The following is a 57,671-nucleotide window of genomic DNA, read 5'->3' on the forward strand; positions in this document are numbered from 1 at the left end:
ACTGTAGTCGACGCTTGCGACAGCATTCACGCCGAAAGCTGCGCTGTAGTCGCCAACTGCCCGAACGCCTGCACCAATGGCGACTGCGCTGGTCCCGATGGCAATCCCGAATTCACTGCTGGATTCCACTATTCCGTCTCCGTCGAGATCGAGGTCAAAGGACTGCTGCCCGTTCCCGTCGAGGTCGTACCAGCTCGCAACGACCAGGCTTCCGACGCCGGTGGCACGGCCGGCATTGCCGAAGGCATTGCTATACTCGCCACTTGCGATGTTCCCGGCGCCAACTGCATTGGCGAATGTCCCGCTGACGGCGTTTCCGTACCCAACAGCCAGCGCGCTGTTGCCGTCGACCACGTTTCGGGAGCCGATTGCCACCCCCCTGATGGAACTGGCCTCGTTCCCGCTGCCCATTGCGGTGCTTTCCAGGCCGGAAGCGATGTTGCCTTCGCCCACCGCCGTATTGCCTCGACCGCCCGACGTTCGGTTGCGGAATCCGACGGCAGTAGAAGATGCGCCCTCAGCCTGATTGCCTGTCCCGAAGGCATTGCTGTAAGTGCCGCTCGCGGTGTTGCGCACGAGTCCGGCTTCGTCGCCTTCATCGTACGCACCGCCAAAGGCGTTACTGCCCCTGCCTGACGCTACATTCAGGATGCCAAATCCATTTGCGCGCATTCCCGTCGTGCTGTTGCCCAGCCCGAATGCGTTGCTTTGGTTGGCGAGCACATAGTTCCCATTGATCAGCTGGCCGTCGCTCATCCGGTACAGCGCACCGCCGAATGCGTTACTGTTGATCCCGGTGACATCGTTGATGTAGCCCACTGCTGCACTTCGGGACTGGGTGACGAAGTTCGTGATGCCTATGGCCGTCGCAGTACTCGCGGTCTGGGCGATGAAGTTGTTGTGACCGAACGCCGTGCTGCTGGCGGCACTCACCTCGTTGCCGCGCCCGAACGCGGTGCTGTTGGCACCGTTGACCTGATTGGCGAAACCGCATGCGAATGCATTGCTGCCGGGGGCAATGCTCGCTGGGCCAGGGTGCTGGCAGGTTTCACCCGCGATGATGGGCATGGAGGCCGCGGCCAAGGTAATGGCGAGGCAGTTTGCGGCAAGGTCTATTGCAGGTCTGGACTGGGAAAAGATTGACATGTGGTGATCCTCTGCGGGCGATGAGAGCCGGACGTCCCGGCTACAGCAGGAGATCGGAATAGCCGGTCCAAAGCTGACATCGTCTCTCCCGGTTTGACGGGTGCCGGGGCGGGGCCTGCGTGGATGTCATATGGACCGGATCGGCGACGCCAAGGCGCAGCCTCACGTGGTGCGCGGAATCGCGTGTGTCTTCCCACTCGCTTCCTGCAGGCGCCGCTCTCCTGCAACGGATCCGCTGCTTCAGCGGACGGACTTGATGGTGCGTTTGATGGTGGTGGCACTCATCGCTTTTGCTTTCGCGTTTGCCACGCCCTTCGATATGGCTGCTTTCGAGACAGGCTTGACGACCTGCTTCCCTGCCTTGGTGGCAACACGGGGATTCTTCACGTTGCTCTGCACCTCCGCCCCGCGCAGCCGCGTGGCATTGGCCGCCTGGATGATCGGTTGCTGGTAATGGAGGATGATTTCCATCGCGTCGGCGTGCAGTGCGATCGATGTCCGGTCCTTCGCCACCTGCGCTTGCGGCACGCGCCTGGTGAGATCCTTCATCGCCGCGTCGATCTGGCGCGTGATTTCGGCATTGATCCGGTCCTGCACGTCGGCCTGCACCAGGCGGATCACGTGCGCGCGGACCAGGCCGGTGAAGTCCACCAGCTTCGCCACGAACGAGGCGTTCCATGTCATCCGGAGGTCACGCATCTCGCACTGCAGGCGCCCGCGATCCATCGACAGCAACAGGTGGGCGTTGAATTCGCCGTCGAAGAAGTCGTTGTGGACCGGGACGTGCTTGTGCGCCGCCCAGCCGCCACGCACTTCGATGGACCCCGGATGGCAGAGGATCCCGGGGGACAGCGACCGCTCGCGGTCGCGATGGTCTTCCTGCGCGCGGATCGCACGGCCGAATGAAATCTCGGCGGTTTCGTACTGCATGAACGCGGTCTTGTTCTTTGGCCAACGCTTGCGGCCGCGCCACACTTCGATGCGCACGCCATCGGCGGGCAGGAAGGCCCGGAAGTGGGCGAAGGGAACGGTGAGTCGGGTGGTTTTCATGGCGACGGCCTCATTGGATCGATCGGATGCCGGCCACGGTGCAGGCGATGCACCGTGGTCGGCACGGGAGATGCGGCTAGCGCGGCTGGCGCACGGTTTCGCCCGGCAGCGGGATGTTCGGCGGCAGTCGCGGTGGATCGATATGCGGCTGTTCCATGCGCACCGGGATGCGATCGACCAGGCAACCGTTGAGTACGTAGTCGCCGGTGACGGTGCCGGTGCTTGAAGTGTTGCGGTTGATCTCGATCTTCACCAGGGTGCCGCGGTCGGCATACGCCGCGGCGGGTCCGCCGACCGGTGGGAAGCGGCCGCTGCCGTCGGCAATCGTCATCGGTATCCAGGTGAATCGACCGTCGACCGTGGTGCCCAGCGCCGAGGCGCGCAGGCCGGGCGCGCGTAACGTAGTGCGCACGCGGTCGATGCGCAGGATGGCGCTTTCGGGTGAGAGAAACGAACCGGTGCTGCCGCTGTAGCCGGGCCGCAGCACCACGCTGCCGCGATGTTCGAACGGTCGCACGCACAGGCGTAGGTCACGAACATGCTCGAGCGGACGTTCCAGGGTGATCCGCGGGGGCGTGTCGGTGGTCTGCGCGAATGCGGGTGCGGCGATGGCCGTTGCGATGGCGGCCAGCAGGGGAAACAGCGGGGTCGCGGGGAATGCCTTGTCCACGGGGGTGGCTCCTTGCAGGATGCGGGAAGGACGGCCCGGTGTCGCCGGGCCGCAGATCAGAGGTCCATGCCGAAGCCGATGCCGGCGGACTTCTCGCTGCCGCTGAACGCACCGCCCAGCGAGAACGAACCGCGCGTACCGAGCTTGCGGCCGTATCCGATCGACAACGCCTGTTCGCTGCCTTGGAACCCGGCGCCGACGGCAATGCGACCGCGCGCACTTTGCGAGCCCGCGGCATTGATCGCCATGTTCAGCATTGCGCTGCCCATCGCGCCCTGCCGGTCGATGCGCCGGTCCTGTTGGTGGAAGCGGTCGTCGATGCCGCGCTGGATGGAATCGAGCTGCGCATCCCACGCGGCGAAGCGGCTGTCGGTGTACTCGTTGGCCGACTGCAGCGTCTGCACCGCCACGGTGTCGGTGTAGGTACTGGCCGAGGCCAGCGTGGCGGCATCACCCGCCTGCATCTGGCGCACATTCACCGCATCGGTCGCGGCGACGCCATCGGCGACGTTGGCGATTGTGGTGCCGTTCTCGCCAGCCAGTGTCAGCACGTCGCGACCATCGTTGTCGTAGACCACGCTGCGCGGACCGCCACCGGCGGGTCCTTCCGGCCCCTGCGGCCCGCCCGGCCCGACGGGCCCCTGCAGTGAGCCCAGCCAGTCGGCTTCGGTGCCGGCGAAGCCATTGCGTACCGCGACCTCGTAGGCGCTGTCGCCGCGCTCGCCTTGGATGCCGCCGGCATCGACGATGCGCTGGTTGATGTCGGTCAGCGCGGCATCGACCGCACCGAAGGCCGCGCCCACGTTGTTGTAGTTGCTGGACTGGATCACGTACACCGGCGCGGTGAATACGCCACCGGCATAGGCCGCGCCGCCGCCGAGCCATGCGGCGATGCCGGCGCCGAGTTCGTCGTCCGCCGCGCGCATCTGGCGCAGGTTCACCGCGTCGGTGGCCTCGGTGCCGTCCGCGAGGTGGATGATCTGATGCTCGTTGCCGCCGCTGCCCACGGCCACGCTGTAGTCGCGGTCGGCGATGGCCTGGTAACCGATCGCAGTGCTGCCGGTGTTGAGTGCCCGCGACTCGAAGCCGAAGGCGCTGCTGCGGGCGCCGCTGGCCGTGTTGCCATGGCCGAACGCGCTGCTTTCGACGCCACTGGCGGTGTTCCTGATGCCAAATGCACTGGCGTTGTCGGCGGAGGCCGTATTGAGGAAGCCGAAGGCCTGGCTTGCGAATGCAGTCGCCGTGGAGCTGCCGCAGGCGAAGGCCCCGAGCCCCGGGGCACTGCCGGTCGCGGCTCCCTCGCTGGGCTGGCAGGTGGTCCCGGCCATCGCAGGCGCATGGACGCTTGCCACCAGCAGTGACAGCATCGCGACGGTGCGTCCGTAGCCGGCCCATCTGGATGTCGAATGGGGTTGGATCATGTGCATGGTTCCCGCCTCGGGCAGGCCGGAACGTTCCGGCTACAGCAGGAGATCGGAATCCGCGGGACAGGACTGACATCGCCAGCGCGCGTTCGCGATGTCGCGACCGACGCCAGGATTGCTGCACCTCGCCGTCGACGGCGCCTGCCCAGACCCTGTCGCAGTCATTCCACGCAGGCGGTGTCCATGAGCGGCAGGCGGCCATCGCGCCGCACGTCGATCGCGCGACGTCTCATCTCCGCCAGCAGCGCGTCGGCTTCGTTGCAACGTCCCAGGCCGGCCAGCGCTTGCGCATAGAAGTGGGCAACACTGCCCTGGCGATCGTCGAAGCCATGGTCGCGGCCGAACGCATGGGCCGCCTCCAGCCCCGGCAAAGCCTCGGCATGGCGGCCGAGACCGACCAGCGCGCGGCCGCGGCCGAGGTGCAGCTGGTGCAGGCTGGGGTCGTCGTTCGACAGGTCGCGCTGCAGCACGGGCAGCGCAAGGTCGAACTGGGCGAGGGCACGTTCGAACGCGTCCGAACGCAGCAAGGTGAATCCGTAGAACATGCGCTCCATCGCCACGACCTGCGAATCCGCGCCTACGTCGCGACCGCGCAGGTCGATCACGCGCTCGTGGATCGCAAAGGCTTCCTCGTGGCGCCCCAAGGCGCCGAGGACGATGGCTTCGTCCTGCAACGACGAGATCACGTCGATGGCGGTTTCAAGCTCGCCGCTGTCGAGCATGAACTGGCGGGCTTCACGGGTGGTGGCCAGTGCGGCCTCGTAGTCGTCGTTCTGGTACTGGGCCGTGGCCAGCACCGAGTACGCCTCGCGCAGGCCGCTGTGGCTGAGCGGCGTCGCCGCCTTGTGCAGGGCGACGGCTTCCTCGGCCCAGGCCAGGCTCTGCGCCGGCTCGTAGGCGATGCGTGCCCAGGCCAGGTTGGCCAGCACGCGGGCGCGGTCTTCCTTCGATTCGGGCAGTTCGGCTTCCTGGATGGCGAGCGCGCTGCGCACGGCCTGTTCGGCCTTCTCCGGTTGTCCCAGCCCTTCGTAGCTGCTGGCCGCTGCCAGCAGGAAGCGCACCTTCAGGCTGGGAGACGTCGACCCGCTTTCCTGCAGCTGGCGCACGGTGGTGTCCAGCGCCTGCGCCAGGGTGACGTTGGCCTGCCCGCTGTTGGCAGGGCTTGCGCCTGAAAACACGCTGCTCATGAAGCTGTTCGCGGCGGCCAGTGTTTCGGCTTCGGACCTGGCCCGCGCGGCTTCGGACTCCGCGCGTTCGGCCTCGAGGTTGGCGCGCGCCGCTTCCGTGCGCGCCTGTTGCGTCTGCAGCAGGATGCCGGTCACCCCGGCGACCATCGCCAACGCAGCGATCGCCCCCATCGCCACGCCCCAGCGGTTGCGCTGCACGAACTTGCGCGTTCGATAGCCCAGCGTGTCGCCGCTTACCGACACCGGGCGGCCATCGAGGAAACGCTGCAGGTCGTCCGCGAACGCGCGCACGCTGCCGTACCGGCGCGCGGGCTCCTTCGCCAGCGCCGTCTGCAGGATGCGGCCCAGGTCGCCGCGTACGAAACGGCGAAACGCGCGCGTATCGGTGCGACGTTCGCGCAATCGCATGGCGACTTCTTCATCGCTGCCGGTGGTGATGGCCTGCTCGAGCCGCGGTGGTTGCTGGGTGGAGATAGCTTCGGCCGCGGCACGCAGGTCCTCGGCGGGAAAGACGAACGGCAGGCGCCCGGCGAGCAACTGGTACAGCACCACGCCCAGCGCGTGCACGTCGGTGGCGGCGCTGATGGCGCCGCCGCTGATCTGTTCCGGCGCCGCGTACTCGGGCGTGAAGCCGGCGAACATGCCGGTGCGCGTGGAGCCGGCCTGCTCGTCCATGCGCTTGGCCACGCCGAAATCGAGCACCTTCGCGCGACCACTGCGGTCGACCAGGATGTTGGCCGGCTTGAGGTCGCGATGCACCACGAAATGCTCGTGCGCGTGCTGCACCGCTTCGCACACCTGCGCAAACAGCGCCACGCGCTCGCGCAGCGGCAGCCGTTGCGCGTCCGCCCACGCGGTCAGCGGGCTGCCATCGATGAACTCCAGCGCGAACCACGGGCGGCCGTCGTCGTCTACGCCGTTGTCCAGCAGTCGCGGGATGTTGGGGTGCGACAGCGCGGCGAGGATGCGGCGTTCCTGCAGGAAGCGCTGTGCCTGCGCGCTGCCGTCCCAGCGCCGGCGCAGGCGCTTGATCGCGGCGCGCTGCGCGGTGTCGTCGTCGCGGTGCGCGGCATGCACGGTGCCCATGCCGCCGCGACCGAGCTCGCGATCGATGCGCCAGGGCCCCAGGCGGGACGATGGCGCGTCATCGCTTTCGCCCGCGTCGTCCTCGTCGTGCAGCGTGATGATCTCGCGCGCGCCTGCATCGAACGCGCTGTCGGCGGCATCGGCATCGAGCATGCGCTGCAGTTCCGCGCGCAGCGCCGGGTCGTCGGCGCATTCGGCATCGAGCAGCGCGTCGCGCGCGCCGGGGTCGAGGTCGATCGCACGGTCGAACAGCTGCGACAGCCGCTGCCATCGCGCCGGGTCGGGTGTCACGCGGCCTCGCCCAGGTGCGACAGCAGGAAGGCGCGTGCCTTGCGCCAATCGCGGTGGACGGTGCGGGAGGTGACGCCCAGCTGCCGCGCGATCTCCTCGAACTCCATCCCGGCGTAGAACCGGAACTCGATCACCGTCGCCAGCCGCGGATCGACGGATTCGAGCGCACGCAGGCCGCGTTCGACGTCGAGCACGTCCAGTCCGGATTGCGCGCCCTCGATCGGCAGGTCGGTGGACAGCGTGACCCGGGCCGCGTCGCCCCCGCGCTTGTGCGCACCGCGGGCGCGGACGTGGTCGATCAGCACGCAGCGGATCACCTTGGCCGCCAGCGCGAGGAACGGGCCGCGCTGGCTGACGTCGAGGTTGGCCCCGTCGAGTTTCAGGTAGGCCTCGTGCACCAGCACCGTGGTGTCCAGGGTGCCGCGCGCCACGCCTCGGAGCTCGCGCCGGGCGATGGTGCGCAGCTGCGCGTACAGCTCCTCGAACCGGGCGCGGTAGGCGGCGTCGTTCCAGTCGGACTGGGGGACGATCTGGGCGGCGACAGAATCCTGGAGGTCCATGCACGATTCCCGGCGGGCGTCCGCAGCTTATCCCACGAATGCGCTGCCATAGCGGCGAAGGCGCGGTGGGCGCATGAACCGCGACCCGCGTCGCATCTGTTCCGCAACCCGCGGTTTTCCCGCACAATTCCCGCTTCGGAGCCAACGGACGGACATGCACGCCTACGTTTACAAGAGCCGGCGCAAGGCGGACACCTATGTGTACCTCGCCGAGCGCGACGGGTTCGAGCGATTGCCTGAACCGCTGCGCACGCAACTGGGCCCGCTGCAGTTCGTGCTGGACGTGGCGCTGGTCCCCGGCCGTACCCTGGCCCGGGAGAATCCCGAAGCAGTGGCAGGCAACCTCGCCTCGCGGGGCTTCCATCTGCAATTCCCGCCGTCGGCGGCGATCGACCCGATGTCGGAAGACTGGGGCACCGATGCCTGAGCCCACCCCGTCGCGGCTGCCCGTGGTCGCCGCGCTCGTCCTGGGCGTGGGGCTGTGCCTGCTGGCGGGCGGGCACGTCGTGCTGGCGGCGCTGGCGGGCCTGCTGGCCCAGCCTGTGCTGGCGCTGGCCGTGCGCGGTTGGCGCAGGGCGTGGCCGGCGACCCGTTCGGCGCTGCTGCGCGATGGCGGCGCATTGTTGGCGCTGTGGACCGCGGCCTTCGTGCTGTGCGCCCTGCTGGTCGCCTGGCCGCTGGGCGCGCTGCGCGACAGCGGCGGGCTGGGCGCGGCGCTGGCATTGAGCGCGGCCGTGGGCCTGTCCGTGATCGGGCTGTGGCGCACCTGGCCGCTGTGGCATGCGCTCGAAGCGACCGGTGGCGGCCTGCGCCCGCACTGGCAGGCCTTGGGCGACCACGATGTGTCCAGCTGGTGTGGGTTCGTTGCGGGCACCTGCGTGTCGGTCATCCTGGCCTTCGTGCTGTTGCTGGCCTGGCCGGGCCTGGTCGAAGGCTCGATCCGCTGGGCGCTTGCCGTCGGGCTGGCCGTGGCATCCGTGCTCTTGCACGGGGTGTTGCAACGCCTGCGCGCGCCGGAGGCCCTGCCGATCGCGATCCCGGTGGTGGAAATGCCCGGCGAGGCCAGCGCGCCTGCCGAAGACCTGCCGGCCGATGATCTCGACGCCGCGCTCTACGCCGCCGCCCGCAGCGGCCGTGTCGATCGCGCGCTCGACCTGCTGGAGGCGGGTGCCAACGCACTGGCGCCGCCGCCCCCCGTGGATCGCGACCAGCGCAGCCTCGCGGTGCTCGCCGCGGTGCTGCCGGACCTGCGCCTGCTGCGTGCCCTGATCGGGGCCGGCGTCGACCTGAATGCGCCGCACGCCGGCATGACGCCGCTGATCGCCGCGACCCGCGACAGCTGGCATGGCCGCCCGGACGCGGTGACCACGCTGCTGGCCAATGGCGCCGATCCGCGCGCCACCGATGGCGAAGGCAACACGCCGCTGCACCATGCCGCGCGCAGCTCCGACCCGGGCGTCGCCGCGCTGTTGCGCGATGCCTCGGCCGAACTCGACGTCGCCAATGCCGAAGGATTCACGCCGCTGGGCGTTGCCTGCAGCGTCGGCAACTGGCGCCTTGCGCGCTTCCTGCTGGAGCGCGGCGCCAGGGCCGAGGTGGAGGGCGCGGTGCCGGCATTGCTGGGCGCGGCCGGTGGCGATGACGATGACGCCGCCGGCGTGCAGTTGCTGCTCAAGCACAAGGCCAAGGTGGACACGCGCGACGGCGACCGCCGCAGTGCGCTGCATGTCGCCGCGGCCAGTGGGCACGCCGGGATCGTCGCCGCGCTGCTCGATGCCGGGGCCGACGTGCGTTCGCGCGATGCGAACGGCATGACGCCGCTGCTGTCCGCGGCACGCGGCGGGCGTGTCTCCGCGTTCGACGCGCTGGTCGAAGCGGGCGCCGATGTGTCGCATCGCGATGGCAGCGGGCGCAGCGCACTGATCCACGCCGTGCAGGCCGACGTGCCGTCGCTGGCGCTGGTGCAGCGCATCCGCGAACTGGGCGTGGATGCGGCGCTCGTCGACACCGACGGCAAGCGCGCAGTGGACTACGCCGCGGCGGCGGGTCGCTGGGCGCTGGTCTCGGCGCTCGACCCCGACTACGCACTGCCCGCCAGCGTGCAGCCGGACGCCGGCGATGCCGCGCTCGAAGACCGTGCGCCGCTGGAATTGCTGCGCGAAGGCCTGCGCGATGCGCGCTACGACGGCCTCGAACGCGTGGCGGCACTGGTCACGCCGCAGCAGCTCGGGCAGCTGCTGCGCGAACCCGACGCGTCCGACGATGCCGAGCGCGTGCGCTGGCTGCTGGCGCAGGGCGCCGACGCGGATGCGGCGGACGACGCCGGTGAAGCACCGGGTTTTGCACTGCTTGCCAGCGGCCCCGACGCGGTCCCGGCGTTGCGCGCACTGATCGAACATGGCGCATCGCTCGCCGGCGAGGGTGGGCTTGCGCGTTTCCTCGCGGCCTGCCTCGGCGGCGATCGCACCGGCCGCGCGCTGGAACAGTTCGCGCTGGACCTGCTGGCGCATGGCGTGGAGAGCAGCGCTGCCTCGCCCGACGGCGATCCGCCGCTGTCGCTGGCGCTCCACCTCGGCTGGCAGCGCCTGCTTGAACAGCTGGTCTCATCGGGCGTGGCGCTGGACGCGCGCGACGCCCGCGGCATGACCGCGCTGCACCTCGCCGCGGCGCTGGGCCGCGAGGAAGCGTTGAAGACCCTCGTCCGCCATGGCGCCTCGCCCGAAGTGCGCGCCGCCGATGGCCAGACGCCGCTGGGCGTGGCCCTCGCCAGCGGTCGTCGCGATCTGGCCGACTGGCTGGACTGGCGGGGCTGGGCGTTGCCCGGCCGTGCACTGCAGGACGACGACGTGCCGGCCGCGGCGATAGCAGGCGATGCCGATGCCGTGCGTCGCCTGCTGGATCTCGGGTTCGCGGTCGATGCGGTCGACAGCCAGGGCTGTACCGCGTTGCTGCGTGCCTGCGGTGGCGGCCATCGCGCGGTGGTCGAGCTGCTGCTGGCGCGCGGCGCCGATCCGCAGCACGTGGCGCATACCGGTGCCACGCCACTGTCCGCTGCGGTCAGCATGCGCCATGGCGACCTCGTCGATCGCCTGCTCAAGGCAGGTGCCACGCTCGAACAGCGCCTGCCCAACGACGTGACCGTGCTGATGCTCGCCGCCGCGCTCGGCCTGCCCGACCTGTGCGCGCGACTGCTCACCGCCGGCGCCAACGTGCACGCCACCGATTCGCAGGGGCTCACGCCGTTGCACTGCGCGGCGCTGTACGGTTTCACCGCGCGCGAACGCGCGCGCCTGCTCGCCCTGCTGGACACGTTGCTGCTGGCCGGCGCGGAAGTGGATGCCGTCGCCGCCGGTGGCGTCACCCCGCTGCTGCTGCTGCTGGGTGCGCGCGCCGAGCCCGGCACTGCCTGCGACGAGGACATCGTGCTGGCCGCGCTCGACCAGCTGCTCGACGAAGGCGTCAGCCTGGACGCCCGCGACCCGCGCGGCTTCGGCCCGCTGCACCTCGCCGGCCTGCACGGCCTGCTGCGCACCACGCAGCGCCTGCTGCGTGCCGGCGCCGACCCCGACCTGCGCGATGCCCTCAACCGCACCCCGCGCGAGATCGCCGTGATGCGCGGCTTCATCGACGTCGCAGCCGAATACGTGCCGATGCCGCAAGGCGTGTCGATGGCGCGGTTCCTGCGTGAACCGCGCCATTGACGCGGGGACTCGGCACGAGGGTTATGATCCGGCCTGGCCTCACCGGGAGCGTGAAATGCGAAAACTTGCATGGGTGGCATTGCTGCTGGTCTTTGCAGCGGGAACATCTTTCGCGCAAAGCCCTGCGGCGGCGCGCAAGCTGATCGAGCACAGCATGGTGGTCACGGGCCATGTGCTGATCGAGCCTGATGGTAGTGCTAGTGGGTTGGAATTGGATCAGCCCGAGAAATTGCCAGCAGTGGTAACTAGGATGGTAGAGGGGGCGGTTCCCGGCTGGCGCTTTGAACCTGTGCTTGTCGATGGCGAGCCCCGCAAGGTCAAGGCTCGCATGAGTTTGCGATTGGTTGCGAACATGCTTGAAAACGGCGATTACCGCATCAGTATGCGAAGCGGTTACTTCGGCAAGGACGCTCTTTCCCCCGATGAGCGAGGCGCTGTAGAGCGCTCTAGCATTCTCGCGGTTGCCAAGCAGACTCGGATTTCCTATCCGATGCAGGCTGCACGAGTCGGTGCCCAAGGAACCGTTTACGTTACGGTTCGCGTCGGCAGGGATGGGAGCGTGCTGGATGCTGTGGCGGAACAAGTGAACCTGCGCACGCGCGGCACGCCTCGGCAAATGGAAAGCATGCGCAATATGCTCGCCCGATCAGCAGTCAGTGGAGTGCGGGAGTGGACCTACGCACCGCCAACCTCGGGCGATCTCGTCGGTGAGGAAAGCTGGTCGGGTCGCGTTACAGTCGATTTCACCCTTGATGGCGAGGGGCGGCCCGAATATGGCCAATGGCACGCTTATATCCCCGGGCCTCGTGCAATCGCGCCATGGCTGGTAGATGATCTTGGTGCGCATGGTAGCCCTGACCTCGCCGACCCGGATGGGCTGCACCTCGTTGGCCAGGGGTTGAAGTTGCTAACTCCTCTTCAGGAGAGCTGATACGGCAGTGCATGAAAGGATTCTACCCTTCGCACGGCAGCCGGCAGCATTGAATGGCGGATAGACCTGCAACAACGCATGCAGGGCCACGCCGCCTTGGTCCCGCGGTGTGCGATGACCTGCTGGAGGCGGGCTCTTTTTCAGCGCAATCAATCGGATACCAATACGGTACTTGCGCTGGCATCTAAGCTAAGCGTTAGTGGAGTTGCGGTTGCCGTGATGTAGAACGGAACAATGAAAAAAGCCCCGCATCGCGGGGCTTTTTCGTTGCCGCGGGAGGTCCCGTCAGCGCTTCATCGAACTGAAGAACTCGTCGTTGGACTTGGTGGTCTTCATCTTGTCCAGCAGGAATTCCATCGCCGCGATCTCGTCCATCGGGTGCAGCAGCTTGCGCAGGATCCAGATCTTCTGCAGCAGCTCCGGCTCGATCAGGAAGTCCTCGCGGCGGGTGCCGGATTGGTTGACGTTGATCGCCGGGTACACGCGCTTCTCGGTGATGCGGCGGTCGAGGTGGATTTCCGAATTGCCGGTACCCTTGAACTCTTCGTAGATCACCTTGTCCATCGCGCTGCCGGTGTCGACCAGGGCGGTGGCGATGATGGTCAGCGAACCGCCTTCCTCGACGTTGCGCGCGGCGCCGAAGAAGCGCTTCGGGCGATGCAGGGCGTTGGCGTCGACGCCGCCGGTCAGCACCTTGCCGGAACTGGGCACCACGTTGTTGTAGGCGCGGGCGAGGCGGGTGATCGAGTCGAGCAGGATCACCACGTCCTTCTTGTGCTCGACCAGGCGCTTGGCGCGCTCGATCACCATCTCGGCGACCTGCACGTGGCGCGCGGCCGGTTCGTCGAAGGTGGAGCTGACCACTTCGCCGCGCACGGTGCGCTGCATCTCGGTCACTTCCTCCGGCCGCTCGTCCACCAGAAGCACGATCAGGAACACTTCCGGATGGTTGGTGGTGATGGCGGTGGCGATCTGTTGCATCATCATCGTCTTGCCCGCCTTGGGCGGCGAGACGATCAGCGCGCGCTGGCCCTTTCCCTGCGGGGCCATCAGGTCGAGGATGCGGCCGGCAATGTCCTCGCTGGAACCGTCGCCGCGCTCGAGCTTGAAGCGCTTGCGCGGGAACAGCGGGGTCAGGTTCTCGAACAGCACCTTGCCCTTGCTGGCTTCGATCGGCTCGCCGTTGATGGTGTCGACGACGTTCAACGCGAAATAGCGCTCGCCATCCTTCGGCCAGCGGATGCGGCCGGCGATATGGTCGCCGGTGCGCAGGTTGAAGCGGCGGATCTGGCTGGGCGAGATGTAGGTGTCGTCCGGGCCGGCCAGGTAGCTGGCCTCGGCGCCGCGCAGGAAGCCGAAGCCGTCGGGCAGGATCTCCAGCACGCCGTCGGCGGCCACGCCTTCGCTGGTGCGGGTGAGCACCTTGAGCACGGCGAAGATCACGTCCTGCTTGCGCGCGCGGGCGACGCCTTCATGGATGTTCAGCTGCTCGGCGATCTCCATCAGCTTGTGCGCCGGCATCCGCTTGAGGTCGCCCAGCGAATACTGCGGGAAGCCTTCCGGGATGTTCGGCGGCGGCAGGCGGTTGGCCTGGTCCTGGTTGCCATCGTCCTGCGGCAGGCCGCCGTCGCGGTGCCGGTCGCGCTGGCGATCGCGGCGGTTCTTGAAGCGGTCGCGGCGGTTGTTGCCCTGGCGGTTGTTGTTGTCGTACTGCTGTTGGCGCGGCTGGCCGCCGTCCTGCGCCTGCGAGGCCGGGGGCTCGTTGCCGCCGCCCTGCGGGGCGTCCTGGCGAGGTGCGGGCTGCGCGGGGGCGGGCGGTGGCGCGGACTCCGCAGGCGCCGGGGCAGGCGCAGCCGGCTTCGCGGCGGGCGCGGACTCGGTCTTTTCGCTCTTTTCGGGCGCCGGGGCGTCGGTGGTGGCCTTGGTGGCCTTGCTCACGCGCGCCTTGCGCACGCGCTTGACGGCGGTTTCGCCGGCGTCGTTGGTGTTGTCTGACAAGTGCGGGATCCTCGCTCGCTGCGAGCGCCCTGGACGGGCGGGAAGGGAAGGTCTGGGGAGTCTTTCAGAAGGGGTGCGGCGGCGGGATGCCCGCGCCGGATGCACGACAAACTAGCATCGCGCCGGCCCGGCGCGCAAGCCGGCGCGGGTGCGCCGGTTCATGTCGCAGGTGGCGGCAGGGTGTGCCGCCGGGGCGCTCAGAGCGCCTTTTCGATCATCTGGGTGAGCAGCGACTGGATGTTCGGCGGCGCCCCCAGCTGCGAGCCGTGCACCTGGCCATCCTTGAACACCAGCAGCATCGGGATGCTGCGCACGTTGTACTTCACGCCCAGCGCCGGGTACTGCTGCACGTCCACCTTCACCACCTTGGCCTTGCCGGCGTAGCTGTCGGCCAGGTCGTCGACCAGCGGGCCGATGGCCTTGCAGGGGCCGCACCACGGCGCCCAGAAATCGACCAGCACGGGCTGCTCGGACTGCAGCACGGTGGCGTCGAAGTCGGTGTCGGTGGCGTGGATGACGTGGTCGCTCACGAAGGGCTCCTGGGGGCTGTGGCGGACGGACCGGACCGGTCGCGCCGCATTGGAATGGTAAACTGGGGCGATTCGCGACGGCTTCAAGGGGGCAAGCCGGGCCGCGACCACGCGGGATACGGACACGCCGTTACCGCCCTTGGCAGTCTGCGATGCGGGCGCCTTCCACGCAAGCGCACCGCGCCGCACGGACCATTCCACGCATGAGCGACAAACCACTTACCGACATCACCTTCTCGTCCTTCGCGTTGCATCCGGCCTTGCAGGCGGGCCTGGAGGGCGCAGGCTTCACCCGCTGCACGCCGATCCAGGCGCTCACCCTGCCGATCACCATGCCCGGGGGCGACGTCGCCGGGCAGGCGCAGACCGGCACCGGCAAGACGCTCGCCTTCCTGGTCACCGTGATCAACCGCCTGCTGTCGCGGCCGGCGCTGGCCGAGCGCAAGCCGGAAGACCCGCGCGCGCTGATCCTGGCGCCCACGCGCGAACTGGCGATCCAGATCCACAAGGACGCGATGAAATTCGGCTCCGACCTGGGCCTGAAGTTCGCGCTGGTCTATGGCGGCGTCGACTACGACAAGCAGCGCGCACTGCTGCAGGCCGGCGCCGACGTGATCATCGCCACGCCCGGCCGCCTGATCGATTACGTCAAGCAGCACAAGGTGGTCTCGCTGCACGCCTGCGAGGTGTGCGTGCTGGATGAGGCCGACCGCATGTTCGACCTCGGTTTCATCAAGGACCTGCGCTTCCTGCTGCGCCGGATGCCGGTGCGCACCGAGCGGCAGACGCTGCTGTTCAGCGCCACGCTCAGCCATCGCGTGCTGGAATTGGCCTACGAGCACATGAACGAGCCGGAGAAGATCGTCGTCGAGACCGAGACGATCACTGCCGCGCGCGTGCGCCAGAAGCTGTATTACCCCGCGGACGAGGAAAAGCTGCCGCTGCTGATCGGCCTGCTGTCGCGCAGCGAGGGCGCGCGGACGATGGTGTTCGTCAACACCAAGGCGTTCGTGGAGCGCGTCGCGCGTGCGCTGGAGCGCGCGGGCTATCGCGTCGGCGTGCTGTCGGGCGACGTGCCGCAGAAGAAGCGCGAATCGCTGCTGAAGAAGTTCCAGGCCGGCCAGCTCGAGATCCTGGTGGCCACCGACGTCGCCGCGCGCGGACTGCATATCGATGGCGTGTCGCACGTCTACAACTACGACCTGCCATTCGATGCCGAGGACTACGTGCACCGCATCGGCCGCACGGCGCGCCTGGGCGCCGAGGGCGACGCGATCAGCTTCGCCTGCGAGCGCTACGCAATGGGCCTACCGGATATCGAGGCCTACATCGAACAGAAGATCCCGTCCGAGCCGGTGACGCAAGAACTGCTGGTGCCGCTGCCGCGCCCCGAACGCGCGCCGGTCGCGGCCGGCGAGGGCGACGACGAGGACGAAAGCATCGGCGAGATTTTCCGCGAGGCGCGCGAGCAGCGCGCGGCCGACGATGCCCGTCGTGGCATCAAGCCCAAGGGCGGTGCCGGCCGTGGCCCGCGTCGCAGCGGCGAAGGTGAAGCGCGCCGCGAACGTGGCCCGCGCCCGCCGCGCAAGCCAGGGGCTGCCGTGCCGAAGCCCGTGGAGCAGGCCGCCGCGCCCGTCGCGGCTCCGGTGTCCAGCGACCCCACGCTGGCCGCGGACCCGTCGCGGCCACCGCGCAAGCGTCGCCGTCGTCGTGGTGGGCGCAAGCTGGAAGGCGCCGAAGGGACGTCGGGGTCCGGACAAGGGTCTTCGGCAGCCAAGGCCGCCGCGCCTGCCGGGCCGAAGCCCAAGGCTGCACCCGCACCGGTGGAGTCGTCGTCGCTGCTGTCGCGCATTGGCCAAGGCCTCAAGCGCCTGGTCACCCGCGCGCCGCGCAACCAGCACTGAGCGCCGGGATCCAGGATTCGGGATCAGGCGTCCCGCGCTTGCCCGTGGTCCGGCGCAAGCCGGGCCCCTGCGGTTTTTCGTGTCTCGACTCGCCGCGGATCAAACGGCGCGCGGCGCCGGGATGACGACGCGTTTCCGGCGCGCGCAGCACGGCGGGTTGGCGTGGTGTGGTGGCGTCGGATGAAGCGAAGTCACGACGCTGATCGACGAATCAGTTAGCCTTTCGCGGCATCGAATCCCGAATTCCTGTTCCCGCAACCCGGCGCCCGCATGACCGTCCTGCGATTCGACAACGTCAGCAAGCAGTACCCGGGCGGGCATGTCGCGCTGAGCGACGTGCAGTTCGCGGTCGAGCCCGGCGAGATGCTGTTCATCACCGGGCACTCGGGCGCCGGCAAGAGCACCCTGCTCAAACTGATCCACCTCGCCGAGCGTCCCACGCGCGGCGCGGTGCTGTTCGGCGAACGCAACCTGCTGAAGGTGCGCGGCCGGCGCATCGCCATGCACCGGCGCGAGGTGGGCGTGGTGTACCAGGACCATCGCCTGCTGACCGACCGCAGCGTGTTCGACAACATCGCGCTGCCCCTGATCCTGCGCGGCATGAAGCGCGGCGAGATCGGCAAGCGCGTGCGCAGCGTGCTGGAGCGGTTGGGCCTGGGCGAACGCGAACGCGCGCTGCCGACGCAACTGTCCGCGGGCGAACAGCAGCGCGTCGGCATCGCGCGCGCGTTGGTCGGCGAACCACGCCTGCTGGTGGCCGACGAACCCACCGGCAACCTCGATCCCACGCTGTCGGCGGAGATCATGGCGCTGTTCGCCTCGCTGCCCGAGCGCGGCACGAGCGTGATGATCGCCAGCCACGACCTGGCCCTGGTCAAGCGCATGCGCAAGCGCGTGCTGGTGCTCGACCACGGCACGCTGGTCGACGACATCTCGCCGGAGGACCTGGCGGATGAATGAACCACGCACACGGCATTCCGGCCTGGGCACGTGGGTCGACCACCACGCCTACAGCATCGTGTCCGGCCTCGGCCGCGTGTTCCGCAAGCCGGGCGCGGCATTGCTGACCATCGGCGTGATGGCGCTGGCGCTGGCGCTGCCGCTGGGCCTGTGGCTGGTGCTGCAGAACGTCGAACGGCTGGGTGGCAGCGTCGAACAGTCGCGCGAGATCAGCGTGTTCCTGGCGCAGGACGTCGCCGCCGAGCGTGCGCAGGCGCTGGCCGGCGAACTGCGCGCGCGGGGCGACATCGCCGAGGTGCGCCACCTCACCCCGGCGCAGGGCCTGGATGTGCTGCGCGAACGCGGTGGCCTGGACGCGATCATCGACATCGCCGGCGAGGACAACCCGCTGCCGCATGTGTTGGTAGTGTCCCCGTCCGGCGACGAGATGCCGGTCGCCGAAGGCTTGCGCGCATTGCCCGAAGCCGAGCTGGTGCAGCACGATGCGCAGTGGCGCCACCGGCTGGATACCTGGCTGCGCTTCGGTGGCCGCGTGGTCTGGGTGCTGGGCCTGCTGCTGGGTTTCGGTGCGCTGCTGGTGGTCGGCAACACCGTGCGGCTGGATATCCAGGCGCGGCGCGAGGAGATCGGCGTGCTGCAGTTGCTCGGCGCGACAGACGGCTTCATCCGTCGCCCCTTCCTTTATCTCGGCGCGTGGTACGGGCTGGCCGCAGGCGCGCTGGCCCTGGGCCTGCTCGCGCTCGCCGGCATGGCCCTGCGCCTGCCGCTGGCCGACCTGGTGGCGAGCTATGGCAGCGGTTTCGTCCTGTCCGGCTTCACGCCGCTGCAGGTGCTGTCGGTGCTGGGCGGCGCCATGGCGATCGGCTGGTTGGGTGCCGGCGTGGTGACCGGCCATTTCCTGCGCCAGACGCGACCCACGGACACGTGAGCCGGTGATGCGAGAGGACATGCGCCACCTGACCACCGAAACGCCGCGCGTGCTGGTGGTCGACGGTTCCAAGCTGGTGCGCACGCTGGTCAAGGCGGTGCTGGAAAAGGAGCTGCCCGGCGTGGACGTGGCGGGCGCGGGTGGCCTTGCAGAGGGCAGGACGCTGCTGGAATCGACCGCCTTCGACCTGGTCACCACCGCGCTGGTCCTGCCCGACGGCGATGGTTTGCAAATGGCGCGCGCAGTGCGCGAGTCCGCCGCGCAGCGCTACGTGCCGGTGATCGTGATTTCCGGCGACGTGCAGTCGCACCTCGAAGGCCGGCACTTCACTGAGGACGTCACCGACTATTTCGACAAGGCCCTCGGCCACAACGCGCTGGCGGCGTTCATCCGCGGCTACGTGCAGCCGGCGCTGATCCCCGACGCGCACGTGCTGTACATCGAGGACAGCCGCACCGTGGCGATGGCGATCCGCCGCGTGCTGGAATCGCAGCAGATGCGCGTGACCCACGTGGTCAGTGCCGAGGACGCGATGGCCTACCTGGACGCCTATCGCGACAGCGACGCCGCGCCCGGCTGCGACCTGGTGCTGACCGACCTGTACCTGAAAGGCGAGCTGGACGGCCGCGACCTGCTCAATGCGATCCGCAACGATTTCGGCTACGGCAAGCGCCGCCTGCCGGTGCTGGTGATGACCGGCGACGACAATCGCGACAACCAGGCCGCGCTGCTGCGCGACGGCGCCAACGACCTGGTGCTCAAGCCGATCGAGGAACGCCTGCTGGTGACCAAGTCGCTGTTCCAGCTGCGCGTGTCGATGCTGCCCGACCAGCCCTCGTTCGAACCATGAGCGAGGACCGGCTGAAGCTGGAGCCGTCGTGGAAGGCGCGCGTGGGCGAATGGTTCCAGCGCGATGACATGCAGGCGCTGGCGGCGTTCCTGCGCGAACGCCGTGGCAAGGGCGTGCGCATCCATCCGCCGATGTCGCAGGTGTTCGCCGCGTTCGACGCCACGCCGTTCGACGACGTGAAGGTGGTGATCCTCGGCCAGGACCCGTACCACGGCCCCGGCCAGGCGCATGGCCTGTGCTTCTCGGTGCTGCCAGGCGTGCCGGTACCGCCCTCGCTGCAGAACATGTACAAGGAACTGCAGCGCGACCTGGGCATCCCGCCCGCCGATCATGGTTACCTGATGCCGTGGGCCAAACAGGGCGTGCTGCTGCTCAATGCGGTGCTGACCGTCGAGGACGGCCGGGCCGGCGCGCATCAGGGGCAGGGTTGGGAAGGCTTCACCGACCACGTGGTCGACGTGCTGAACCGCGAGCGCGAGGGCCTGGTGTTCCTGCTCTGGGGCAGCTATGCGCAGAAGAAGGGCGCCATCGTTGATCCCCGCCGGCACAAGGTGCTGCGCACTACGCACCCTTCACCGCTGTCGGCGCATCGTGGGTTCCTGGGCTGCGGCCACTTTTCGGCCGCGAACGACTATTTGTCGCGGCATGGGCGGAAGACCATCGACTGGTCCCTGCCTGCGCGCGCGAGGCTGGATCACCAGACGTGGGGCGGCGCGGACGTGTCGCAGGTTTCGCCCGGCGCTCTGCACTGAATGCAACTCCATCGGTTGTGACGCAAGGCACGGCGTGCCTGCCCCAGTGACGCGGGATCCGCGTTGGGTCAAAAGCTGACGAGGCATGTCACTTTTCTGGCGGTGCCCGTTTCCGCGACGACGATTCTGGTGTGCGAGTGCGATGGCACGCTTCTTGCATGGAGACATCGCCGCCGCTTGGCGGGATCTGCATGGCCGGACAACGTGTGCATGGGGTGCGCGTCCGGTGACTTGGGAATTCAAGGGGAAACTGGATGAAGGGTTTGCATCTGCGCGCACTGGGTGCGCGCATCGTGATGGTCGTGTTGCTGTGCCTGGGGGCGCCCGCCGCCGCATGGGCGACGACCTTCACCGACACGATCACCGCGTCGCAGACGTTCAACGTTGCCAGCTCGCCACTGGGCGGAATTGCCGGCTGCAACCTGATCGTGGGGACGCATGTGTACGGCTCGCGCGTCATCACGGTATCGACGAGCCGGACATACACCATGCGCGTCACGGCGTCGACGGGACTCGGAAACGATCCGTTTCTGGCCGTCTACGAAGGCAGCTTCAATCCGGCAAGCCCCACCACCAATCTCCGCGCCTGCAATGACGACGCCAATGGCACCCTGCTGCCCGAGCTGCAAGTCAACCTCGTCGCAGGACGCACTTACGTGATCATGACAACCACGTACGGTGCGGGCTCACTGCCAGGGACTGCCACCTACCAGATCACGCCCGACATCGATATCGTGCCGCCGGCCGTACTGAGCGGGGTGGGTATTTCGGGTGTCGATGCCACCAATGCCATCCTTGCGGGCACCAGCAACGTTGCGGCGACTGGATACTGGGTCGTGCAGCCCCAAGGCCAGGCCGCACCGGATGCAGGTCGCGTGCGTGCGGGTCAGAATTCGTCCGGAGCCGCCGCGCTGCGTTCCGGCAATGGCCCGATGACGGCGGGCAACGCCGCGTCGTTTCCCATCGCGGGGCTTGTGGCCAACACCGGATATACGGCGTACCTCATCGCCGAGCGCGCACCCACGCTGTGGTCGACCGTTGCGGCGGTGAACTTCACCACCGCCTCCACCGTGCCGGCGGCGCCGGTGATCAGCAGCGTCACCGCCGGGAATGGCGAGGCGACGATCCATTTCACGCCACCCGCCAACGGCGGCAGTGCGATCACGGGCTATACCGTCACTGCCTCGCCCGGGGGCGCCATCCTGACCGGCACGGGCAGCCCGATCGTGATGACGGGCCTGAGCAATGGCGTCGCCTACACCTTCACCGTGTACGCGACCAACGCCAATGGCAACGGGGCGGTATCCGCGCCTTCCGCGCCGGTCACGCCGCTCGGGCCGCCCACATTGAGCGCATTCGGCGATCTTACGCGCACGTACGGCGATGCGGCCTTCGCGTTGACCCCGCCGACAAGCGACAGCGCCGGTGCCTTCACCTACACCAGCAGCGATCCCGCCGTGGCGACGATCAGCGGCGATGTCGTGACCCTCGTGGGCGTCGGTACGTCCGTCATCACCGCGAACCAGGCCGCCGACGGCGGGTTCACCGCCGGCTCGATCACCGCCAGCCTGACGGTATCCACCGCCACGCCGGTGCTGTCCGGTTTCCCGGACCTGTCGCGCACGTTTGGTGATGCGGCCTTCACCCTGGTGCAGCCCACCAGCAACAGCGCCGGTGCGTTCGCGTACAGCAGCAGTGACCCTTCGGTGGCGACGGTCAGCGGCGACAGCGTGACCATCGTCGGCGCGGGCAATGCGACGATCACCGCCACCCAGGCGGCCGATGGCAACTACAGTTCGGCGCAGATCGTGGCCAATCTCTCGGTGGCCGCCGCCGCGCCTACGCTCTCCGCCTTCCCCGACCTGTCGCGGACCTTTGGGGATGCTGCATTCACTCTGTCAACGCCGACGAGCAATAGTGCCGGAACGTTCACCTACACGAGCAGCAATGCCGCAGTGGCGACGATCAGCGGCGATGTGGTGACCATCACCGGCGCGGGCATCGCGATCATCACTGCCACGCAGGCTGCGCACGGAAACTACGCGGCTGCGCAGATCAGCGCGCAGCTCACGGTCGACGTGGCTACCCCCGTGCTGTCCGGCTTCGCCGACCTGTCGCGCACGTTTGGCGATGCGGATTTCGCATTGACCCCGCCGACCAGCGACAGCACCGGTGCGTTCACCTACATCAGCAGCAATCCGTCGGTGGCGACGGTCAGCGGAGACGTGGTAACGATCGTTGGCGCGGGCACCGCGACCATTACCGCGACTCAGGCCGCGGACGGCAACTACGCCTCGGCGCAGACCACCGCACAACTGGTGGTCGATACTGCCGTGCCGACCATATCAGGGTTCCCGAACCTGTCACGCACGTATGGAGATGCGGCGTTCACCCTGACCGCGCCGACCAGCGACAGCACCGGCGCCTTCACCTACGCGAGCAGCAATCCCGCAGTGGCCACGATTGCGGGCGACGTGGTGACCATCACCGGCGCAGGTACGGCAACGATCACCGCCACCCAGGCGGCCAGCGGCAACTACGCCACGGCGCAGGTCACCGCACAGCTTGCCGTTGATACGGCCGTGCCCACGCTGTCGGGCTTCCCCAACCTGACGCGTACGTTTGGCGATGCAGACTTCATCCTGGTCGCGCCGACGAGCGACAGCGCCGGCGCCTTCACGTACACCAGCAGCGATCCGTCCGTGGCGACGGTCAGCGGCAACGTGGTCACCATCACCGGTGCGGGCAATGCGACGATCACCGCCACGCAAGCGGCCGATGGTTCCTATGCGTCGACACAGATCACCGCCATCCTCTCGGTGGAGACCGCGGTGCCCGCGTTGTCCGGCTTCGCCAATCTCACGCGGACCTACGGCGATGTGGCTTTCGCGCTGACCGCGCCCACGAGCAACAGCGCCGGCGCCTTCACCTACACCAGCAGCGATCCGTCCGTGGCGACGATCAGTGGCGACGTGGTGACCATCACCGGCGCCGGCACGACGACCATCACCGCCATCCAGGCGGCGGATGGCAACTACGCGTCGGCACAGACCACCGCGCAGCTCGCCGTGGGTGTCGCTACGCCAACCCTGTCCGGCTTCGCCAATCTCACCCGCACGTACGGCGATGCGGCTTTCGCGTTGACGCCACCAATGAGCGAGAGTGCGGGCGCATTTACCTACACCAGCAGCGATCCCGCGGTGGCGACGATCAGCGGCGACGTGGTGACCATCACCGGTGCGGGTACGACGACCATTACCGCCACCCAGGCGGCAGATGGCAACTACGCGTCGGCACAGGCCACCGCGCAGCTCGCCGTGGGCGTCGCTGCGCCAACCCTGTCCGGCTTTGCCAATCTCACCCGCACGTACGGTGATGCGGCGTTCGCGCTGACCCCGCCGACAAGCGATAGCGCCGGCGCCTTCACCTACAGCAGCAGCGATCCGTCCGTGGCGACGATCATCGGTGACGTGGTGACCATCGTTGGCGCGGGCACGACGACCATCACCGCCACCCAGGCGGCAGACGGCAACTACGCATCGGCACAGGCCACTGCGCAGCTCGCCGTGGACACGGCGGTGCCGACGCTGTCGGGCTTCGCCGACCTCACGCGCACGTACGGTGATGCGGCCTTCGCGTTGACCCCGCCGACGAGCAATAGCGCCGGCGCCTTCACCTACACCAGCAGCGATCCGTCCGTGGCGACGATCAGTGGCGACGTGGTGACCATCGTCGGCGCAGGTACGACGACCATTACCGCCACCCAGGCGGCGGACGGCAGCTTCGCGACGGCACAAATCGCAGCGCAGCTCACGGTGGACGTGGCCGTGCCGCTTCTGTCCGGCTTCGAGGACATCGTCAAGACGATGGGCGAGCCCGCGTTCGAATTGCCGCTGCCGGCCAGTGCCAGCAACGGTGCCTTCTCTTTCACCATCGATGAGGCATCGGTTGCCACCGTCGACGGGCGTATCGTCACTCTGGTCGGGGCCGGCGTGGCGACGATTACCGTGACCCAGGCCGCTTCGGGCAATTACGCCGAAGCCAGCGCCACCGCCACGCTCACCGTGAGCGACCGGCCGGATCCGACCAAGGATGCGAGCGTGGTGGCGGGCCTGCAGGCGCAGGTGGATGCAACGGTGCGTTTTGCGCTAGCCCAGCAAGCGAACATCCATAATCGCCTGCGCCAGCGCAGGAGTGGTGGCGACTCCGCGAACGGCCTGTCCGTGAGCATGGCGAACAGTGGCGGTGGCCTGTCGTGGTCCCCGACCCTTGTCGGCGAGTCGCAGGTTGCCCGGCGCCAGTCGCCCTGGTCGCTCTGGACCGGCGGCACGATCAGCAGCGGCAGCCGCGATCCGCGCAATGGCGGTGAAGGGTTCGACTTCCAGAGCGATGGCCTGAGCTTCGGCGTGGATCGCTGGTTGGGCGAGCGGTCGTTGCTGGGCGTGGCCACTGGCTTCGGCTGGAGCGACCTGGATCTGGACAGCAGCGGCTCCCGGGTGAAGGGCAACTACCAGTCGATCGCACTGTATGGGCTGTGGAAGGCAGGCGAGCACCTGTTCGTCGACGGCCAGCTTGGCTATGGCGACATCGGCTTCCGCGTCGATCGCTGGAGCGATGTTGCCGGCGGCATCGCCCATGGCAGGCGTGACGGCACTCAGGTATCCGGTGCAGTGACCTTCGGCTACGAGCAGGCCATGGAGCAGATGCGCCTGGCCACCTACGGCCGGTTGAGCGCAGGCCGCGCCACCCTGGACGAGTACCGCGAGCACGGCATCGGCATATACGACCTGCGCTACGCCGAACAGGACGTCGAGCACTCGATGGCCGCGCTGGGTGTCGAGGGCAGTCACGATCTCGCGGTCGGCAGCGCCAGCCTGCGTCCGTACTGGACGCTCGAGTACTGGAACAACATCGGCCGCAACAGCGACGCCCTGATCAATTACGTCAACGCGCCCGTGGCGAACGACTACCGTCTTGGCCTGACCACCTTCTCGACGGCCAACTGGCATGTCGGCCTGGGTGCGGATCTGCGCCTGCGCAATGGCGTAACCGTATCCGGCCTGGTGCGTCATGAGGCCGGTGGCTCGATCGGCGGGGTGACCACCTTCGGCTTGCAGTTCTCGCTGAACTGGGATGCGTCTCCGCGCATGGCAATGCCGCTTTCGCTGGATGCCGGTGACCTGCCGCCACAGGGGCAGTCGCGGCACTCCGCCAAGGCAGGCCAGGAGTAAAGTTGACGATGGCCCCGGCCCATGCGCCGGGGCCATCGCGGCCACCGTCGGGCTCGGCCCTGCTTGGGTCTTCAGCGCCCGTTTGCCTTAGGGGCCAGGATGGCCAGCGCCCTGGCGTGCCGTCTGCGGACGCAGGGTCAGTGTGTGACCTGGCCATATGTTGTAGGGTCCGAGGTCCGCGCGCAGGGCCATGCCTGATGTATCGTCTGAAGTCGTTGATTTTGAAAGTATTTTCTGCCATTTTATCGACGATTGGCCGAGCCTCGCGTGCAGGAATGCTGACGGTCGTGCAACCCTTACCCTCTTGGCACCTGCCGGCGAAACCGTGGCCGTTGGTTCCATCAGCAGAACGCTGGGGAACTTCTGGCACGGTTAGCAGTCGGATACGCACACTGCTAAGATCACCGCCATGACCACGAATGCCGTTGCCTACCCCCTGGTTGCCAACAACCTCCCCGTCCCGAGTGCCCTCGGTTCGCTCGAGGCGTACATCGGTGCGGTCCACCAGATCCCGGTGCTGTCCGTCGAGGACGAGCAGGCGCTCGCGCGTCGCTTCCGCGATGACGAGGACCTCGATGCCGCGCGCGAACTGGTGCACTCGCACCTGCGCTTCGTGGTCCACGTGGCCCGTGGTTACAACGGCTACGGCCTGCCGCTGGGCGACCTGATCCAGGAAGGCAACATCGGCCTGATGAAGGCGGTCAAGCGCTTCGACCCCGACGTGGGCGTGCGCCTGGTCAGCTTCGCGGTGCACTGGATCCGCGCCGAGATGCACGAGTTCATCCTCAAGAACTGGCGCATCGTGAAGGTGGCCACCACCAAGGCGCAGCGCAAGCTGTTCTTCAACCTGCGCAAGAGCAAGACGCGCCTGGGCTGGTTGAATGCCGAGGAAGTGCGCGCCGTCGCCGCCGACCTCAACGTGTCCGAGCGCGAGGTGCTGGAAATGGAGTCGCGCCTGTCGGGACGCGACATCGGCTTCGACGCGCCGTCCGACGAGGACGACGACCATGCCCCGCCGTCGCCGGCCGCCTACCTGATGGCCCGCGACGAGGATCCGGCGCAGGCCTACGAACGCAACGACAGCGAAACCGACCAGCTGGAACTGCTGCGTGCAGGGTTGGCGAAGCTGGATGCACGTTCGCGCGACATCATTGCGCGCCGCTGGCTGGACGACGACAGCAAGGTCACGCTGCAGGAACTGGCCGACGAGTACGGCGTGTCCGCCGAGCGCATCCGCCAGGTGGAAGCGAACGCGCTGAAGAAGATGAAGGCGCTGTTCGCGGCCTGATCCACGCACGGCCATGATGCAACCGGACGGCCCGCGAAAGCGGGCCGTCTCGTTTTGCGGAAGTGTTCCACGCCCAGCATGGCCGTCGGTCGCGTCGTCGGATGCAAGGGATTTCCCGACGAGGGGCGGTTGATGACTGGCGTCAACCCGTGTCGCGAAGCGACATCGGCTTGGATGCGCTGTCGGCCGTCAGGGTGAGCTCGCAGGCAGTTCCATTGGCAAGCTGCCATTCGAAGAAGTCCTGAACGTCGGCCCGACAGATTGCACGGGCCACTTTCGCGACAAAGCCATGCGCGACAAGTGCGACGACTTTGCCCTCGTTCGCCGCGTACACATCGCCAAGCCCTTTCGTGACTCGATTGAATACTTCATCAATCGTTTCCCCTTCCGGCGGAGCCGAGTGCCACTGCCGGGTGATGTCCTGAGCCCAGAGGTCAGGAAAGCGGGCTTGGGCCTCTTCCTGTGCAAGTCCTTCGAAGACGCCGACGTTCCGTTCCCGGAACGCGTCGATGACCACGGGAACAAGACTTCACTCTTCGCCAAGGATCGTCGCGGTCTGGCGTGCGCGCAGGAGTGGTGAACAGACGATCGCATCGAGATGGGCGGGCAACGTCGAGTGCAGCGCCTTTGCCTGCTCCAGACCCCTCGAGTTCAGCGCTGGATCCAGCGCGCCGAGGTAGCGATGCTCTGCGTTGAACCGGGTTTCGCCGTGGCGGACAAGGAACAGCTTCACGACGGCCAACGCGCGGTCACCACTTGAACAGCACCAGGCTGATCGCCAGCACGCCCATGCCGGAAACGAGGCCATACACGGTTTCGTGGCCCTTGGCGTAGCGCTTGGCGGCGGGCAGCAGTTCGTCCAGCGCCAGGAACACCATCACGCCCGCGATCACGCCGAACACTGCGCCGAAGACCGCGTCGGACAGGAACGGCCGCAGCACCGCGTAACCGATCAATGCGCCGACCGGTTCGGCCAGTCCCGACAGCAGGCAGGCGACGAACGCGTACAGCTTGTTGTTGGTGGCGTAGTACACCGGCACCGCGATGGCGATGCCTTCGGGGATGTTGTGGATGGCGATGGCGAAGGCCAGCGGCATGCCGACGGTCGGGTCGTCAAGCGTGGCGAAGAACGTCGCCAAACCTTCGGGGAAATTGTGCGCGGTGATCGCCACGGCGGTCAGCAGGCCGACGCGCTTCACGTAGTCGCGGTTGTGCTGGCGGAAGTAGGGGTCGTCCACTTCCAGCCGTTCGTGCGGATTGGGCACCAGCCGGTCGATGGTCACGATCAGCAGCACGCCGGCCAGGAACGACAGCGTGCCCCAGGTGAATCCGGCCTGGCCGCCGTACGCCTCGGAGAACGACAGGATCGACTTGTTGAGGATTTCGCCCAGCGACACGTACACCATCGCGCCGCCCGCGAAGGCGAGTCCGAAGGCCAGCAGGCGGGCATTGGGCGCCTTGGCGAACAGCACCAGCAAGCTGCCGAAACCCGTGGCAAGACCTGCGGCCGTGGTGACGGCCAGTGCGATCCACCAGTTGTGCATCGCGATGTCGGTCATGCGGTCGGGCGCTCCGGAGTGCGCCCACCGGGCGGACGCGACATCCTAGCCGAAGGCAGGTGCCCGGGGTGTACCGCCTCTGGCAGCAGAGATGCTCACTCCTGGTCCTTCCTGCGAAGGCGCACGACTGTCCGGGGAAATTCTTGTGAGGGTGCGGGATGCGCCTATGGATCAAGGACGAATCGCGAAGCCAGCCAATCCGGGATTCGATTTCCGGCACGCCGGTTGCATGGCGACGGCAACCATTGCGGCTTCGCCGGCGCTCATCCGCCCTTCGGGCACCTCGCTCTGCGCCCCGGCCCTGCGCAGCGCGCAGGGCGTTGGGGCGCGAGCCAATGGCTCGCAAGCAGCCCCCCCTTCACCCCGGAGGGAGAAGGAACAAGAAGCCCCTCTCCCTCCGGGGCGACAGCGCACGGTTTGCGCGCCATTGGCGCGCGTGCGCTGCAGCGCCCGTGCCGCTGGCACGGGCCGGGGCGCGGAGCGGGGGTTGGGGTAAGGGCCAGCGAAGCCGGGATGGCGTGGATCGAGGTGTCGGTTCCGTGTCACGGCGTTCCTTGCTTCCGGACAGTGGTGCGCCTTCGCCGGGATGACGAGCGATAGGCGTCGACATGCCGACCGCCGCGTCAACAGCGCGTGTCGTCGCCGCCCAGGATGATCCGCGCGGCGCGCTGGTGGGTCCAGTACGCGACCGACCAGTTCAGCAGCACCACGCTGCGGTTGCGGAAGCCGATCAGGAAGAACAGGTGGGCCAGCAGCCAGAACCACCAGGCCACGATGCCCGAGAACTTCCACGCGCCCAGGTCCACCACCGCGGCCATGCGGCCGATGGTGGCGAGGTTGCCGAAGTCGCGATAGCGGAACGGCGCGATGCCGACGCCCTTGAGCCGCGCTCGGATCGCCTTCGCCACGTGCTTGCCCATCTGCTTGGCCGCGGGGGCCACGCCGGGGACGGGTTTGCCATTGGCCTGCTTGAGCGTGGCAAGGTCGCCGGCGACGAAGATGTCGGGATGGCCGGGCACCGTCAGGTCGGGTTCGACTGGCACGCGGCCAGCCTTGTCCAGCGGCACGCCCAGGCATTCGCCCAGCGGCGAGGCCGAGACACCTGCGGCCCACACGATGGTCTTCGCCGGCACGAAGGTCTCGCCCAGCCGGTAGCCGTCGGCGGTGATGTCCTTGACCGGCGTGCCGGTGCTGACTTCCACGCCCAGGCGTTCCAGCTGCTTGCGTGCCTTCTCCGACAGGTCCTCGGGGAACGACGCCAGCACCCGCGGCCCCGCCTCGATCAACCGCACGCGAGCACGGGATGGATCGATGTTGCGAAACTCGCCCTGCAGCGTGTGTCGCGCGATTTCCGCAAGCGTGCCGGCGAGCTCCACGCCGGTCGGGCCACCGCCGATGATGCCGAAGCTGAGCCAGGCGTCGCGCGCATCGGGATCGGTTTCCGATTCGGCGCGCTCGAAGGCCAGCAGCAGCTTGCGGCGGAGGTCGAGCGCATCGTCCAGCGTTTTCAGGCCGGGGGCATGCGCGGCCCAGCGCTCGTTGCCGAAATAGGCGTGGGTGGCGCCGGTGGCGAGCAGCAGGTAATCGAAGGCAAGCGTCTCGTTGCCGCCGTCGCAGTCCAGTTCAAGCGTCTTGGCGTCGGCATCGATGGTGGACACGGTCGCCATCCGCACCACCACGTTCTTCTGCCGGCGCAGGATCTGCCGCAGCGGTGCGGCGATGTCGGGCGCGGACAGTCCGGCAGTGGCGACCTGGTACAGCAGCGGCTGGAACAGGTGGTGGTTGCCGCGGTCGACCAGGGTGATCCGAACCGGTGCGGACTTGAGCGCGCGCACCGCCCACAGGCCGGCGAAACCACCGCCGACGATCACGACGTGTGGGCGGGTATCGTCCACGTCAGGGTCTGCCGTCGCTCATGGCGGGTGCCGCCTCGGCGCTAGCCGATGCGCGCCGCGACCAGCGCTTCCAGCTTGCGTTGGTCGGCCGCGAACTTGCGGATGCCGTCGGCCAGCTTGTCGGTGGCCATGGCGTCCTCGTTGTGGTCCCAGCGGAACCGTGCTTCGGTGATCGGCGCCGGCGGCGCGGTGCGTCCGCCGTTGTCGACCAGCATGCGTTCCACCGGGGCATCGGACGCCTCCAGCGCCTCCAGCAGGTCGGGCGAGATGGTCAACCGGTCGCAGCCGGCCAGTGCCAGCACCTGCGCCGGGTTGCGGAAGCTCGCGCCCATCACCACGGTGTCGTAGTGGTGGTGCTTGTAGTAGCTCCAGATGCGTTGCACCGACTGCACGCCCGGATCGTCCTGCGGCGTGGCGGGTTTGTCGGCGCCGTTGGCAAGGTGCCAGTCGAGGATGCGGCCGACGAAGGGCGAGATCAGGTACACGCCGGCCTCGGCGCAGGCCACCGCCTGCGCGAACGAGAACAGTAGCGTCAGGTTGCAGTGGATGCCTTCGCGCTCGAGCTGTTCGGCGGCGCGGATGCCTTCCCAGGTGGAGGCGATCTTGATCAGCAGGCGGTCGGTGCCGATGCCGGCATCGTCGTACAGCGCGACGAGACGATGCGCCTTGTCGATCGTGGCCTGCGTGTCGAAGCTCAGGCGCGCATCCACTTCGGTGGAGACGCGGCCCGGGATCAGCTTGAGGATCTCGCCACCGATCGCCACCGCCAGCCGGTCGCAGGCATCGGCCACGCGCGCGTCGCCAAGGCCGCTCGCGTTCGCCAGCGAGGCGTCGATATGGCTGGCATAGGCCGGCAGCGAGGCCGCCTTGAGCAGCAGCGAGGGGTTGGTGGTGGCATCCATCGGCCGGAAGCGGGCGATGGCATCGATGTCGCCGGTGTCGGCGACGACGGCGGACAGGCTGCGGAGCTGTTCGAGCTGGGTGGCCATGTGCGGGTCGCGTGTGGGTGGGGACGGTCATTGTCGCGCATCCACCGGGGGCGTGCAGTGAGCGCGGTCGGCGGAACGCGCTACCCTGCGCGCATCACCGGGACTGGAGGCAGGCATGATCGAGATCGAGAAGCGGATCGCGCTGCTGATCGACGCGGACAACGCACCGGCGGCGAAGATCGATGCCATCCTCAACGAGGTCGCGCGGCATGGCGTGGCCAACGTGCGCCGCGCCTACGGCAACTGGAAGAGCCCGCACATCAAGTCCTGGGAAGCGGTACTGCACGAATACGCGATCCGCCCGATCCAGCAGTTCGCGTATTCCAGCGGCAAGAACGCCTCGGACATGGCGATGGTGATCGACGCGATGGACCTGCTGTATGCAGGCAACCTCGACGGCTTCGCCATCGTCTCCAGCGATGCCGACTTCACCCCGCTGGTGATGCGCCTGTTGACCGAAGGGGTGAAGGTCTATGGCTTCGGCGAGAAGAAGACGCCGATGCCTTTCGTCAATGCGTGTTCGCGATTTACCTATGTCGAGGCCTTGGGGCGCGATGCCGCGGCGGACACGGACGCCCATCCGGATGCCGCCGCCGGCAGCCAGGATGCACCACCGGTACGCAAGAGCGGTGCGCAATTGCGCCAGGACGCGCGCCTGGTGCAGATGCTGCGCAGCGCGGTGTCAGCCGCGGCAGAGGGCGACGATGGCTGGGCCAATCTTTCCGCGGTGGGGTCGCAGATCGGAAACCAGGCTTCGTTCGATGCCCGCAACCACGGCTATGCCAAGCTCAGCGGTCTCGTTGCGGCGATCGACCTGTTCGAGCAGAAGAAGGACGGCAAGACCATCTACATCCGGCCCAAGCCACCGAAGCCCCCGGCGAAGCCGAAACCAGCCAGGAAAGTCGCGAAGAAAGCCGGGTAAGGCTATTCAGTACAGATCCAGCGGATCCACATCCAGCGACCAGCGCACCTTGCGTGACTCGGGCAGGGCGTGCAGCGCCGGCACGGCATGGTCGAGGGCGTGGTGCAGGTCGCGGCGGGTGGCGGCGGACAGCGCGAGTTGGGCGCGGTGCATGCCGGCGCGGCGCGGCATGGGTGCCGGCATCGGGCCGTTGATGTCCACGCGGTCGGACGCATCGTGCACGGCGCGGCGCGCGGCCTGCAAAAACGCCATCGGCGGATCGGCGTGCTTGGCCTCGGCGCGCAACAGCGCGAGGTGCGCGAACGGCGGGAACCCGGCGGCTTCGCGCAGTGGCAGTTCGGCTTCGGCGAAGGCGTGGTAGCCGCCTTCGATCAGGGTCGCCAGCAGCGGATGCTCGGGATGGTGCGTCTGCAGCAGCACTTCGCCCGCGCGCTGCGCGCGACCGGCGCGGCCGGCGACCTGGATCAGCAGTTGCGCGAGCTTTTCGTGCGATCGGAAATCGGCGGAGAACAGGCCTTCGTCGATGCCGACCACGCAGACCAGGGTGAGGTTGGGCAGGTCGTGGCCCTTGGCCAGCATCTGCGTGCCGACCAGGATGCCGGGGCTGGCGCCCAGTTCGCCCAGCAACGTTTCAAGCGCATCCTTGCGCTGCGTGCTGCCGCGATCGATGCGCAGCACCGGCACGTCGGTGAATTGTTCCGCCAGCATCGCCTCGATGCGCTCGGTGCCGTTGCCCTGCGGCTGCAGTGCGAGGCTGGCGCAATCCGGGCAGGCCGGCGGCGAGGGCTTGCGGTGCCCGCAGTGGTGGCACTGCAGGCGGCGGCCGTGCGCGTGCACGGTCATGGGCGAATCGCAGCGTGGGCATTGCGCGCTCCAGCCGCAGTCGTGGCACAGCAGCACCGGCGCGTAGCCGCGGCGGTTCTTGAACACCAGCACCTGTCCGCCCGCATCCAGCGCGCTGCGGATCGCGTCGCGCATCTGCGCCGACAGGCCGGCGTCGAGCGGCCGCTTGCGCACGTCCACCACGCGCACCGCGGGCGGGCGCGCATCGCCGGCGCGTTGCGACAGCCGCAGGTAGCCATAGCGCGCGCTGGCGGCGTTGTGCAGGGTTTCCAGCGAGGGCGTGGCGCTGCCCAGCAGCACCGGGATGCCGAGTGCCTTGCCGCGCACCAGTGCGAAATCGCGCGCGTGGTAGCGGATCCCGTCCTGCTGCTTGTAGCTGCCGTCGTGTTCCTCGTCGACCACGACCAGGCCGCCATCCGGCAGCGGCGTGAACACCGCCGAGCGCGTGCCCACGATCACCCGCGCCTCGCCGCGCCAAGCAGCGGCCCAGGTGCGTGCGCGCTCGCCATCGTTGAGCCCGGAGTGGCTGACGTGGATCGGCACGCCCAGCCGCGTGCGGAAGCGCTGCAGAAGCTGCGGCGTCAGGCCGATCTCGGGCACCAGCACCAGCGCCTGCTTGCCGCGCGCCAGGCAGTCGGCGATGGCGTGCAGGTAGACCTCGGTCTTGCCGCTGCCGGTCACGCCATCGAGCAGCATGGGAGCGAACCCCACGGCCTCGCGCAGCGCGATGATCGCGGCCTGCTGTTCTTGGTTCGGCACCGGCCCCGCGAGTGGCGCCGGAACGAGTTGCGAGGCCGGCACCGCGATGCGTTCGGCGTAGCCGCGCTTGAGCAACGCACGCGCGGCCGCGCGCCAGTCGTCCAGCGCATCGTCCAGTCCGTCCTCGTCGCGTTCGCCCGCCTGCAGGACGCTCGCCAGGCGGCGTGGCTTGCTGCCGTTGCGCAGGCCGGCCAAGCCGGTCGCGCCGGCTTCGGTCAGGCGCCAGGCCCAGGCATGGGTATCGGGCACGGGTTCGCCGCGGCGCAGCGCCGCCGGCAATGCGGTGGCCAGCACCTCGCCCAGCGGCGCGTGGGTGTAGCGCGCCAGCCAGCGCAGCGAGGCCAGCAGCTCGCCGGACAGCAGCGGGCCGTCGTCGAGCCAGTCGAGGATCTCGCGCAGCTCCGGCGAATCGTCTTGCGGCGCATCGGTCGAGGCCACCACGCCCACCAGTTCCCGCGGCCCGAATGGCACGCGCACGCGGCGGCCGATGTCCTGTGGCCCGGTTGGCGCCGTCGCGCGATAGTCGAACAGCCGCGGCAGCGGCAGCGGCAGGGCGACCTGCAGGGGGTGGGCGGGATCAGGCACGCGCGCAGTCTAGCGATCCAGGCCCCGGCAACGCGGGGATGCGGGCTGCAGCGGCGCTGCCCCGACTTGCGCACGGTTGTTGTCATCGCGTGAACGATTCGCGCGCAAACCGCCGTCACACAAGGAGTTTTTCGTTATCCACACCTGCTGTGGATAAGCCTGTGCATGACGATGCTCCACGCGCATTCCAAGCGATGACGTCCCGTAAAAACCGCAATTTGGCGAAAAAAGCACCAGTCCTGCCAATGTCTTTCGAATCAATTACTTGGCTGTGAAACATGGCTGTCATGCAGGGTGTGCCCCGCGCGGCGATCTGCGATGTGACGGTCCGGTGACCACTGTGCACAACCGCTTGCCCGCGAGACCCGGATGGATCAAGTGGAGCCCCTTCCGTCAAGGGGGCGATGGGGCACGCAGAGCGCCTTATGATCCGACAGCCCCCGCGACCGGATACCGCTTTGACCGTCCCCACTCCCTCGAATGGCGCCCTGACTGCCTTTCTCCGCGGTGTTGAACGCCGAGGCGTGGTGTTCGCGGAACTGCAGAGTGGCGATCCGGCGCAGGGCGACGCGGCATTGGGGGCCACGTTGCGAGGGTTCGCGGCGGTGGCAGGCCGGGCGCCTTTCGCGGAATGGCCGCGCCGGTTCTGGACGATGCTGCTGGCCGCGCCGGCCCTGCGCACAGCCGTCACCCCACGCCTGCGCGACGGCCCCCTGGCGGTGCTGGCGGGCCTGGGCGGAGGGCCCCGTGCGGCGCTGCTGCTGCGGCTGGTGGCCGGGTTGTCCGAGGCCGATGCCGCGGCCGTGCTCGGCATCGCCCGCCCTACCTACCGGCTTGCGCTGCAGCGCGCATTGCCGCGGACCGATGATGATCGCCTGGATGCCGAACTCTGGCGGGCGATGGGCAACGCGGCCGGGCAGGCGATCCGTGACGTTCCGGCCGAACGGATCCGCGCGCTGTCGTCGGGCCCTGGCGCGTTGCGTCCGGCACCGGGACGCCAAGCGCCTGTGCCCGGTGCCCGCCGCGGCTGGGTCTGGCCTGCGACCGTGGTGGTGGCCCTGTTGACCGCGCTGGCGTTGGCTGCGACCTGGCTTGCGCCCGACCCGTTCGCGTCATCCGACGAGGATGGCCCGCGCATCCGCACACAAGCCTTGCCGCCCGTCGCCACCACGCCCACGCCCTACGACCAGAGCCTCGAACTGCTGACCCACCGCGACCTGGAGCAGTTGCTCGATGCCGGCCAGGGAGATCCCGCGCCGCTCGATCCCGCCTTCGACGCATGGCTGGTGGCGGCGTTGGACGTGCAGCCGGATGCCCTGCGTGCGGTGGATTGAGGTGCGTCTTCCGGCGGTCGCGCTGTTGTGTGCCTGCACGGCCGCCGCGGCGATGCCAACTGCGTTGCAGGAGGTGATGGAGCGCCTGCCCGAGGCCGAGCGCGCGCGCCTGGTCGAACGCCAGCAGCGCGTATCCGCGCTGGACGAGGATGCGCGTCGTGCGCTGTTGCAGCGCATTGCCGACTGGGACGCGCTGCCCGAGGCCGAGCGACGCAGCCGTCGCGAGGGCTGGGACGCCTGGCAGGCCTTGCCGCACGACGAGCGCATGCGCATGCGCGAGGCGCGCGCACGCTTCGATGCCATGGCGCCGGCCGAACAACAGTCGCTGCGCGAGCGTTTCGATGCGCTGGATACCAGCCTGCGCCGCGGCTGGCTGTTGGGGCCGACGCTGGGCGAGGACTGGCCACGGCTGCACGCATTGTTCGCACAGGTACCGGATGACGGGCATGCCGCCCTGCTGCTGGCGCTGCGGCAGCTGTCGCCGCAGGGCCGCGACGACCTGTCCGTGCTGGCGCAACGCACCTCGCCGGAGGAGCGCGACGCCTTGCGCAACGACCTGCTGTCGCAACCGCCGTCGTCGCGTGATGCCTGGCTGCGCCGACGCGTCGACCCCTGACGCGACCTGGTCGGCTAGCCCGCGCGCAGCACCCGCCGGCTGGCGCGGAAGCGGGTGCCGAAGCGAGACACGCCGTCGGCGCGCATCCGCGCGGCGTGGTCGCGCAGGTAGTCGTCCAGCGCGGCCTGGTCGCGCAGGCGGTAGTGCACGCACAGCGACTGCCGCGCCGGATCGGGCGGCGAGACCACCACTTCGAACACCTCGGCGCCGGTGAATCCCGGCAGCGACAGCATGTCCGCCACGTGAGCCTGCAGCCAGTCGCGGTAGGCCGGGGCGATGTCGGCATCCACGTCGATGTTGACCTCGTACACGATCATCCGGGCCTCCCTTGGCCTACATCCACACCAGGCTGGCCAGCACGGTGAATACCGAACCGAACGCCAGCAGCAGGAAATAGCAGAACCCGATCACCGAATACTTGAGCAAGGTCATCGGCCAGCCCTGGCCGTACACGCGCTTCTGCATCAGCAGCAGGTACAGCGGCATCCAGATCCACAGCGCCACTTCGATGATGCCGAAGACGGTGCGGCCGATGCCGGCGTTCGGGGCCAGCCACTGCCGCAGCGCCATCGACACGAACATCAGCAGGATCGCCAGGCACAGGAACGCGTGGCTGTGGAGCGCGACGATCAGGTGCTCCATGTACAGCCGGCGCTTGAACACGTACGCCAGCTTCAGCATCAGCGCGAACAGCGGCAGCAGCACGAACAAGGTCGGTGGCACCGCGCCGAGCAGCGCATCCTTGAACAGGTCCGGGTCGTCCTGCAGGCGCTGCACGTTCTTCTCGGCGCGACCGACCTGCCGGTTGATCCAGTCGTTGGCGAACTGCGGCAGCCAGCCGATGACCAGTGGATTGGTCACCGGGTCCCAGTCCTCGGGGCCGAACGTGAGCCGGTTGGGGCGCGGGATCGGGGGTGGGCCGCCGGTTTCGTCCGACTGGCGGAAGGCCGCCAGGCGTTCCTCGGCCTGCCGGTCGATGGCGTTGCGGGTCGCGCGCAGCGTATTGCGCGCGATCCGCTGGTCCACCAGCGCCGAGGTGTCGCCATCCGCCACCTGCGCCAGCTTGGCGTCCACCTCTGCAAGCGATGCGTCGATCCCGGCCAGGGCTTCGTCGCGCGCCTTCTCCACCTCCTCGGCGCTGCGCGCGACCTCGATGGCGCTGTTGCCGCCGAAGTTGGCGACGCCCTGGCCGTCGCCGAAGCTGATCACCAGCCGGCCGACGAAGAAGGTGACGATGGCCAGGAAGAAGAACAGCCGCACCGGGCTGACGTAGCGCACGCGATGGCCCGCGAAATATTCCAGCGTCAGCGTGCCGGGCTTGAACAGCAGCGGCCAGAGCGTCCGCGGCGTGCGTGCGTCGTAGTCGAACACGCTGTCGAAGAAGTCGCCGACGATGCTGGAGAAATGCCGCACCAGGCCCTTGGTCGGCTGGCCGCAGGCGTAGCAATGATCGCCCAGCAATGGCGTGCCGCAGTTGGGGCAATCGCCACGCGTACCGGTCGTGGACCGGCCCGTCGACGTTTCATGCGCGGACGTGGGGGCGTCGCCGGTGGTGTGCATGGGCATCCTCGCTGCGGAACCGCTAAAATAACGGGCTTCCACGACCCGGCGCCAGCGCCCGCCTCCAGGTGCGCGGCTGCAGTCGTGCCCCTGCCCCATGTCCCCGCCTCCGGCCCCCGTGCGCTTCGGCAGCGAAGTGCGCGCCTCTGCCGTCCTTGCCGCGCCCCTGGTCGCCGGTCACCTGGCGACCGGGTTGATCGGCTTCGTCGACAGCGTCATCGCAGGCCGCCATGGCACCAATACATTGGCCGCGGTGGCGGTGGGTACGGCGATCTTCTGGTTGCCGATGATGATCCCGATGGGCACGCTGATGGCACTGCCGCCGTCGGTGTCGCAACTGGCGGGTGCGGGGCGGCATCGCGAGATCGGTCCGCTGTTCCGGCAGGCGCTGTGGCTGTCGGTGGCGTTGGGCGCGCTGCTGTTCGGCTTCCTGACGCTGGCGGTGCATGCGCTTGCGCCGATGGGCATCGCGCCGGAAATCCACGCCTCGGCCACCGGGTTCCTGCACGGCATCCGCTGGGGCGTTCCGGCGCTGACGCTGTACTTCTGCATGCGCTATCTCAGCGACGGCATGCACTGGACGTTGCCGACCATGGTGTTCGGCTTCGGCGGCCTGCTGGTGCTGGCGCCGCTGGGCACGGTGCTGGCGTTCGGGATGTTCGGCGTGCCTGAGATGGGCGCGGCGGGGCTTGGCCTGGCCTCGGCGATCATGATGTGGCTGCAGGCGATCGGGTTCGCGCTGTACCTCTGGCGCGCGAAGCGGTTCGCGCACCTCGAACTGTTCGCGCGCTTCGACCGGCCGCAGTGGCCACCGATCCACAGGCTGCTGCGCACCGGCCTGCCGATCGGCGTGACCGTGGCGATGGAGGGCGGGCTGTTCATCGTCACCGCGCTGCTGATCGGACGGCTGGGCGAAGTGCCGGCGGCCGCGCACCAGATCGCGATCAACGTCGCCAGCCTGTGCTTCATGATCCCGTTCGGCGTGGCCGAGGCCACCACCGTGCGCGTCGGCCATGCGGTGGGCACGGGGCGCGGGTCCGAGGGCGTGCGTCGCGCCGCGTTCGCCGGCCTGGCGATCGTGCTGGCGACGCAGGCTCTGTCGGCCACCCTGCTGCTGCTCGGCCACGACCACGTGGTGGGCGTCTACACCCGCGACGTGGCGGTGGCGTCGCTGGCGGCGACGCTGCTGCTGTTCGCCGCGGCGTTCCAGTTCCCCGACGGCATCCAGGTGCTGTCCGCCGGCGCCCTGCGCGGGCTGAAGGACACCCGGGTGCCGATGTTCATCGCCGCCTTCGCCTACTGGGGCATCGGCATGCCGCTGGGGGCCGGGCTGGGCCTGTGGCTGGGCTGGGGTCCGAAGGGCATGTGGCTGGGGCTGATCGCCGGGCTGACGGTGGCGGCGGTGCTGATGGCCCGGCGCTTCCTGCGCAGCAGCCGGCGCGAGGCGCTGGTGGGACCGCCGGTGGATGCGCCGCCGGTCCGGGTGACCAACGGCGCATGAAAAACCAACGCGGCGCCGGTTAGGCTGTCGACATGAATCGAGGAGTTTTCCGTACATGAGCACGACCCCGCAACGACGCGGCCCGATCGCCCGCACGATGATCGGCATCTGGGACGGCATGAATTTCGTCCGTCGCCTGGTGCTGAACCTGCTGTTCTTCCTGTTGCTGCTGTTGTTGCTGGTGGTGGTGTTCGGCAGCCGCAGCGCACCGGTCGCGGTCAAGCAGGGCACGGCCCTGGTGATCGCGCCGCAGGCGCAACTGGTGGAACAGTTCAGCACCGACAGTTTCACCCGTTCGCTGGAGACCGCGATGGGCCGCGAACCGTCGCAGGTCCAGTTGCGCGACCTGCTGGCGGTGCTGGCGGCGGCGAAGGACGACGACAACATCGACCGCGTGCTGCTGCGCGTGGACCGCATGGCGTTCTCCGGCTATGCCTCGATCCGCGAAGTAGCCGACGCCATCGCCGAACTGCGTGCCGAGGGCAAGCAGGTCGTCGCGTTCGGCGAGTACTTCACGCAGGCGCAGTACCTGCTGGCGGCGCAGGCCGACGAGGTCTACATCGACCCGGAAGGCGGCGTGCTGCTGGAAGGCCTGGCCAACCATCGCCAGTACTACCGCGAAGGCCTGCAGGACAAGCTGGGCGTGGACATCCACCTGTTCAAGGTGGGTGAGTACAAGTCCGCGGCAGAACCTTACATCCTAGACGCCGCCTCGCCCGAGGCCAAGGAAGCCGACCTGTTCTGGATGAACGACGTGTGGCAGCGCTTCGTCGCCGACATCGCCGCGCGCCGCAGCCTGGAACCGGCTGCCTTGAACGCCAGCATCAACGACGCCGCAAACGGTATCGTCGCGGCCAATGGCGACCTGGCGCAGTACGCGATGCAGCAGAAGCTCGTCGACGGCCTGATGACCTTCGAGCAGGTGCAGGACCTGATGGCCGAGCGCGGCACCGTGGACGAGGACGCCGACGGCGGCTTCCGCCAGGTGGCCTATGCCGACTACCTCAGGCGCGTGGGCAGCGCGATGCCGGCCGCGGCCGACCCGCGCCCGCAGGTGGCGGTGGTGGTGGCGCAGGGCGCGATCATGGGCGGCACGCAGCCGGCCGGCGCGGTGGGCGGCGAATCGACCGCCGCGCTGCTGCGCGAGGCGCGTGACGACGACAACGTCCAGGCGGTGGTGCTGCGCGTGGATTCGCCGGGTGGCGAGGTGTTCGCGTCCGAACAGATCCGCCGCGAGGTGCTGGGCCTGAAGGACGCCGGCAAGCCGGTGGTGGTGTCGTTCGCCAACGTCGCCGCGTCCGGCGGCTACTGGATCAGCATGGATGCCGACCGCATCTATGCCGATGAATCCACGATCACCGGGTCGATCGGCATCTTCGGCCTGGTGCCGACGTTCCCGCGCGCGCTGGAGAAGATCGGCGTGCGCACCGATGGCGTCGGCACCACGCCCATGGCTGGCGTGTTCGACGTGTCGCGCCCGCTGACGCCCGAGCTGGGACAGATCGTGCAGTCGGTGATCGACAAGGGCTACCGCGACTTCACCGGCAAGGTGGCGCAGGGCCGCGAGCGCACCGTTGAGCAGATCGACGAAGTCGCACGCGGTCGCGTTTGGACTGGCGCGCAGGCGAAGGAGCGCGGGCTGGTGGATGAGTTCGGTGGCATCCGCGCCGCCGTGGCCGATGCCGCGGCGCGTGCCGACCTGGGCGATGCCGGCAGCTGGCGAGTGCGCTACATCGAATCCAGCCCGTCCACGCCGTTCTCGCGCTGGTTCGGCGGCTTCGCACAAAGCCGGCTGGGCATGTCGCTGCTGGGCGGCGACTCGGCGCTGGCGCAGGTGCTGCTGGCGCGTGCGATGCCGAACGCCACGCAGGACCTGCAGATGCTGGAGCGCGTACTGGCACCGGCGCCGGGCGCGCAGGTCAAGGCGCTGGCGTATTGCTTCTGCGGCTTCTGATCCGCGCTGCACGCGACGCGCTGCCGAAGGAAAGCCCGGGATTCCCGGGCTTTTTTGTTGCCCGGCCTTCACCGTCTGGTGCCGCCGTCCGGTCATCAGCCTGGCTCACGTCACGGTTGCCGCGATCGTCGCGAGGGCGGTGGCGGGCAGGTTCATCATCGCGCAGTGCATCCCGAGGATAGGGTGTCGCTGCGCGACACATGCGCTTCCACGCAGCCACTGCATTCGGCAGGCTCGAACGTCGGCGGTTGCCCTAGCGCTTGACGTCCAGCCGCCCGCCGTCGACCAGGGCCATCACGTCGTCGCTGCCAACGAGATTGAAATCGCCCGGCACGGCGTGCTTGAGGCAAGCCGCGGCGTGGCCGAAGCGCAGGCTGGCGTCGTCGTCCCAGCCGCTGGCAAGGCCGTGCAGCACGCCGGCGGCGAAGGCGTCGCCGCCACCGATGCGGTCTACGATGCCCGGCAGGGCGCGATCCTCCACGCGGTGCAGTCCGCCGCGGCGGGTGGCCATCAATGCGCCCAGCGCGTGGTGGTCCACGGTGTCCTGCGTGCGCACGGTACAGGCGATGCGCTGCAGCCGCGGGAACGCGTCGAATGCGCGTGCAGCGGCAGCCGCGAATCGTTCGGCGTGCGTAGCCTCGCCAGCGTCGTCGCTGCGCGGGCCAAGCACGACATCGATGTCGCGATGGTCGGCGAACGCGATGGACGCGCCGCCGAGGATCGGCTTGAGGATGTTCGACGGGTCGCCATCCCAGGCAGCCCACAATTTCGGACGGAAGTTGCCGTCGAACGACACCTGCATGCCGGCCGCCTGTGCGACCTGCACAGCCTGGGTGGCGGCACGCGCGGTCGCCGCGCCCAGCGCAGGCGTCACCCCGGACACATGCAGCCAGGCCGCGCCTGCCAGCAGCCCCGGCCAGTCGTAGGCCTCGGCGGAGGCCTCGGCGAAGGCGGAGCCGGCGCGGTCGTACAGCACCTCGCTCGGCCGCAGCCCGGCGCCGGTGGCCAGGAAGTACAGGCCCATGCGCCCCGGCGCGGTCCGCAGGTGTCGCGTGTCGACGCCGTGGCGACGGAGCTCGGCCGCGGCGGCCGCGCCCAGGGCGTTGTCGGCGACCGTGCCCAGCATGCGCACGCCATGGCCGAAACGCGCCAGCGACACCGCGACATTGGCCTCCGCGCCGCCGATGTGCACGTCCAGGCGCGGGGATTGCAGCAGCAGCTCGCGGCCAGGGGCGGCCAGGCGCAGCAGCAATTCGCCGAAACAGGTGATGCGAGGGGTCATGGGCGGCGTCCGGAGCATTGGGTGTCATCATCGGGCAAGCGCGCAGCGGGCTGTTTTGCGCCGCAGCATGCCTTGTGCCCGAGCATTTGGTAGGGTTTTGACCAGCGGTGTCATTTTGGCCGCGGCGACACCATAGCAAGCACACAATTCCAGTCAAGAATCGCACCCAGATGCGATCTGGCTCCATGAGGAGGGGATGTCATGCAGTTCGTCAGTTCCGCAAAAAAGACACCGGTTACCTTGCTCGCGCTGTCGATCGCCTTCGCGCTCCAGGCGCAGGCGTTCCCGGCGTTGGCGCAGGAAGTCGATGAAGCGGCCGAGTCGCAGTCCGCCAGCACCTCCGATGCGGGGACGCTGGGCACGGTCACCGTGACGGGTTATCGCGCAAGCCTCGAGCAGGCGCTGGACATCAAGCGTGCCGAGAAGGGCGTGGTGGATGCGGTGGTGGCGGAGGACATCGGCAAGTTCCCCGATCTCAACCTCGCCGAATCGTTGCAGCGCGTCCCGGGCGTGGTCATCACGCGCGACGCGGGCGAGGGGCGCAACATTTCGGTACGCGGCCTTGGGCCGGACTTCACGCGGGTACGGTTGAACGGGCTCGAGGCGCTGAGTTCGGTCGGCAGCAGCGATGGCCAGGGCGGCACCAATCGTGGCCGCAGTTTCGATTTCAACGTGTTTGCGGCCGACCTGTTCTCGCAGTTGATCGTGCGCAAGACGCCGTCGGCCGATGTCGACGAAGGCTCGCTGGGGGCGACCGTGGACCTGCGCACCGCGCGCCCGTTCGACTACGACGGCTTCACCGCGGCGGCCAGCCTGCAGGCCAGCCATAGTGATGCCGCCGGCAGCACCACGCCGCGCTTCGCGGGCCTGGTCGCCAACAGCTGGGCCGATGGCAAGGTGGGCGCGCTGTTTTCGCTGGCGTATTCCGAGCGCGAGACGCTCGAGGAAGGCACCGGCACCGTGCGCTGGTCCGGCGGCACCACCAACGGTGGCTTCAACCCGGCATCGCCATTCCAGCCGGCGCTGGCATCGAACGTGTATGCGCCGCGGTTTCCGCGCTACACGCTGATGGAACACAACCAGGAACGCCTTGGCGTGACCGGTTCGCTGCAATTCAAGCCGACCGACCGTACCGAGTTCGTCATCGACGCGCTGTACTCGAAGATCGATGCCACGCGTCGCGAGAAGTACATCGAGGCCAACGGCCTCAGCAAGACCGGTGCGCTGGGCAAGCCGCAGGTGCTGGTGATGGATGGCGTGGTCGAGAACGGCGCGCTGGTGTACGGCGTGTTCAACGACATCGACATCCGCGCCGAACACCGCTACGACGAGTGGGACACCGAGTTCCACCAGTTCGGCTTCGAAGGCAAGCACCGGTTCACGGACAACTTCACCTTGTCCGGCAGGGTTGGCATGTCGGAGTCGAAGCACAGCAATCCGGTGCAGGCGACGATCATGATGGACAAGCTGGACGTCGACGGATACAGCTACGACTACCGCGGCGATCCCTACAAGCCGGTGTTCGACTATGGCTTCGACCCGACCGATCCGGCCGGCTGGAACCTGTCGGTCATCCGCCTGCGCGAGAACTACGTCACCAACGACTACAAGACCGGGCAGCTGGATTTCGCATGGATCCTCGGCCCGTCGTTCACGCTCAAGGGTGGGGTGCAGGCGAAGCAATACGGGTTTGATTCGCTCGAGTTCCGTCGCCGCGGCGCGGAAACCATCGTGCCCACGTTCTCGGGTGGTGGTACGGCGATGCCGGCCGACCAGACCGAGCTCGCGCGCTTGCGCAACCTGGCCGGCTCGCCCGGCACGTGGGTGATCCCCAACTTCAACGGCATCGCCAACCTGTTCGATGTCTTCGGTGGGGGCAGTTTCACTGGCGTCAACAGCGCCAACGGCGCCGCTGCGACCGGCAGCTTCGCCCTGGACAACTTCCCGCAGAGCCAGCGCTGGGTCGAGGAGAAGAACCGCAGTGGCTACGTCATGGGCGAGTTCGACGTGGACCTGGGCTCCATCCCGTTCTCAGGCAACTTCGGCGTACGCCACGTCAAGACCAAGCAGACCTCGTTCGGCGTCGGTACCACCGGGCCGATCACCTTCAGTCGTGAGTACAGCGACACGTTGCCGTCCATGAACCTCGTCGCGGAAGTCGCCCCCGACTTCCTGATCCGTTTCGGCGCGGCGAAGGTGATGGCACGTCCAGGACTGGGCAGCTTGACGCCGGGTCTGACCGTGAACGTGAGTGGCAGTGCCCGCACCATCACCGGCGGCAATCCGTTGCTCGATCCGATCCGCGCCAAGACCGCCGACCTGGGCTTCGAGTGGTACTTCGATGAGGGAGCGATGCTGGGCCTGGGCCTGTTCTACAAGGACATCGACACGCTGATCCAGAACACGCGCGAGACGCGGGTGTTCGCCGATACCGGCCTGCCGGTCAGCCTGCTTCCGGACGGCGCAAGCCCGACCGACGAATTCGTGTTCACCGTGCCGCTGAATACCCCGGGTGGCCCACTCAAGGGTTTCGAGTTCAACTACACCCAGCCCTTGACCTTCCTGCCCGGGTTCTGGCGCGATTTCGGCGTGCAGTTGAACTACACCTGGGTTGACTCGCAGGTGCAGTACCTGCTGTCCGATGGCTCGCTCGCGCAGAAGGAAGACCTGACCGGGCTGTCGAATACGTCCTGGAATGCGACGCTGTTCTACGAAGGCCAGCGCTTCTCGGGCCGCGTGTCCGCCACCAGCCGTTCCGATTACCTGATCCAGGTGCCGGGTACCGAGGCCGGCTTCAACAGTGCGGCGCAAGGCGTGCACGGCCAGAGCGGCACGACATTCGTGGATGCCTCGGTCCGCTGGAAGATCAACGAGCAGTTCGAAGTCAGCCTCGAGGGCAGCAACCTGACCAACGAACAGCTCGAGTCATACGTGGCCAATCCCTCGCTGCAACTGCCGCTTGAATCCAGCGTGGTCGGCCGCCAGTACCTGCTGGGCCTGCGCTACCGGTTCTGACGCGCCACCGGCGGCACGGCGCACGCCGTGTCGCCTTCCCGCGCGGCATCGCCGCGCAATCCTGACAGGGAATGTCCCGTTTCGGGAGAGATCGATGACGCATCGCAAGCGCCTGCTGTCCGTCGCCTTCGCAATGGCGGCAATCTCCGCGCCCTGCATGGCGGCCAAGCCGACCGCCGACCTGGGCCGCCAGGTCCTGCCCGCCGGCGACGGCTGGGCCTCGCTGCCGACCGAGGCATTGCCCTTCGGGACCACGGGCGGTTCCGCGGCCGCACCGCAGCGCGTGCATCGCGTGCGCAACCGCAACGAGCTGGTTGCCGCGCTGGCCTATCCGGATGCGACTCCGAAGATCGTGGAGATCGAGGGCAGTCTTGATGCCAACGTCGATACGAACAACCAGCCGCTGGCCTGCGAGGACTACCACCGGCCCGATCCCGAGACGGGGACGCTCTACTCGCTGGAAGGGTTCCTCGCGGCCTACGACCCGCAGACCTGGGGACGGGTGAATCCCAGCGGACCGCTGGAGCGCGCCCGCGCCGCGTCGGCATCGGCACAGCAGTCGCGCGTCCGCATCCGCATCCCGGCCAATACCACCATCGTCGGCGTCGGCGGCAATGCCACCGTGCGCGGCGCCTGGTTCGACATCCGACCCGGCACCACCAGCGGCAACGTGCCGATGAACATCATCATCCGCAACCTCAACTTCGAGGACACGTTCGACTGCTTCCCGCAATGGGCGCCGAACGACGGCGCGCTGGGCAACTGGAACTCGCTGTACGACACCATCTCGATCCGCAATTCCACCCATGTCTGGATCGACCACAACCGCTTTGCCGACGTGGCGACCTCGGACGACACGCTGCCCACGTACTTCGGCCGCCTCTACCAGGTGCACGACGGCCTGCTGGACGTGACCAACGAATCCGACCTGGTCACCATCTCCTGGAACCATTTCAGCAACCATGACAAGGCGATGCTGGTCGGATCGTCCGATGGCGCCACCGCGGACCGTGGCAAGCTGCGGCTGACCCTGCACAACAACCTGTTCGAGAACCTCGGCCAGCGCGTGCCGCGCGTGCGGTACGGCCGGGTGCATCTCTACAACAACGCCTACGTGGTCGACGCCACTGGCGCCGGGCGCTATGGCTACAGCTGGGGCGTAGGCATCGAGTCGCAGATCTACGCCGAGGAGAACCACTTCCAGGTGCATCCGGCGATCACGCCGGACCTGCTGATCGAGCGCTTCAACGGCCAGCGCATCCGCGCCACCGGCACGCTGTTCAACGGGCTTGGCGCGCGCAACGTGGTCGACGTGGTCGCCGCGTTCAACGCCGCGAACGGCAACGTGCTCGACGGCACCGTCGACTGGACGCCATGGCTGCACGGCCGGGTGTTCCCGGCGTCGAAGGTGCCGTCCAGCGTGCGGCGCGGCGCAGGACCTTTCGACTGACCGTGCAGTCCGCGATGGAACTTTTGCGCGAGCGGCCGCGGAGAGCCGCACGCATCGATGACGTCCTCCAAGGGCCCGCGAGGGCCCTTCTTTTCCTCTCCGAAGGTTGGGTGCGTCGAGAGTGCCCGCCGGGCCGCGCCGAATCACGGGCCGATAACCGCTCGGCCGGCGCGCCCCGGCAGGCGGCTCCCCGTATCGGGACGACGGGACGGAGCGGGAATGAGAGCGCCGTTTCGCTCTTTGTCGAATTCGCGATGGCCTGTCCGGCGCAGGTCCGATGCCATCGCAACCAAGCGGATATCGGGCCGCGACTTGCGGTGGCATCGGACCTGCGCGTCCGTCGTCGGCGTCTTTCCCGCTCGGAAGGGGCACGTTTTGCCCACGCGCGACCTGCAGCAGCGCCGAGGCCGTTGGCCTGGCGGATCTCAGATTGTTCCGCGCTGGACGAATGGCACGCGCTGGTACAGGCGTCGTTCGCCGCCGCGGGGATCGTCTTCCATGCGCGGCGTATCGGCGAACACCAGCGTCTCGCGACGCGGCAGCGTGTACGGCGCCCATGCCGGGGTCGCATCGCATCGCGGATCGCCATGGCGCGCGAAGGCGAGCAGGGCGTCGGCCATTGCATCGGCCACCTGCTGCGCCTGCATCGAACCGCCGGTGCGCGAACCGGGCTGCGCGATGTTGTCGAACACCAGCGGGATGTCGAGGGTGTGGAAGGCGCGCATCTTGTCGCCGTCCGCCACGTCGCGCGGGTACCAGTCGAGCTGGTAGGCCCAGGTGTTGCCGCGCCCGTCGCGGGCCCGGGCTTCCAACTCTTCCACCGCGCCCCGCCAGGAACGCCCGGCGGTGGTGGCGGCGAAGAACATCTCGCTCGGCGTGGCGTCGGGATACAGGTCGCGGTAGCCGGCAACCACCAGGTCGGGATCGATGTCCACGTACTGATGCAGGCGCAGTGCCGCCGGCAGCGTGCGCCAGGTCAGCGCGAAGTTCGCCGGGTCGTTGCCGAGGAACGCGCGCGTCTCGTCGCGGGTATTGCCGATGACCATGGGGATGCCGGCCGACTGCGGCGGCGCGTCCGGCCAGAACGGATGGCGCGGCAAGAGGTGGCCGTCCATGACCGGACCGAAGTACAGCGCGGTGTCCTCCACCCGTGACGGGTCCCGCGTCGACAGGGCGTCGAGCATGACGTCGATCGGCAGGCGGTGCAGGCGCGCGATGTCGCCGGGTGCGATGCCCAGTGCATCGAGGTAGAGGCGCGCCCGGCCATCGGCGGCGCGCGGGCCCGCGGCCGTGACCTGCTGGCCGCTCATGGTCCACGCCCGGTGGAACAATCCGCGCGCCGCCGGCATGGCCATCAGCGTGGCGATCTTGGCGCCACCGCCGGATTGCCCGAACACGGTGACATTGTCGGCGTCGCCGCCGAACTCGGCGGCATGTTCGCGCACCCACTGCAGCGCCTGCACCAGGTCGAGCTGTCCGACGTTACCGGACGCCGCGTAGTCAGGTCCGGCGATACCGCCCAGCGACAGGTAGCCGAATGCGTTGAGGCGATGGTTGACCGTGACCACCACCACGTCGCCGCGCTGGCACAGCCGGGTGCCGTCGTAGAGCGGGTCGCTGCCGGAACCGGTGTTGTAGCCGCCGCCGTGGATGTAGACCAGTACCGGACGCTTGCGGCCATCGTGCAGCGCCGGTGTCCAGATGTTGAGGAACAGGCAGTCCTCGCTGCCCGGACCTTCGCTGCCGGCCTGCGGCGCGGACATGCCGTAGGCGATCGCGTCACGGACGCCGCGCCACGTGGGCTCGCGCAATGCCGGCAGGAAGCGTCGCGGCGCCGTATCGGCGCCATAGGGAATGCCGCGGAAGGCGTGGATGCCATCCGCGCGCGTGCCGGCGATGCGCCCGCCGCGCACGCGTGCCAGCGGCGATGCCTGAGCAGCTGTGGGCGTGGCCGACGCCGCGACCGGCATCGTAGCCGCGCCCAGCGCCAACGACGCGTGTTGCAGGAACCGCCGGCGCGTGGTCATCGGCGCAGGCTCAGCGCAAGGGCTCGCCGCGGGAATGGCCGCCGATGGGCTCCATGGTGTCGAGGTCCCATTCGGCCTCGACGAACGGCTTCCGGCTGGCTTCGTATTGCGGATAGCCGCCCACCTCGTCCTGGCTGTCGATGATCCAGCCGCGGCCTTCGATCACGTCGGCGACGATGCGCCGGTCGACCAGGTCGCGGTTCCACGGCGTGGCGCCGACGCGCTCGATCACCGCGTCCTGCACCTGCGCCGACGGCAGCAGGTGCACGCCGAACGGCAACGCCGGCGTGCGCGCGTGGCGATCCAGCGCGACTGGCGCGGTGGTGTAGCGGCCCACCTCTGGGATTTCGGCATTGCCGATGCGGTCGACCGCGAGATTGTCGTCCAGGTAGAGGTCGACGTCGCCCGAGCCGCCCACCATGAACAGCGCCAGCGGTTCGGTCGACATGCCTGCGCGCATCACGTTGCCGCGCACCACCATCTCGCCACGCGAATACTCGTGGCCGATCCATTCCTCGGCGATCAGGTTGTAGTGGATCGCGCGCTGGCCGGGGTTGTAGATCAGGTTGTTGATCACCTGCCCGCGCGCGCCGCCCTTGAACAGCGGGCTGCGCTCGTAATTGTGTGCGTACAGGTTGCCGACCAGCAGGATGCGGTTGACGTGGTCGTGGATCAGCGAGCCCTTGGAGTGCTCGCCCTTGGGGTGGGTGGAATGCGCCAGCCCCTCGGCGATGATGTTGTTGCTGTAGGTGATGCTGTGCGACGCATTCTCCATCCACTCGGCCTCGTTCTCGCCATGGAAACGCGTGCTGGAGGCGGACAGGTTCTCGTCGGTGGCCCAGGTCAGCGAGCAGTGGTCGACGATGACGTTGCGCGCCCCGCGCACGGTGGAGATGGCGTCGATGTCGCCCGACCATTTCGGCATGCCGCCATCGCCCGGACGGATGCGGATGTGGCGCACCACCACGTCGTGGGTGGCGATGATCAGCCCGCCCTTGATGAGGGTCACGCCGGGATGCGGCGCGGTCTGGCCGGCGATGGTGAGGTAGGGCTCGGTGATGCGCAGTTCCTGCATGCCGAGGTCGATCACGCCGCCCACCTCGAACACCACGATCCGCGGCCCCTTGGCCTCCAGCGCCGCGCGGAACGAGCCTGGGCCGTCGGCCGCCAGCGTGGTCACGCGCAGGATCTGCCCACCGCGTCCGCCAGGGGTGTGTGCAGCCCAACCCTGTGCGCCGGGGAAGGCGAGGGCTTGGGATGCGTCGGCCGACTGGCCGGCAGTGGCCGGCAGCGTGGCGAGCAGCAGGCAGGCGGCCAGCGCGGCCAGCCAGGCGAGGGGTCGGGGGGTGGGGATGGTGCGCGTGGATGGCATGGCGAAACTCCTGGGATCCGGGCTGCGGCGTGGACCCGGAAGGGCATTTTTGCCGCAGTGCACATTGAAGATGACACCGGTTTACCTTATACGGACAGACACAGTCAGGCCATCTGCACCGCAACATGGCCCGGGAGATCGGGATTGACCATCGATACGGACAACATGAATACATCGGTCACCGCCACCGGCGGGCATGCGATTGCGGCGGCGTTCACCGCGGCACGGCGTGGCGGGCGTGCGCTTCCTGCCTTCCCGGGGGAGATCCCGCCGGACCTGGTGGCGGCCTATGCCGTGCAGGATTTGGCGATTTCGCGCTGGCCGGACCGCGTGGCGGGCTGGAAGGTGGGTTACATCGCCGCCGAGCGTCGCGATGCGGCGGGTGACGATCGCCTGCTGGGCCCGATCTTCGCCGGTCAGGTGGTGGTGGCCGAAGGCGAGGTCGCGCTGCCGGTCTTCGCTGGTGGATTCGGGGCCGTCGAGGCCGAGTACGTACTGCGCCTGGAGGCCGATGCCGACCCGTCGCGCCTTGAATGGACACCGGGGGACACGATCGATGTCCCGGCCACCCTGTCCATCGGGCTGGAGATCGCCAGCAGCCCGCTGGCGACGATCAACCAGCTCGGTCCGCGGGTGGTGGTATCCGATTTCGGCAACAACAACGGGCTGGTGGTCGGGGCGGAGATCCCGGGGTGGCGCGACCTGCCGGAAGCGGAACTGCTGGCCGAGACCTGGATCGACGATGCCTGCGTGGGACGCGGAGGTGCTGCGATGCTGCCCGGCGGCCTGCTGGCCGCGTATGCATTCGCGCTGTCGCGCTCGGCGCGGCGGGGGCGACCGCTGAAGGCCGGCGACCTCATCGCCACCGGCAACGCCACCGGCATCCACGACATCCTGCCGGGACAACAGGCGCGCATCCGCTTCGGCGACCATGGGGAAATCGTCGGCCGTGCAGTGGCCGCGTCGGCCTCCGGAGGCATCGCGACATGAAGCGCAGGCAGTTCATCGCCGGTGGCGTTGCCGGCTGCCTTGCCGGTGCATCCCCGCTGCAGGCGCTGGCGCGGCGCGGCGAGGTGCTGACTGCCACCGATGTGCACGTCCGCGACTATCCGACGGTACAGGCGGTGCGCTGGATCGGCGAGACGCTGGAGCGCGAGACCGACGGCCGCCTGCGCATCCGCCTCTACCATTCCGGGCAGCTCGGTCGCGAAGCCGAGGCCATCGACATGGCGCGCTTCGGCGCCATCGACTTTGCGCGCGTCTACAGTGGCGCGCTGAACAACGCCTTTCCGCTCACCCAGGCGCTGTGCCTGCCGTACGTGTTCGATTCGGTCGCGCACATGCGCCGGGCGATGGACGAGGGCGTGGGCCAGGCGGTGCTGGACGGGTTTTCCACGCGTGGGCTGGTCGGGCTTGCGATCTACGATTCCGGCGCACGTTGCTTCTACAACGCGCGACGCCCGATCCACACGCCGGCCGACCTGCAGGGCATGAAGATCCGCGTGCCGGTGTCGGACATCTTCATCCGCATGCTGCGGCTGTTCGGCGCCAACGCCACGCCGCTGTCGCTGGGCGAGGTGTATTCGGGCATGGAGACGAAGATGATCGACGGCGCGGAGAACAACATCCGCAGCTTCCACTCCAGCCGGCATTTCGAAGCGGCGCATTACTGGTCGCGCAGCGACCATTCCTACGCGCCGGACGTGCTGCTGCTGTCGCAGCGCACCTGGGACGCGCTGTCGCCGGCGGATCGCGAGCTCGTCCGCACCACCGCGCGCGCATCCGTGGACGTGATGCGCAAGGCCTGGGACGAATCGGAAAGCGCGGCACGCGATGCGGTGCTGGCCGCGGGCGTGCGGTCGAACGACGTCGACATGGACGCCTTCCGAGAGGCCGCGCGACCGATGCTGCAGGAATACCTGCGCAATCCCGACATCGATGCGCTGTATCGCCGCATCCGCGCACTGGCATGAGGACCGGAATGGAACACGCAGCCGAACCCCCCGCACCGCGTACCCTGCTCGATCGCATCGCCGATGCCGCGATCGCCGTTGCCGCCGCGGCACTGGGCGGACTGGTCGTGGTGCAGGGTTGGCAGGTGGTGGCGCGCTACGTACTGAATGCCTCGCCCAGCTGGACCGAACCGGTGACCCTGCTGCTGCTGAGCACGGCGATGAGCCTGGGCGCGGCGGCGGGCGTGCACACGCGGCGGCACTTCAGTTTCAACCTGATGGCCGAGGCGATGCGCCCCGGCGCACGACGCCTGGCCGAGGCCGTGTCGGTGCTGGTGATCGTGGCCATCGGCGCCACGCTGGCGGGATGGAGCGCCGTGCTACTGGTCGATGGCTTCGGCGTGCGCGCGGCCGGCGCGCCATTGCCGCAAAGCATCAACTACCTGCCGCTGGGGCTGGGGGGTGCGCTGATGGCGGTGTTCGCGCTGGCCCGCGTGCCGGCGCTGCTGGCGCCCGTCGAAGCCGGTGAGGGCGTCTGACCATGGAAATCGCACTGCTGTTCTTCGTCTTCATCGTGCTGCTGGTCATCGGCGTGCCGGTGGCCTTCGCGCTGGCGGCCTCCTCGCTGGTGACGCTGCTGTACCTCGGCCTGCCGACCGTGGTGCTGGCGCAGCAGGTGGGGGCGGGCATCGGCATCGCATCGCTGATCGCGATCCCGCTGTTCATCTTCGCCGGCGAAATCATGATGCGCGGCGGCATTTCCGAACGCCTGATCGCGCTCGCCTCGGCGATGGTCGGCCGCATCCGCGGCGGGCTGGGCCAGGTCAGCGTGCTGTCGTCGCTGTTCTTCGGCGGCGTGTCCGGCTCGGCGATCGCCGACGTGTCCGCGGTGGGCGGCACGATGATCCCGCAGATGGTCAAGCGCGGGTACGACCGCGATTTCGCGGTCAACGTCAGCATCACCGCGGCGCTGGTGGCGTTGCTGGTGCCGCCCTCGCACAACCTCATCCTGTTCTCGGCCGCGGCCGGCGGCGGCATCTCCATCGCCGACCTGTTCGCCGGTGGGTTGCTGCCGGCGCTGTTGATGACCGCGGTGCTGATGGCGACCGGCTACATCGTCGCGCGACGGCGCGGCTATGGCGTGGAAGTCTTCCCGGGCTTCCGCACCTTGGCGTTGCGCATGGTTTCGGCCTTGCCGGGACTGGGACTGGTCGCGCTGATCTTCATCGGCATCCGCGCCGGCGTGTTCACCGCGGTGGAGAGTGCGGCGGTGGCGGTGGCGTACGCGCTGCTGGTGACCATCGTGCTGTACCGGCAGCTGCGCTGGCGCATCTTCCTCGAGACCATCGTGCATGCCGCGCGGACCACCGGCGTGATCCTGTTCGTGATCGCGTGCGCGGCGGTGTTCGGCTGGCTGCTGGCCTACCTGCAGGTGCCGTCGGCGGCGGTGGATGCGCTGCAGTCGGTGGCCGACGACAAGTACATGGTGCTGCTGCTGATCATCGTGGTGCTGTTGCTGCTGGGCACCTTCATGGACCTGGCGCCGATGATCCTGATCTGCACGCCGATCTTCCTGCCGGTGGCGCGTGCCTATGGCATCGACCCGGTGCACTTCGGCATGGTGCTGGTGCTGACCGGCGGCCTGGGCCTGGTGACGCCGCCGGTGGGGTCGGTGCTGTTCGTCGGCACCGCCATCGGCAAGATCTCGATCGCCGAGAGCCTGCGCTCGATCTGGCCGTTCTGGCTGGCCGCGCTGGGCGTGCTGCTGGTGGTGGCGTTCTTCCCGCCACTGTCGCTGTGGCTGCCGGCGTTGCTGCGCGCCTGATGGCCGCCGCATCCATCGCCAGCCGTGCGGCGATTGGGTAAGGTAACCGGTAGCCCAAGACGCAGACCCCGCATGCCGCCCAGCAGGAACAAGGACGCCCCCGCCGCCGTCAAGGTGGGCGCCGGCAAGGGCGGCAAGGCCGCCACGATCAACGACATCGCGCGGCTGGCGGGCGTGTCGAAGAAGACCGTGTCGCGGATCATCAACCGCTCGCCGCTGGTGCGCGAGGATACGCGCGAGAAGGTCGAGGCGCTGATGCGCGAGGTGGGCTACACGCCCGACCCGATGGCGCGCGGCCTGGCGTTCCGGAAGTCGTTCCTGATCGGCATGGTCTACGACAACCCCACCGCGCAGTTCATCGTCAACATGCAGTACGGCGCGCTGGACACGCTGCGCGACTCGGGATTCGAACTGGTGGTGCATCCCTGCGACAGCCGCAGCCCGAACTACATCGACGGCGTGCGTCGCTTCGTGCAGCAGCAGAAGCTGCACGGGGTGATGCTGGTGCCGCGCGTGTCCGAGGACCAGGCGCTGGCCGACATGCTCGACGAGATCGGCTGCCGCTACGTGCGCATCGCCGCAGTGGCGATGGACAAGCCCGAACGCATGGTGGTCACCCACGACCACGATGGCGCCGCGGAAGTGGCCGACTACCTGCAGACGCTGGGCCATCGCGACATCGCCCTGATCACCGGCCCGGCCGACTATCGCTCGGCGATCGAACGCACGCAGGGTTTCCTGGGTGCGCTCGAGCGGCGCGGGATCGTCTTGCCGGAATCGCGCGTGGTCGAGGCAGGCTATACCTTCGAATCCGGCGTGGCCGCGGCGGAGAAGTTGCTGGCGGCGAAGAAGCGACCGACGGCCATCTTCTGCGGTAACGACGAAATGGCGGCCGGCGTCTACCGTGCCGCATTGCGCAGCGGCATCCAGATCCCGCAGCAGCTGTCGGTGGTGGGTTACGACGACAGTCCGCTGGCGTCGCGGCTGTGGCCGCCGCTGACCTCGGTGCGCCGCGACACCCGCGACACTGGCCGCATGGCCGCCGCCATGCTGCTGCAGTCGCAGGACGGGCCGCGGCCGATGGCCAGCGTGCGGCCCCACCTGGTCATCCGCGACTCCTGCCAGCCTCCGGAATGAATCGCCATTGCGGCAGGACGCTGCTTGCCGCAGCGCAGTATGACACCGGTTACCAAAAGCCCTAGAATGTTGCCGACTGGCTTGCTGCCGGCCCGGTGCCGGCGCGGCATGCCGAATCCATCCGCGACCCCGCGGACGCAGCCACCATTCCGCGACGGAGATCCACATGGCGTCCAACCCGTTCAGTCTCGAAGGCAAGATCGCGCTGGTCACCGGCGCCAATACCGGCCTCGGCCAGGGCATTGCGCTGGCGCTGGCCGCCGCGGGTGCGGACATCGCCGGCGCCGGTATCGCCGCGGCCGACGAGACGGCCGCCCGGGTGGAGGCACTCGGTCGTAGTTTCCTCCATATCCAGGCCAACCTGATCAGCATCGAGCCGATCGCCCGGGTGGTGCAGGAAACCCTCGATGGCCTGGGCGGCCTCGACATCCTGGTCAACAACGCCGGCCTGATCCGGCGTGCGGACGCCGTCGACTTCAGCGAGCAGGACTGGGACGACGTGATGAACGTCAACATCAAGTCCGCGTTCTTCATGTCGCAGGCGGCGGGCCGCCATTTCATTGCGCAGGGCCGCGGCAAGGTGATCAACATCGCGTCGATGCTGTCGTTCCAGGGCGGCATCCGCGTGCCCTCGTACACCGCATCGAAGAGCGGCATCGCCGGCATCACCCGGTTGCTGGCGAACGAGTGGGCGGGCAAGGGCGTCAACATCAACGCCATCGCACCGGGCTACATGGCGACCGACAACACCGCGCAGCTGCGCGCGGACGAAGACCGCAACAAGGCGATCCTCGACCGGATCCCGGCCAACCGCTGGGGCAAGCCGGAAGACCTGGGCGGCACTGCGGTGTTCCTGGCCAGCAGCGCATCGGATTACGTCAACGGCGCGATCATCCCGGTCGACGGCGGCTGGCTGGCGCGCTGACGACACGCTGGCAGGCATCGTTCGCGGGCACGGCACGTGCCCGCGGCACACACGAACCACACGATCAAAGAGAGGCCCCATGAAAATCGCATTGATGCAGGAATTCAGCCAGGCACCGAAGAACCCGGTGATCCTGCAACAGCTCGAAGCCGTCGCCGCCGAGCAGGGCCACGACGTGTTCAACGTCGGCATGGACGGCGAGAACGACCATCGCCTGACCTACGTGCACCTGGGCATCATCGCCAGCCTGCTGCTCAATTCGAAGGCGGTGGATTTCGTCGTTGCCGGTTGCGGCACCGGGCAGGGCACGATGATGTCGCTCAATGCATGGCCGGGCGTGTACTGCGGCTATTGCATCGATCCCACCGATGCCTTCCTGTTCGCACAGGTCAACGACGGCAACGCGCTGTCCCTGCCGTTCGCGAAGGGCTTCGGCTGGGGTGCGGAAATCAACGTCCGCTACATCTTCGAGAAGGCGTTCACCGGTGAACGCGGCCAGGGCTACCCGGCCGAGCGCAAGGAATCGCAGATGGCCAATGCCGGCATCCTGTCGCAGCTGAAGCAGGCCGCGTCGAAGCCGTTCGTCGACGGACTGCGCGCGATCGACCCGTCGCTGGTCAAGCAGGCCGTGGGCGGCGAGCGCTTCCAGAAGGCGTTCTTCGACCACGCGCAGGACGACGCCATCCGTGCCTACGTGTCGGAAGTACTGGGCAAGTAAGCGCCTCTCCCCGCACGGAATCCCTCCCTCCGTGCCGCCCCCGCCCTGCATCGCATGCGGTCCAGGGCGGGGGCACCTTCTCCCCGCTGGCTCCGGGTGCCGATGATGCACAGGCGCTTTCGAATCCTGCTTTCGATGTCGCTGCTGGCGGCTGCACTTCCGCTGCAGGCGCAACAGCGCATCTTCATCGCCGGCGACTCCACCGCCAGCGCCTACCCGTCGGAACGTGCGCCGCGCGAAGGCTGGGGCATGCGGCTGCAGCCGTACCTGGCCGATGGCTGGGAGGTGCGCAACCATGCGCAGAGTGGTCGCAGCGCGCGCAGTTTCATCGAGCAGGGCTGGCTGGAGGGGATTGCCGCCGACCTGCGTGGCGGCGACGTGCTGCTGGTGCAGTTCGGCCACAACGATGCCAAGGTCGAGGACCCGGCGCGCTACAACGACCCCGCCGTGGACTACCCGCGATGGCTGATGCGCTACGTGGCACTCGCACGCGAGCGCGGCGCCACGCCGGTGCTGGTGACGCCGGTCGCGCGGCGCAAGTTCGACGGCACGCAGCTGCTCGACACGCACGGGCCGTATCCACGGGCGATGCGCGACCTGGCCGTGCGCGAAGGCATCCTCCTGGTCGACCTCAACGCCGCCAGCATGGCGTGGCTGCGGGCGATGGGCGATGCCGCGTCGAAGCCCTACTTCATGCATGTGCCGGCACAACGGCAGGCCGACGACACGCATTTCAGTGCCGCAGGCGCGCAGGCCGTCGCCTGCCTGTTCGCGGCGGCATGGCGTGGCGTGGATGCCGCCGCACCCGTGCGGCCCGTGCAGGAGGAGGAGTGCGCGCAGATCCCGACGCCGTCGCTGGCGGACGTGTCGCCGTCCGTAGTGGTCAACGAACGCGATATCGCCCTTCCGCAGCCGGGCCCGCACGGGGGCGAAGACATGACAACGGCGTATCCCTTCTTCGCCG

General features: G+C 68.4%; 42 protein-coding genes and 1 pseudogene (2 of these 43 cut by a window edge). 25 read left to right on the top strand and 18 right to left on the bottom strand.

Translation table 11 applies throughout. From position 1 onward, the window contains the following. The 6 genes from E2F46_RS02730 to E2F46_RS02755 all read right to left on the bottom strand — a co-directional run. Window positions 1-1,146, bottom strand: the 5' portion of a protein-coding gene (locus E2F46_RS02730) for a YadA-like family protein (protein WP_133320646.1). Its footprint begins 996 nt before the window's first position; the window shows 1,146 of its 2,142 coding nt (coding positions 1-1,146); its start codon is at window positions 1,144-1,146; its stop codon lies off the left edge, out of view. Between the two features lie 240 nt (window positions 1,147-1,386). Then, window positions 1,387-2,196, bottom strand: coding sequence for a hypothetical protein (locus E2F46_RS02735; protein ID WP_133320647.1), 810 nt, complete (start codon window positions 2,194-2,196; stop codon window positions 1,387-1,389). A 76-nt stretch (window positions 2,197-2,272) separates the two neighbouring features. Then, window positions 2,273-2,866, bottom strand: a complete 594-nt coding sequence (locus E2F46_RS02740; RefSeq protein ID WP_133320648.1) for a hypothetical protein — start codon at window positions 2,864-2,866, stop codon at window positions 2,273-2,275. 56 nt (window positions 2,867-2,922) lie between these two features. Then, window positions 2,923-4,287: a YadA-like family protein gene (locus E2F46_RS02745; RefSeq protein ID WP_165967331.1), complete on the bottom strand. Its 1,365-nt coding sequence runs from the start codon at window positions 4,285-4,287 to the stop codon at window positions 2,923-2,925. A gap of 164 nt (window positions 4,288-4,451) precedes the next feature. After that, window positions 4,452-6,854, bottom strand: a complete 2,403-nt coding sequence (locus E2F46_RS02750; RefSeq protein ID WP_133320650.1) for a protein kinase domain-containing protein — start codon at window positions 6,852-6,854, stop codon at window positions 4,452-4,454. Next, window positions 6,851-7,414, bottom strand: coding sequence for an ECF-type sigma factor (locus tag E2F46_RS02755; protein WP_133320651.1), 564 nt, complete (start codon window positions 7,412-7,414; stop codon window positions 6,851-6,853). The genes E2F46_RS02750 and E2F46_RS02755 overlap by 4 nt, the downstream gene beginning before the upstream one ends. Before the next feature lie 154 nt (window positions 7,415-7,568). On the opposite strand from E2F46_RS02755, the gene E2F46_RS02760 reads away from it, so the two are divergent. From E2F46_RS02760 to E2F46_RS02770, 3 genes are read left to right on the top strand one after another with little or no spacing between them, the layout of a single operon-like run. Then, window positions 7,569-7,841, top strand: a complete 273-nt coding sequence (locus E2F46_RS02760) for a YcgL domain-containing protein (protein ID WP_133320652.1) — start codon at window positions 7,569-7,571, stop codon at window positions 7,839-7,841. After that, window positions 7,834-11,115, top strand: a complete 3,282-nt coding sequence (locus E2F46_RS02765) for an ankyrin repeat domain-containing protein (RefSeq protein ID WP_133320653.1) — start codon at window positions 7,834-7,836, stop codon at window positions 11,113-11,115. The genes E2F46_RS02760 and E2F46_RS02765 overlap by 8 nt, the downstream gene beginning before the upstream one ends. Before the next feature lie 55 nt (window positions 11,116-11,170). Beyond that, window positions 11,171-12,046 (top strand): energy transducer TonB, encoded by an 876-nt coding sequence (locus E2F46_RS02770; RefSeq protein ID WP_133320654.1) that lies wholly within the window; start codon window positions 11,171-11,173, stop codon window positions 12,044-12,046. Between the two features lie 285 nt (window positions 12,047-12,331). Here E2F46_RS02770 and rho read toward each other — a convergent pair whose 3' ends face one another. Together rho and trxA are read right to left on the bottom strand one after the other, a co-directional pair. Continuing rightward, window positions 12,332-14,044 carry a transcription termination factor Rho gene (rho, locus tag E2F46_RS02775; RefSeq protein WP_133320655.1) on the bottom strand — a complete coding sequence of 571 codons (1,713 nt, stop codon included), beginning with the start codon at window positions 14,042-14,044 and terminating at the stop codon, window positions 12,332-12,334. 197 nt (window positions 14,045-14,241) lie between these two features. Then, window positions 14,242-14,574, bottom strand: coding sequence for a thioredoxin (gene trxA / locus E2F46_RS02780; protein WP_133320656.1), 333 nt, complete (start codon window positions 14,572-14,574; stop codon window positions 14,242-14,244). 203 nt (window positions 14,575-14,777) lie between these two features. Here trxA and rhlB point away from each other — a divergent pair, with 203 nt between their 5' ends. The 7 genes from rhlB (at window position 14,778) to rpoH (ending at window position 26,487) form a co-directional block, all read left to right on the top strand. After that, window positions 14,778-16,478, top strand: coding sequence for an ATP-dependent RNA helicase RhlB (gene rhlB / locus E2F46_RS02785; RefSeq protein ID WP_133320657.1), 1,701 nt, complete (start codon window positions 14,778-14,780; stop codon window positions 16,476-16,478). A gap of 270 nt (window positions 16,479-16,748) precedes the next feature. Next, entirely contained in the window at window positions 16,749-17,438 is a 690-nt protein-coding gene (gene ftsE, locus E2F46_RS02790; protein ID WP_133320658.1) for a cell division ATP-binding protein FtsE, read from the top strand. Next, complete coding sequence (gene ftsX / locus E2F46_RS02795; protein ID WP_133320659.1) at window positions 17,431-18,366, top strand: permease-like cell division protein FtsX; 936 nt, start codon at window positions 17,431-17,433, stop codon at window positions 18,364-18,366. Before ftsE ends, ftsX begins: the two co-directional genes overlap by 8 nt. A gap of 7 nt (window positions 18,367-18,373) precedes the next feature. Then, window positions 18,374-19,216 (top strand): response regulator, encoded by an 843-nt coding sequence (locus tag E2F46_RS02800; RefSeq protein WP_425599794.1) that lies wholly within the window; start codon window positions 18,374-18,376, stop codon window positions 19,214-19,216. Next, the gene (gene ung, locus E2F46_RS02805) at window positions 19,213-19,968 is read left to right on the top strand and encodes a uracil-DNA glycosylase (protein WP_133320661.1); all 756 of its coding nucleotides are present in this window, start codon (window positions 19,213-19,215) and stop codon (window positions 19,966-19,968) included. Before E2F46_RS02800 ends, ung begins: the two co-directional genes overlap by 4 nt. Before the next feature lie 254 nt (window positions 19,969-20,222). After that, window positions 20,223-25,199 carry an Ig-like domain-containing protein gene (locus E2F46_RS02810; protein ID WP_133320662.1) on the top strand — a complete coding sequence of 1,659 codons (4,977 nt, stop codon included), beginning with the start codon at window positions 20,223-20,225 and terminating at the stop codon, window positions 25,197-25,199. Between the two features lie 409 nt (window positions 25,200-25,608). Further along, window positions 25,609-26,487, top strand: coding sequence for an RNA polymerase sigma factor RpoH (gene rpoH, locus E2F46_RS02815; RefSeq protein ID WP_133320663.1), 879 nt, complete (start codon window positions 25,609-25,611; stop codon window positions 26,485-26,487). Window positions 26,488-26,629: 142 nt separating this feature from the next. On the opposite strand, the pseudogene E2F46_RS17635 reads toward rpoH, so the two are convergent. From E2F46_RS17635 to tal, 4 genes and pseudogenes are all read right to left on the bottom strand, one after another. Then, window positions 26,630-27,295 (bottom strand): annotated as a pseudogene (locus E2F46_RS17635) (histidine phosphatase family protein). Next, window positions 27,237-28,046, bottom strand: a complete 810-nt coding sequence (zupT, locus tag E2F46_RS02825) for a zinc transporter ZupT (RefSeq protein WP_133320664.1) — start codon at window positions 28,044-28,046, stop codon at window positions 27,237-27,239. The pseudogene E2F46_RS17635 and the gene zupT overlap by 59 nt, the downstream one beginning before the upstream one ends. Before the next feature lie 623 nt (window positions 28,047-28,669). Continuing rightward, entirely contained in the window at window positions 28,670-29,941 is a 1,272-nt protein-coding gene (locus E2F46_RS02830; RefSeq protein ID WP_243720281.1) for an NAD(P)/FAD-dependent oxidoreductase, read from the bottom strand. Between the two features lie 41 nt (window positions 29,942-29,982). Then, a complete protein-coding gene (gene tal / locus E2F46_RS02835) occupies window positions 29,983-30,930 on the bottom strand; it encodes a transaldolase (protein ID WP_133320665.1) in 948 nt (315 codons plus the stop codon). Between the two features lie 115 nt (window positions 30,931-31,045). Here tal and E2F46_RS02840 point away from each other — a divergent pair, with 115 nt between their 5' ends. Beyond that, a complete protein-coding gene (locus E2F46_RS02840) occupies window positions 31,046-31,852 on the top strand; it encodes an NYN domain-containing protein (RefSeq protein ID WP_133320666.1) in 807 nt (268 codons plus the stop codon). A gap of 6 nt (window positions 31,853-31,858) precedes the next feature. Here the strand turns inward: E2F46_RS02840 and E2F46_RS02845 are convergent, their stop codons facing one another. After that, window positions 31,859-34,039: a primosomal protein N' gene (locus E2F46_RS02845; protein ID WP_243720282.1), complete on the bottom strand. Its 2,181-nt coding sequence runs from the start codon at window positions 34,037-34,039 to the stop codon at window positions 31,859-31,861. 527 nt (window positions 34,040-34,566) lie between these two features. Between E2F46_RS02845 and E2F46_RS02850 the strand changes: the two genes are divergently transcribed. Next, window positions 34,567-35,373, top strand: coding sequence for a sigma factor-like helix-turn-helix DNA-binding protein (locus tag E2F46_RS02850; RefSeq protein ID WP_133320667.1), 807 nt, complete (start codon window positions 34,567-34,569; stop codon window positions 35,371-35,373). Between the two features lie 52 nt (window positions 35,374-35,425). Then, window positions 35,426-35,989 carry a DUF3106 domain-containing protein gene (locus E2F46_RS02855; RefSeq protein ID WP_165967332.1) on the top strand — a complete coding sequence of 188 codons (564 nt, stop codon included), beginning with the start codon at window positions 35,426-35,428 and terminating at the stop codon, window positions 35,987-35,989. A 14-nt stretch (window positions 35,990-36,003) separates the two neighbouring features. On the opposite strand, the gene E2F46_RS02860 is transcribed toward E2F46_RS02855, so the two are convergent. Together E2F46_RS02860 and E2F46_RS02865 are read right to left on the bottom strand one after the other, a co-directional pair. Then, on the bottom strand, window positions 36,004-36,306 hold the full coding sequence (locus E2F46_RS02860; protein ID WP_133320669.1) for a DUF4286 family protein: 303 nt from the start codon (window positions 36,304-36,306) through the stop codon (window positions 36,004-36,006). 16 nt (window positions 36,307-36,322) lie between these two features. Further along, window positions 36,323-37,549, bottom strand: coding sequence for a DUF3667 domain-containing protein (locus tag E2F46_RS02865; protein WP_165967333.1), 1,227 nt, complete (start codon window positions 37,547-37,549; stop codon window positions 36,323-36,325). Between the two features lie 97 nt (window positions 37,550-37,646). Here E2F46_RS02865 and E2F46_RS02870 point away from each other — a divergent pair, with 97 nt between their 5' ends. Both E2F46_RS02870 and sppA read left to right on the top strand, forming a co-directional pair. Beyond that, on the top strand, window positions 37,647-39,050 hold the full coding sequence (locus E2F46_RS02870; RefSeq protein ID WP_133320671.1) for an MATE family efflux transporter: 1,404 nt from the start codon (window positions 37,647-37,649) through the stop codon (window positions 39,048-39,050). Between the two features lie 55 nt (window positions 39,051-39,105). Then, window positions 39,106-41,004, top strand: coding sequence for a signal peptide peptidase SppA (gene sppA, locus E2F46_RS02875; protein WP_133320672.1), 1,899 nt, complete (start codon window positions 39,106-39,108; stop codon window positions 41,002-41,004). 253 nt (window positions 41,005-41,257) lie between these two features. Here the strand turns inward: sppA and E2F46_RS02880 are convergent, their stop codons facing one another. After that, entirely contained in the window at window positions 41,258-42,286 is a 1,029-nt protein-coding gene (locus E2F46_RS02880; RefSeq protein ID WP_133320673.1) for a sugar kinase, read from the bottom strand. Window positions 42,287-42,487: 201 nt separating this feature from the next. Here E2F46_RS02880 and E2F46_RS02885 point away from each other — a divergent pair, with 201 nt between their 5' ends. Then, window positions 42,488-45,301 (top strand): TonB-dependent receptor, encoded by a 2,814-nt coding sequence (locus E2F46_RS02885; RefSeq protein WP_133320674.1) that lies wholly within the window; start codon window positions 42,488-42,490, stop codon window positions 45,299-45,301. A 94-nt stretch (window positions 45,302-45,395) separates the two neighbouring features. Beyond that, entirely contained in the window at window positions 45,396-46,751 is a 1,356-nt protein-coding gene (locus tag E2F46_RS02890) for a pectate lyase family protein (protein ID WP_133320675.1), read from the top strand. Window positions 46,752-47,176: 425 nt separating this feature from the next. On the opposite strand, the gene E2F46_RS02895 is transcribed toward E2F46_RS02890, so the two are convergent. Together E2F46_RS02895 and E2F46_RS02900 are read right to left on the bottom strand one after the other, a co-directional pair. Then, window positions 47,177-48,778, bottom strand: coding sequence for a carboxylesterase/lipase family protein (locus E2F46_RS02895; protein ID WP_133320676.1), 1,602 nt, complete (start codon window positions 48,776-48,778; stop codon window positions 47,177-47,179). Window positions 48,779-48,788: 10 nt separating this feature from the next. After that, window positions 48,789-50,150: a pectate lyase family protein gene (locus tag E2F46_RS02900; RefSeq protein WP_207949503.1), complete on the bottom strand. Its 1,362-nt coding sequence runs from the start codon at window positions 50,148-50,150 to the stop codon at window positions 48,789-48,791. A gap of 165 nt (window positions 50,151-50,315) precedes the next feature. Here E2F46_RS02900 and E2F46_RS02905 point away from each other — a divergent pair, with 165 nt between their 5' ends. The 8 genes from E2F46_RS02905 to E2F46_RS02940 all read left to right on the top strand — a co-directional run. Further along, window positions 50,316-51,140, top strand: a complete 825-nt coding sequence (locus tag E2F46_RS02905; protein WP_133320950.1) for a 2-keto-4-pentenoate hydratase — start codon at window positions 50,316-50,318, stop codon at window positions 51,138-51,140. Next, entirely contained in the window at window positions 51,137-52,123 is a 987-nt protein-coding gene (locus E2F46_RS02910) for a TRAP transporter substrate-binding protein (protein ID WP_133320677.1), read from the top strand. The genes E2F46_RS02905 and E2F46_RS02910 overlap by 4 nt, the downstream gene beginning before the upstream one ends. Then, window positions 52,120-52,641 (top strand): TRAP transporter small permease, encoded by a 522-nt coding sequence (locus E2F46_RS02915; RefSeq protein ID WP_425599795.1) that lies wholly within the window; start codon window positions 52,120-52,122, stop codon window positions 52,639-52,641. The genes E2F46_RS02910 and E2F46_RS02915 overlap by 4 nt, the downstream gene beginning before the upstream one ends. A 2-nt stretch (window positions 52,642-52,643) precedes the next feature. Continuing rightward, complete coding sequence (locus E2F46_RS02920) at window positions 52,644-53,927, top strand: TRAP transporter large permease (protein WP_133320679.1); 1,284 nt, start codon at window positions 52,644-52,646, stop codon at window positions 53,925-53,927. Window positions 53,928-53,999: 72 nt separating this feature from the next. Then, window positions 54,000-55,064, top strand: a complete 1,065-nt coding sequence (locus E2F46_RS02925; protein ID WP_133320680.1) for a LacI family DNA-binding transcriptional regulator — start codon at window positions 54,000-54,002, stop codon at window positions 55,062-55,064. Window positions 55,065-55,230: 166 nt separating this feature from the next. Further along, window positions 55,231-55,989, top strand: a complete 759-nt coding sequence (gene kduD, locus E2F46_RS02930; protein WP_133320681.1) for a 2-dehydro-3-deoxy-D-gluconate 5-dehydrogenase KduD — start codon at window positions 55,231-55,233, stop codon at window positions 55,987-55,989. Window positions 55,990-56,068: 79 nt separating this feature from the next. Continuing rightward, on the top strand, window positions 56,069-56,707 hold the full coding sequence (locus tag E2F46_RS02935) for an RpiB/LacA/LacB family sugar-phosphate isomerase (RefSeq protein ID WP_133320682.1): 639 nt from the start codon (window positions 56,069-56,071) through the stop codon (window positions 56,705-56,707). 105 nt (window positions 56,708-56,812) lie between these two features. Beyond that, window positions 56,813-57,671: the 5' portion of a cupin domain-containing protein gene (locus tag E2F46_RS02940; protein WP_133320683.1), read on the top strand. The gene runs 269 nt beyond the window's last position; only the first 859 of its 1,128 coding nucleotides appear in the window; its start codon is at window positions 56,813-56,815; its stop codon lies off the right edge, out of view.

This window comes from Luteimonas aestuarii, assembly GCF_004357985.1.
GTDB classification, from domain to species: Bacteria; Pseudomonadota; Gammaproteobacteria; order Xanthomonadales; family Xanthomonadaceae; genus Luteimonas; species Luteimonas aestuarii.

What these genes read in the sequence shown, in the direction of transcription:
- E2F46_RS02735 (WP_133320647.1), bottom strand. Translation starts at nt 2,196, where the DNA reads ATGAAAACCACCCGACTCACCGTTCCCTTCGCCCACTTCCGGGCCTTC.
- E2F46_RS02745 (WP_165967331.1), bottom strand. Translation starts at nt 4,287, where the DNA reads ATGATCCAACCCCATTCGACATCCAGATGGGCCGGCTACGGACGCACC.
- E2F46_RS02755 (WP_133320651.1), bottom strand. Translation starts at nt 7,414, where the DNA reads ATGGACCTCCAGGATTCTGTCGCCGCCCAGATCGTCCCCCAGTCCGAC.
- E2F46_RS02760 (WP_133320652.1), top strand. Translation starts at nt 7,569, where the DNA reads ATGCACGCCTACGTTTACAAGAGCCGGCGCAAGGCGGACACCTATGTG.
- E2F46_RS02765 (WP_133320653.1), top strand. Translation starts at nt 7,834, where the DNA reads ATGCCTGAGCCCACCCCGTCGCGGCTGCCCGTGGTCGCCGCGCTCGTC.
- E2F46_RS02770 (WP_133320654.1), top strand. Translation starts at nt 11,171, where the DNA reads ATGCGAAAACTTGCATGGGTGGCATTGCTGCTGGTCTTTGCAGCGGGA.
- rhlB (WP_133320657.1), top strand. Translation starts at nt 14,778, where the DNA reads ATGAGCGACAAACCACTTACCGACATCACCTTCTCGTCCTTCGCGTTG.
- ftsE (WP_133320658.1), top strand. Translation starts at nt 16,749, where the DNA reads ATGACCGTCCTGCGATTCGACAACGTCAGCAAGCAGTACCCGGGCGGG.
- ftsX (WP_133320659.1), top strand. Translation starts at nt 17,431, where the DNA reads ATGAATGAACCACGCACACGGCATTCCGGCCTGGGCACGTGGGTCGAC.
- E2F46_RS02800 (WP_425599794.1), top strand. Translation starts at nt 18,374, where the DNA reads ATGCGAGAGGACATGCGCCACCTGACCACCGAAACGCCGCGCGTGCTG.
- ung (WP_133320661.1), top strand. Translation starts at nt 19,213, where the DNA reads ATGAGCGAGGACCGGCTGAAGCTGGAGCCGTCGTGGAAGGCGCGCGTG.
- E2F46_RS02810 (WP_133320662.1), top strand. Translation starts at nt 20,223, where the DNA reads ATGAAGGGTTTGCATCTGCGCGCACTGGGTGCGCGCATCGTGATGGTC.
- rpoH (WP_133320663.1), top strand. Translation starts at nt 25,609, where the DNA reads ATGACCACGAATGCCGTTGCCTACCCCCTGGTTGCCAACAACCTCCCC.
- zupT (WP_133320664.1), bottom strand. Translation starts at nt 28,046, where the DNA reads ATGACCGACATCGCGATGCACAACTGGTGGATCGCACTGGCCGTCACC.
- tal (WP_133320665.1), bottom strand. Translation starts at nt 30,930, where the DNA reads ATGGCCACCCAGCTCGAACAGCTCCGCAGCCTGTCCGCCGTCGTCGCC.
- E2F46_RS02840 (WP_133320666.1), top strand. Translation starts at nt 31,046, where the DNA reads ATGATCGAGATCGAGAAGCGGATCGCGCTGCTGATCGACGCGGACAAC.
- E2F46_RS02855 (WP_165967332.1), top strand. Translation starts at nt 35,426, where the DNA reads ATGCCAACTGCGTTGCAGGAGGTGATGGAGCGCCTGCCCGAGGCCGAG.
- E2F46_RS02860 (WP_133320669.1), bottom strand. Translation starts at nt 36,306, where the DNA reads ATGATCGTGTACGAGGTCAACATCGACGTGGATGCCGACATCGCCCCG.
- E2F46_RS02865 (WP_165967333.1), bottom strand. Translation starts at nt 37,549, where the DNA reads ATGCACACCACCGGCGACGCCCCCACGTCCGCGCATGAAACGTCGACG.
- E2F46_RS02870 (WP_133320671.1), top strand. Translation starts at nt 37,647, where the DNA reads ATGTCCCCGCCTCCGGCCCCCGTGCGCTTCGGCAGCGAAGTGCGCGCC.
- sppA (WP_133320672.1), top strand. Translation starts at nt 39,106, where the DNA reads ATGAGCACGACCCCGCAACGACGCGGCCCGATCGCCCGCACGATGATC.
- E2F46_RS02880 (WP_133320673.1), bottom strand. Translation starts at nt 42,286, where the DNA reads ATGACCCCTCGCATCACCTGTTTCGGCGAATTGCTGCTGCGCCTGGCC.
- E2F46_RS02885 (WP_133320674.1), top strand. Translation starts at nt 42,488, where the DNA reads ATGCAGTTCGTCAGTTCCGCAAAAAAGACACCGGTTACCTTGCTCGCG.
- E2F46_RS02890 (WP_133320675.1), top strand. Translation starts at nt 45,396, where the DNA reads ATGACGCATCGCAAGCGCCTGCTGTCCGTCGCCTTCGCAATGGCGGCA.
- E2F46_RS02895 (WP_133320676.1), bottom strand. Translation starts at nt 48,778, where the DNA reads ATGACCACGCGCCGGCGGTTCCTGCAACACGCGTCGTTGGCGCTGGGC.
- E2F46_RS02900 (WP_207949503.1), bottom strand. Translation starts at nt 50,150, where the DNA reads ATGCCATCCACGCGCACCATCCCCACCCCCCGACCCCTCGCCTGGCTG.
- E2F46_RS02905 (WP_133320950.1), top strand. Translation starts at nt 50,316, where the DNA reads ATGAATACATCGGTCACCGCCACCGGCGGGCATGCGATTGCGGCGGCG.
- E2F46_RS02910 (WP_133320677.1), top strand. Translation starts at nt 51,137, where the DNA reads ATGAAGCGCAGGCAGTTCATCGCCGGTGGCGTTGCCGGCTGCCTTGCC.
- E2F46_RS02915 (WP_425599795.1), top strand. Translation starts at nt 52,120, where the DNA reads ATGAGGACCGGAATGGAACACGCAGCCGAACCCCCCGCACCGCGTACC.
- E2F46_RS02920 (WP_133320679.1), top strand. Translation starts at nt 52,644, where the DNA reads ATGGAAATCGCACTGCTGTTCTTCGTCTTCATCGTGCTGCTGGTCATC.
- E2F46_RS02925 (WP_133320680.1), top strand. Translation starts at nt 54,000, where the DNA reads ATGCCGCCCAGCAGGAACAAGGACGCCCCCGCCGCCGTCAAGGTGGGC.
- kduD (WP_133320681.1), top strand. Translation starts at nt 55,231, where the DNA reads ATGGCGTCCAACCCGTTCAGTCTCGAAGGCAAGATCGCGCTGGTCACC.
- E2F46_RS02935 (WP_133320682.1), top strand. Translation starts at nt 56,069, where the DNA reads ATGAAAATCGCATTGATGCAGGAATTCAGCCAGGCACCGAAGAACCCG.